Annotated in this window: 52 protein-coding genes (1 of these 52 cut by a window edge); 24 read left to right on the forward strand and 28 right to left on the reverse strand. The window is 65.0% G+C overall.

The features are described from left to right. From A3M7_RS43710 to A3M7_RS0104935, 6 genes are all read right to left on the reverse strand, one after another. The coding region (locus A3M7_RS43710; protein WP_156936824.1) for a hypothetical protein at positions 1–202 on the reverse strand (202 nt) is incomplete at its 3' end. A gap of 81 nt (positions 203–283) precedes the next feature. Continuing rightward, a complete protein-coding gene (kynU, locus tag A3M7_RS0104915) occupies positions 284–1,498 on the reverse strand; it encodes a kynureninase (protein ID WP_049823219.1) in 1,215 nt (404 codons plus the stop codon). A gap of 2 nt (positions 1,499–1,500) precedes the next feature. Continuing rightward, positions 1,501–2,340, reverse strand: coding sequence for a tryptophan 2,3-dioxygenase (gene kynA, locus A3M7_RS0104920; protein WP_027542920.1), 840 nt, complete (start codon positions 2,338–2,340; stop codon positions 1,501–1,503). Positions 2,341–2,374: 34 nt separating this feature from the next. Further along, positions 2,375–3,184 carry an alpha/beta hydrolase gene (locus tag A3M7_RS0104925; RefSeq protein WP_027542921.1) on the reverse strand — a complete coding sequence of 270 codons (810 nt, stop codon included), beginning with the start codon at positions 3,182–3,184 and terminating at the stop codon, positions 2,375–2,377. A 391-nt stretch (positions 3,185–3,575) separates the two neighbouring features. Continuing rightward, entirely contained in the window at positions 3,576–4,853 is a 1,278-nt protein-coding gene (locus A3M7_RS0104930; protein ID WP_027542922.1) for an ArgE/DapE family deacylase, read from the reverse strand. Between the two features lie 53 nt (positions 4,854–4,906). Continuing rightward, positions 4,907–5,632 (reverse strand): pyridoxamine 5'-phosphate oxidase family protein, encoded by a 726-nt coding sequence (locus tag A3M7_RS0104935; protein WP_027542923.1) that lies wholly within the window; start codon positions 5,630–5,632, stop codon positions 4,907–4,909. Between the two features lie 76 nt (positions 5,633–5,708). Between A3M7_RS0104935 and A3M7_RS0104940 the strand changes: the two genes are divergently transcribed. Continuing rightward, positions 5,709–7,178 (forward strand): PLP-dependent aminotransferase family protein, encoded by a 1,470-nt coding sequence (locus A3M7_RS0104940; protein ID WP_027542924.1) that lies wholly within the window; start codon positions 5,709–5,711, stop codon positions 7,176–7,178. 67 nt (positions 7,179–7,245) lie between these two features. Further along, on the forward strand, positions 7,246–7,491 hold the full coding sequence (locus A3M7_RS0104945; protein WP_027542925.1) for a DUF6719 family protein: 246 nt from the start codon (positions 7,246–7,248) through the stop codon (positions 7,489–7,491). 12 nt (positions 7,492–7,503) lie between these two features. On the opposite strand, the gene A3M7_RS0104950 is transcribed toward A3M7_RS0104945, so the two are convergent. Both A3M7_RS0104950 and A3M7_RS49520 read right to left on the reverse strand, forming a co-directional pair. Then, positions 7,504–7,866: a hypothetical protein gene (locus tag A3M7_RS0104950; protein WP_027542926.1), complete on the reverse strand. Its 363-nt coding sequence runs from the start codon at positions 7,864–7,866 to the stop codon at positions 7,504–7,506. Between the two features lie 34 nt (positions 7,867–7,900). After that, positions 7,901–8,065 carry a hypothetical protein gene (locus A3M7_RS49520; protein ID WP_198033702.1) on the reverse strand — a complete coding sequence of 55 codons (165 nt, stop codon included), beginning with the start codon at positions 8,063–8,065 and terminating at the stop codon, positions 7,901–7,903. Positions 8,066–8,481: 416 nt separating this feature from the next. On the opposite strand from A3M7_RS49520, the gene A3M7_RS0104960 reads away from it, so the two are divergent. Then, complete coding sequence (locus A3M7_RS0104960) at positions 8,482–8,691, forward strand: hypothetical protein (protein WP_027542927.1); 210 nt, start codon at positions 8,482–8,484, stop codon at positions 8,689–8,691. Positions 8,692–8,747: 56 nt separating this feature from the next. Here A3M7_RS0104960 and A3M7_RS0104965 read toward each other — a convergent pair whose 3' ends face one another. Then, the gene (locus tag A3M7_RS0104965; RefSeq protein ID WP_027542928.1) at positions 8,748–9,296 is read right to left on the reverse strand and encodes a CreA family protein; all 549 of its coding nucleotides are present in this window, start codon (positions 9,294–9,296) and stop codon (positions 8,748–8,750) included. A gap of 208 nt (positions 9,297–9,504) precedes the next feature. Here A3M7_RS0104965 and A3M7_RS0104970 point away from each other — a divergent pair, with 208 nt between their 5' ends. The 4 genes from A3M7_RS0104970 (at position 9,505) to A3M7_RS0104985 (ending at position 13,565) form a co-directional block, all read left to right on the forward strand. Beyond that, positions 9,505–11,133 carry a L,D-transpeptidase family protein gene (locus A3M7_RS0104970; protein ID WP_027542929.1) on the forward strand — a complete coding sequence of 543 codons (1,629 nt, stop codon included), beginning with the start codon at positions 9,505–9,507 and terminating at the stop codon, positions 11,131–11,133. 113 nt (positions 11,134–11,246) lie between these two features. Next, entirely contained in the window at positions 11,247–11,816 is a 570-nt protein-coding gene (locus A3M7_RS0104975) for a glutathione peroxidase (protein WP_027542930.1), read from the forward strand. 163 nt (positions 11,817–11,979) lie between these two features. Continuing rightward, positions 11,980–13,005, forward strand: a complete 1,026-nt coding sequence (locus tag A3M7_RS0104980; RefSeq protein ID WP_027542931.1) for a polysaccharide deacetylase family protein — start codon at positions 11,980–11,982, stop codon at positions 13,003–13,005. 8 nt (positions 13,006–13,013) lie between these two features. Next, positions 13,014–13,565 carry a dihydrofolate reductase gene (locus tag A3M7_RS0104985; RefSeq protein ID WP_027542932.1) on the forward strand — a complete coding sequence of 184 codons (552 nt, stop codon included), beginning with the start codon at positions 13,014–13,016 and terminating at the stop codon, positions 13,563–13,565. A 184-nt stretch (positions 13,566–13,749) separates the two neighbouring features. Here the strand turns inward: A3M7_RS0104985 and A3M7_RS50370 are convergent, their stop codons facing one another. The 4 genes from A3M7_RS50370 to A3M7_RS0105000 all read right to left on the reverse strand — a co-directional run bounded on the left by A3M7_RS50370 (position 13,750) and on the right by A3M7_RS0105000 (position 20,082). Further along, a complete protein-coding gene (locus A3M7_RS50370; protein ID WP_049823220.1) occupies positions 13,750–15,021 on the reverse strand; it encodes an autotransporter outer membrane beta-barrel domain-containing protein in 1,272 nt (423 codons plus the stop codon). Beyond that, on the reverse strand, positions 14,948–16,657 hold the full coding sequence (locus tag A3M7_RS50375; RefSeq protein ID WP_049823221.1) for an autotransporter-associated beta strand repeat-containing protein: 1,710 nt from the start codon (positions 16,655–16,657) through the stop codon (positions 14,948–14,950). Before A3M7_RS50375 ends, A3M7_RS50370 begins: the two co-directional genes overlap by 74 nt. Positions 16,658–16,980: 323 nt before the next feature. Continuing rightward, a complete protein-coding gene (locus tag A3M7_RS0104995; RefSeq protein WP_027542933.1) occupies positions 16,981–17,433 on the reverse strand; it encodes a DoxX family membrane protein in 453 nt (150 codons plus the stop codon). 339 nt (positions 17,434–17,772) lie between these two features. Continuing rightward, positions 17,773–20,082: an NADP-dependent malic enzyme gene (locus A3M7_RS0105000; RefSeq protein WP_027542934.1), complete on the reverse strand. Its 2,310-nt coding sequence runs from the start codon at positions 20,080–20,082 to the stop codon at positions 17,773–17,775. Positions 20,083–20,326: 244 nt separating this feature from the next. On the opposite strand from A3M7_RS0105000, the gene A3M7_RS0105005 reads away from it, so the two are divergent. Then, complete coding sequence (locus tag A3M7_RS0105005) at positions 20,327–22,297, forward strand: hypothetical protein (RefSeq protein ID WP_027542935.1); 1,971 nt, start codon at positions 20,327–20,329, stop codon at positions 22,295–22,297. Between the two features lie 152 nt (positions 22,298–22,449). Here A3M7_RS0105005 and aspS read toward each other — a convergent pair whose 3' ends face one another. After that, entirely contained in the window at positions 22,450–24,225 is a 1,776-nt protein-coding gene (aspS, locus tag A3M7_RS0105010; protein ID WP_027542936.1) for an aspartate--tRNA ligase, read from the reverse strand. A 197-nt stretch (positions 24,226–24,422) separates the two neighbouring features. On the opposite strand from aspS, the gene A3M7_RS0105015 reads away from it, so the two are divergent. The 5 genes from A3M7_RS0105015 to A3M7_RS0105035 all read left to right on the forward strand — a co-directional run bounded on the left by A3M7_RS0105015 (position 24,423) and on the right by A3M7_RS0105035 (position 30,229). Beyond that, positions 24,423–25,898 (forward strand): YdiU family protein, encoded by a 1,476-nt coding sequence (locus A3M7_RS0105015; RefSeq protein ID WP_027542937.1) that lies wholly within the window; start codon positions 24,423–24,425, stop codon positions 25,896–25,898. A gap of 318 nt (positions 25,899–26,216) precedes the next feature. Beyond that, positions 26,217–27,068, forward strand: a complete 852-nt coding sequence (locus tag A3M7_RS0105020; protein ID WP_027542938.1) for a phosphodiesterase — start codon at positions 26,217–26,219, stop codon at positions 27,066–27,068. A 1-nt stretch (position 27,069) separates the two neighbouring features. After that, on the forward strand, positions 27,070–28,020 hold the full coding sequence (locus A3M7_RS0105025) for a carbohydrate ABC transporter permease (RefSeq protein WP_027542939.1): 951 nt from the start codon (positions 27,070–27,072) through the stop codon (positions 28,018–28,020). Next, positions 28,017–28,886 (forward strand): carbohydrate ABC transporter permease, encoded by an 870-nt coding sequence (locus tag A3M7_RS0105030; RefSeq protein ID WP_027542940.1) that lies wholly within the window; start codon positions 28,017–28,019, stop codon positions 28,884–28,886. The genes A3M7_RS0105025 and A3M7_RS0105030 overlap by 4 nt, the downstream gene beginning before the upstream one ends. Positions 28,887–28,897: 11 nt before the next feature. Next, on the forward strand, positions 28,898–30,229 hold the full coding sequence (locus tag A3M7_RS0105035) for an ABC transporter substrate-binding protein (RefSeq protein ID WP_027542941.1): 1,332 nt from the start codon (positions 28,898–28,900) through the stop codon (positions 30,227–30,229). A gap of 181 nt (positions 30,230–30,410) precedes the next feature. Here the strand turns inward: A3M7_RS0105035 and A3M7_RS0105040 are convergent, their stop codons facing one another. Then, positions 30,411–31,400, reverse strand: a complete 990-nt coding sequence (locus A3M7_RS0105040; RefSeq protein ID WP_027542942.1) for a zinc-dependent alcohol dehydrogenase family protein — start codon at positions 31,398–31,400, stop codon at positions 30,411–30,413. 102 nt (positions 31,401–31,502) lie between these two features. Here A3M7_RS0105040 and A3M7_RS0105045 point away from each other — a divergent pair, with 102 nt between their 5' ends. Both A3M7_RS0105045 and rnd read left to right on the forward strand, forming a co-directional pair. After that, entirely contained in the window at positions 31,503–32,402 is a 900-nt protein-coding gene (locus A3M7_RS0105045) for a LysR substrate-binding domain-containing protein (protein WP_027542943.1), read from the forward strand. Positions 32,403–32,756: 354 nt separating this feature from the next. Then, entirely contained in the window at positions 32,757–33,905 is a 1,149-nt protein-coding gene (rnd, locus tag A3M7_RS0105055) for a ribonuclease D (protein ID WP_027542944.1), read from the forward strand. A 194-nt stretch (positions 33,906–34,099) separates the two neighbouring features. Here rnd and A3M7_RS0105060 read toward each other — a convergent pair whose 3' ends face one another. The 5 genes from A3M7_RS0105060 to A3M7_RS0105080 all read right to left on the reverse strand — a co-directional run bounded on the left by A3M7_RS0105060 (position 34,100) and on the right by A3M7_RS0105080 (position 37,638). Continuing rightward, complete coding sequence (locus A3M7_RS0105060; protein ID WP_027542945.1) at positions 34,100–35,482, reverse strand: aspartate aminotransferase family protein; 1,383 nt, start codon at positions 35,480–35,482, stop codon at positions 34,100–34,102. Between the two features lie 143 nt (positions 35,483–35,625). Further along, positions 35,626–35,796 carry a hypothetical protein gene (locus tag A3M7_RS49530; protein WP_167770582.1) on the reverse strand — a complete coding sequence of 57 codons (171 nt, stop codon included), beginning with the start codon at positions 35,794–35,796 and terminating at the stop codon, positions 35,626–35,628. 34 nt (positions 35,797–35,830) lie between these two features. Continuing rightward, positions 35,831–36,394 (reverse strand): isochorismatase family protein, encoded by a 564-nt coding sequence (locus A3M7_RS0105070; RefSeq protein WP_027542946.1) that lies wholly within the window; start codon positions 36,392–36,394, stop codon positions 35,831–35,833. Between the two features lie 25 nt (positions 36,395–36,419). Continuing rightward, positions 36,420–37,040: a GNAT family N-acetyltransferase gene (locus A3M7_RS0105075; protein ID WP_027542947.1), complete on the reverse strand. Its 621-nt coding sequence runs from the start codon at positions 37,038–37,040 to the stop codon at positions 36,420–36,422. After that, positions 37,027–37,638, reverse strand: a complete 612-nt coding sequence (locus A3M7_RS0105080) for a hypothetical protein (protein WP_027542948.1) — start codon at positions 37,636–37,638, stop codon at positions 37,027–37,029. Before A3M7_RS0105080 ends, A3M7_RS0105075 begins: the two co-directional genes overlap by 14 nt. A 74-nt stretch (positions 37,639–37,712) precedes the next feature. On the opposite strand from A3M7_RS0105080, the gene A3M7_RS0105085 reads away from it, so the two are divergent. Next, positions 37,713–38,753: a LysR family transcriptional regulator gene (locus tag A3M7_RS0105085; RefSeq protein ID WP_027542949.1), complete on the forward strand. Its 1,041-nt coding sequence runs from the start codon at positions 37,713–37,715 to the stop codon at positions 38,751–38,753. Between the two features lie 9 nt (positions 38,754–38,762). On the opposite strand, the gene A3M7_RS0105090 is transcribed toward A3M7_RS0105085, so the two are convergent. After that, positions 38,763–39,893, reverse strand: coding sequence for an autotransporter outer membrane beta-barrel domain-containing protein (locus tag A3M7_RS0105090; protein ID WP_027542950.1), 1,131 nt, complete (start codon positions 39,891–39,893; stop codon positions 38,763–38,765). A gap of 380 nt (positions 39,894–40,273) precedes the next feature. Between A3M7_RS0105090 and A3M7_RS0105095 the strand changes: the two genes are divergently transcribed. Then, positions 40,274–40,480: a cold-shock protein gene (locus tag A3M7_RS0105095; RefSeq protein ID WP_008129967.1), complete on the forward strand. Its 207-nt coding sequence runs from the start codon at positions 40,274–40,276 to the stop codon at positions 40,478–40,480. An 85-nt stretch (positions 40,481–40,565) separates the two neighbouring features. Here the strand turns inward: A3M7_RS0105095 and purN are convergent, their stop codons facing one another. Then, positions 40,566–41,219 carry a phosphoribosylglycinamide formyltransferase gene (gene purN, locus A3M7_RS0105100; protein ID WP_027542951.1) on the reverse strand — a complete coding sequence of 218 codons (654 nt, stop codon included), beginning with the start codon at positions 41,217–41,219 and terminating at the stop codon, positions 40,566–40,568. After that, positions 41,219–42,292 carry a phosphoribosylformylglycinamidine cyclo-ligase gene (purM, locus tag A3M7_RS0105105; protein WP_027542952.1) on the reverse strand — a complete coding sequence of 358 codons (1,074 nt, stop codon included), beginning with the start codon at positions 42,290–42,292 and terminating at the stop codon, positions 41,219–41,221. The genes purN and purM overlap by 1 nt, the downstream gene beginning before the upstream one ends. A gap of 154 nt (positions 42,293–42,446) precedes the next feature. Between purM and A3M7_RS0105110 the strand changes: the two genes are divergently transcribed. From A3M7_RS0105110 to ppx, 4 genes are all read left to right on the forward strand, one after another. Further along, the gene (locus tag A3M7_RS0105110; protein WP_027542953.1) at positions 42,447–42,989 is read left to right on the forward strand and encodes a CDP-alcohol phosphatidyltransferase family protein; all 543 of its coding nucleotides are present in this window, start codon (positions 42,447–42,449) and stop codon (positions 42,987–42,989) included. Between the two features lie 90 nt (positions 42,990–43,079). After that, positions 43,080–43,757 carry a DnaA ATPase domain-containing protein gene (locus tag A3M7_RS0105115; protein ID WP_027542954.1) on the forward strand — a complete coding sequence of 226 codons (678 nt, stop codon included), beginning with the start codon at positions 43,080–43,082 and terminating at the stop codon, positions 43,755–43,757. 134 nt (positions 43,758–43,891) lie between these two features. Beyond that, complete coding sequence (locus A3M7_RS0105120) at positions 43,892–46,081, forward strand: RNA degradosome polyphosphate kinase (RefSeq protein ID WP_027542955.1); 2,190 nt, start codon at positions 43,892–43,894, stop codon at positions 46,079–46,081. Positions 46,082–46,096: 15 nt separating this feature from the next. Continuing rightward, entirely contained in the window at positions 46,097–47,599 is a 1,503-nt protein-coding gene (ppx, locus tag A3M7_RS0105125; RefSeq protein ID WP_027542956.1) for an exopolyphosphatase, read from the forward strand. Here ppx and A3M7_RS43725 read toward each other — a convergent pair. From A3M7_RS43725 to ndk, 4 genes are all read right to left on the reverse strand, one after another. Further along, the gene (locus A3M7_RS43725; protein ID WP_049823222.1) at positions 47,568–48,728 is read right to left on the reverse strand and encodes a PepSY domain-containing protein; all 1,161 of its coding nucleotides are present in this window, start codon (positions 48,726–48,728) and stop codon (positions 47,568–47,570) included. The genes ppx and A3M7_RS43725 overlap by 32 nt on opposite strands. A 106-nt stretch (positions 48,729–48,834) precedes the next feature. Further along, positions 48,835–50,856, reverse strand: a complete 2,022-nt coding sequence (locus A3M7_RS0105135; RefSeq protein WP_198033703.1) for a TonB-dependent siderophore receptor — start codon at positions 50,854–50,856, stop codon at positions 48,835–48,837. 530 nt (positions 50,857–51,386) lie between these two features. Continuing rightward, on the reverse strand, positions 51,387–52,247 hold the full coding sequence (locus A3M7_RS0105140) for a TerC family protein (protein WP_027542958.1): 861 nt from the start codon (positions 52,245–52,247) through the stop codon (positions 51,387–51,389). Between the two features lie 129 nt (positions 52,248–52,376). Further along, positions 52,377–52,799, reverse strand: coding sequence for a nucleoside-diphosphate kinase (ndk, locus tag A3M7_RS0105145; protein ID WP_011086893.1), 423 nt, complete (start codon positions 52,797–52,799; stop codon positions 52,377–52,379). A 311-nt stretch (positions 52,800–53,110) separates the two neighbouring features. Between ndk and A3M7_RS0105150 the strand changes: the two genes are divergently transcribed. The 3 genes from A3M7_RS0105150 to A3M7_RS0105160 all read left to right on the forward strand — a co-directional run bounded on the left by A3M7_RS0105150 (position 53,111) and on the right by A3M7_RS0105160 (position 55,691). After that, positions 53,111–53,362 carry a hypothetical protein gene (locus A3M7_RS0105150; RefSeq protein ID WP_027542959.1) on the forward strand — a complete coding sequence of 84 codons (252 nt, stop codon included), beginning with the start codon at positions 53,111–53,113 and terminating at the stop codon, positions 53,360–53,362. 215 nt (positions 53,363–53,577) lie between these two features. After that, positions 53,578–53,757, forward strand: a complete 180-nt coding sequence (locus A3M7_RS0105155; RefSeq protein WP_027542960.1) for a hypothetical protein — start codon at positions 53,578–53,580, stop codon at positions 53,755–53,757. A 71-nt stretch (positions 53,758–53,828) separates the two neighbouring features. After that, positions 53,829–55,691, forward strand: a complete 1,863-nt coding sequence (locus tag A3M7_RS0105160; RefSeq protein WP_027542961.1) for an ABC-F family ATP-binding cassette domain-containing protein — start codon at positions 53,829–53,831, stop codon at positions 55,689–55,691. Positions 55,692–55,814: 123 nt separating this feature from the next. On the opposite strand, the gene A3M7_RS0105165 is transcribed toward A3M7_RS0105160, so the two are convergent. Further along, on the reverse strand, positions 55,815–56,170 hold the 3' portion of the coding sequence (locus tag A3M7_RS0105165; RefSeq protein ID WP_027542962.1) for a 3'-5' exonuclease. Its footprint extends 316 nt past the window's final position; 356 of the gene's 672 nt are visible here — the last part of the coding sequence; the start codon falls outside the window, past its right edge — the gene reads right to left on this strand; it ends in the stop codon at positions 55,815–55,817.

A 56,170-nucleotide genomic window follows, 5' to 3' on the forward strand; every position in this document is an offset into this window, starting at 1 on the left:
CCACTTCCTCGCCACTCCGCAGATACCGATTGTAATACTTGCGGAACGTCTGCGAGCAGGTCCCGTGGTGCCGGTAGAAGTCGCCAACCCGCTTGAACAGCGGCGATCGCCCAGCCTTCACCGCCTCATACTCCGGAATCAGAAAACGCCACTTCTGCAGATAGTTGCGCTCAATCGTCCGGTCGTAGCTATTGTCGCGCATCGGATCCGTCCTCCAGCGGAGCGATCCAATCAGCGAATTAGTGAACATGCACAGCAATGACGTCGAGCCAGACACCCTTTCTCACGTCACCGCATTCACGACCTGATATTCCGGCCGCCGCCACACCTCGCCTGCGATCACCTCCTCGATGATCTCGGCCGCCCTCATCACCTCGGCCTCGCCGATATACAGCGGTGTGAGGCCGAAGCGCATGATGTCGGGGGCGCGGAAATCGCCGATGACGCCGCGGGCGATCAGGGCCTGCATGGCGGCGTAGCCGCCATCGAAGGCGAAGGAAACTTGCGAGCCGCGGCGCTCATGCGCACGCGGGGTCACCAGCTCTAAGGACGGGCAGCGGCGCTCGACTTCGGCGATCAGGAGATCGCCGAGCGCCAGCGAGCGCGCGCGGACCTCGGCGATATCGACGCGGTCCCAGATGTCGAGCGAAGCCTCGAGCGCTGCCATCGCCAGCACCGGCGGGGTGCCGACGCGCATGCGCTCGATGCCGCCGGCGGCGACATAGGCGAGTTCAAACGCGAACGGCTTTGCGTGACCCATCCAGCCCGACAACGCGGCGCGCGCACTGTCGGCGTGGCGCGGCGCGACGTAGAGGAAGGCCGGCGCGCCGGGACCGGCGTTGATGTATTTGTAGGTGCATCCCGCGGCGAAATCGGCACCTGAGCCGGCGAGATCGACCGGCAGCGCGCCGGCCGAATGGGCAAGATCCCAGACCGTGACGATGCCGAGCGCATGGGCTTTTTCCGTCAGCTTCGCCATGTCGTGGCGGCGACCGGTGCGGTAATCGACCTCCGTGATGTAGAGGACCGCGATCTCCTCCGACAACGCAGCCTCGATCTCCTCCGGCGCGACCAGGCGCAATTGATGCCCGCGCCCGAGCGTCGCGATCAAGCCTTCGGCCATGTAGAGGTCGGTCGGGAAATTGCCGGTGTCTGACAGGACGACCTTGCGCGATGCGTTCATGTCGAGCGCAGCGGCGAGCGCCTGGTAGACCTTGAGCGACAGCGTGTCTCCGACCATCACCGAGCCTGCGTCCGCGCCGATCAGCCGGGCGATGCGATCGCCGACATGGCGCGGCTGGGCATACCAGCCCTCGCTGTTCCAGGCACGGATCAGCTCATTGCCCCACTCGGTGGTGATGACGCGGTTGACGCGCTCGGCAACGCCCAGCGGCAGCGCGCCGAGTGAATTGCCGTCGAGGTAGATCACGCCGTCAGGCAGATGGAACAGCGCCTTGGTGTCGTCATAGACGCGAAGCTTCGACTTGGTCATGGACATCTCTAGAGAATGGTACGGACGCGCCAGAGTTCGGGGAACAGCTCGATCTCCAGCATACGCTTGAGATAGCTGACGCCGCCGGTGCCGCCGGTGCCGCGCTTGAAGCCGATGACCCGCTCGACCGTCGTCACGTGGTTGAAGCGCCAGCGCCGGAAATAGTCCTCGAAGTCGACCAGCTTCTCGGCGAGCTCGTAGAGCATCCAGTGCGTCTCCGGCGCCTGGTAGACGATACGCCAGGCCTGCAGCACGCCTTCGTTGAAGCTGTGGGTCTCGTGGACATCGCGCGATAGCACCGCGGCCGGCATCTTGAGCCCGTTGCGGTCGGCGAGACGCAGCACCTCGTCATAGAGGCTCGGCGTCGCGAGCTCGGCTTCGAGCAGCTTCGTCGTCTCGACATCGTGCGCGTGCGGCTTCAGCATGGCGTGGTTGCGATTGCCGAGCAGATATTCGATCAGCCGATACTGGCGCGACTGGAAGCCCGAGGACTGCCCGAGCTGCGAGCGAAAGCGCGTATATTCGCTCGGCGTCATGGTGCGCAGCACGTCCCAGGCGCCGTTGAGCTGCTCGAAGATGCGCGACATCCGCGCCAGCATCTTCATCGCGGGCTGCACCTCGTCCCGGGCGATGGCACGGCGCGCGGCGCTGAGTTCGTGGATGGCGAGCCGCATCCACAGCTCGGTGGTCTGATGCTGGATGATGAACAGCATCTCGTCATGCGCCTCCGACAGCGGATGCTGCGCGCCGAGGATCGCATCCAGCGCCAGATAATCGCCATAGGACATGCGCCGGGCGAAATCGGTCTCGGCGCCTTCGCTTGCAGGATCGTAATCGCTGGACGTCATGGCTGGCCCTCTCGATCGATCATACCCGGCCTGCTCAGTCGAGGCCGATCAGGCGCGCGGTGATCTGCGACGACGGATCCTTGAGCCCGTCGATCACGGTGAAATGGTTCAGCGCCGGCTCGACGACGAGGCGCGTCGGCACGTCGAAGCCGGTCCAGACATTGGCCAGCAGGTCGGACTGGCGGATGAATTCGGGCCGCTCGCCGCCGCCGACCCAGGCGGTCACGGGCGAATGCCCACGCGGCAAATGCAGCGCCGCGCTTTCGAGCGTCGCTTCCTCCATGGTCATGCCCAGCGTCTCGTTCATCTTCGTCTTGAGCAGCGGACGCAGGTCGTGCAGGCCGCTGATCGAGAGCGTGCCGGCAATGCGGCTGTAGACGGCGGGCTCCAGCCGGCTGTCATCGCACAGCATGCGCGTGACGAGATGGCCGCCGGCCGAGTGGCCGGCGAGGTGGATCGGACCCGCGACAAGCGAGGCCGCTTTCGCGATCGCGGCGGTGATTTCGGCGGTGATGTCGGAGATGCGTGCAGCCGGCGTCAGCGTGTAGCTCGGCAGCGCCACGGTCCAGCCATGGTGCCGCGCGCCTTCGGCAAGATCGGTCCAGGTCGACTTGTCGAAGCGCATCCAGTAGCCGCCATGGACGAAGACGACGAGCCCCTTGCTGTCGCCGTCGGGCAGGACCAGGTCGAAGCGCTGGCGTTCACCGGTGCCATAGGCAATGTCGGCGCGAAAATCCTTCAGTCCGGCGCGGTAGGCTGCCGCCCGCTCCGCCCACTGCGCCGGCATCTTGTCCGAGCCCGGGATATGGGCCGAATTGGCGTAAGCGTCATCCCAATCGCGCATCGTTACTCCCTCGGCGGACTCAAGGCCTTGCGATCCGCCTTCGCCCTTCGGGTGCAGCGGACAAATCAGGCGCCAGTCTGCCACCGGGAACGGCCGCATCCTAGTCTTTATTTTAAGCTTAAAGTATTTCGGAGCGCCGGTGGATTGGGCAGCAGTCGCACGAACCGGCAATATATCTCCCCTCACCCTGAGGAGCCGCGAAGCGGCGTCTCGAAGGGCGAGGCCACCGGCCGGTCCTTCATCCTTCGAGACGCCCGTTCCGCGCTCTTCAGGATGAGGGTCTGGCAGCACACGCCGTCATGGCGAGCGCAGCGAAGCAATCCAGAATCTTTCCGCGGGGGCAGTCTGGATTGCTTCGTCGCAAGAGCTCCTCGCAATGACGGTCGAGAGACTACGCCTTCTCCACCCCGCACCACTCCGCGATGAACAGCGCCATCGCCTTGGTCGTCTTCTTCAGCGAGCCCAGATCGACATATTCGTTGAAGCCGTGCATCTCGCCGCCGCTGGCGCCGAAGCAGAGGCTCGGGATGCCGTGGTTAAGGCCGTAGAAGCGGGTGTCGGTGAGCGCGGTGAAGACGAGGTCCTCGACCGCGCCGCCATAGACCTTGTTGAAGGCCTTGCCGAATGCGGCCTCGGGCGCCGCCGCGTCGGTCAGCTCATAGCCTTCCGACAGGAAGCCGGACCATTCGACCTCCGGCGGGTTGTTGGCCAGGAAGCGGTGGTTGCGCGAGGCAGCAGTGACGCAGGCCAAGATCTCCTTCTGGTGATCGGCCACCGACCAGCCCGGCAGGATCGCGATGCGGCAGTCGACATCGCACCAGGCCGGCACGCTCGAGGCCCAATCGCCGCCCTTGATGATGCCGGGGTTAAAGTTGATGGGATGGTTGAGCGTATTGAAATGGCGATCGGCCTTCGCCCGCTCGTTCCATTCGATCTCGAGCTTTTGCAGGGCATGGACGAGATGATAGGCCGCCATGATCGCGTTGGAGCCGGAGCCGGCGAACGCGACATGGGTCGGATGGCCCTTCACGCGCAGGCGAAACCAGATCACGCCGACCTGCGAGCGCACCATCTTGCCGCCGGTCGGCTCCGGGATGAAGCAGGCGTCCGCGCGATAGCCGCGCTGGAGCGTCGAGAGCGCGCCGACGCCTGTGCTCTCCTCCTCGATGACGGACTGGAAGTGAATCCGCCCCGTCGGCTTGAGGCCCGCGGCCTTGATCGCATCCAGCGCATAGAGTGCGCCGATCGTGCCCGACTTCATGTCGCAGGCACCGCGGCCGAACATCTTGCCGTCCTTGATGACGGGCGAGAATGGCGGCGTGTCCCACAATTCCAGCGGACCCGCCGGCACCACGTCGCAGTGGCCCTGGAGGATCAGCGATTTGCCGCCATTGGTTTGCGGACGGTAGGTGCCCACCACCGAGCGCGCCTTGGAGAAATCATGCTCGATCGGACCGAAGCCGCGCAGATCCTTCAAATCGTCGACATTGATGTGCCAGTCGTCGACCTCGTAGCCGCGCGCGCGCAGGAGGTCGCCGATCATGTCCTGGCACGGCCCCTCGGCCCCGCGGGTCGAGGGGATCGCGACGAAATCGCGGGTGGTCGCAAGCTGGGCTTCGAAGCCGGCATCGACGGCGTCAAGAATCCTCTGCTGCGTTTCGGCATTCATCAGGCAACTCCAGGCATTCGAATGGTCCCAAGGAGCGCGCAAGCTAGCCGATTTCAGCCGTTCGGGTACTCCACAAAATAAGCATCCCGCAATGCATCTTCGAGCAGGCGGCCTTCGGAATAGCCATTGAGCGTGGCAGGGCGCGTCACGCCGTCGAGCAGGCGCGGGCACGGCTCCGGCGCGCCGAGCACGGTGCGCACGGGAATGCGCTCGGCGTAGATCGGCAACGCATAGTCCTCGTCGTCGTCGGCAACGCCCTTGGCGCGGATCTTGGCCGAGGCCTCCTCGATCTCCATGGCGATGAAGGAGGTCGCCTTGATCTCCTGCGTGTTGCTCGCCCGCAGGCTGGCGGTGCGGTCCGGGAAAAAGCGGTCGACCATGGCGATCACCGCCCGCTCCTTCTCCTCGGGGTCGGTGACGAGATAGGCCGTGCCGAACGCCATCACCGCGCGATAATCGGCGGAATGATTGAAGCCGCAGCGCGCCAGCACGAGGCTGTCGAGATGGGCGACCGTGAGGCAGACGCGCTCGCCCCTGGTCTGATTGCGCAGCATGCGGCTGGCGCTCGAGCCGTGCCAGTAGAGCTTCGTCCCCTCGCGCCAGAAGAAGGTCGGCGTGCAATAGGGCTGCCCGTCGATCGCGTAGGAGACGTGGCAGAGCATCGAGGAATCCAGGATGCGATGAACCGTGTCGTGATCGTAGAAGCCCCTGTCGTGACGGCGCTTCACCTGGTTGCGCGCTGACGTCGGATACGAATTGGAAGTCTCGGTCTGGCTCACGGCCGCTCCTGTTGCGGATTGGAACAATTCCAGAGCAGTTGTAGCGGCCGATTTGGTCTGCGATAGTGCCAATTCCATGCAAAAAATTCCAACCAATTCCCTCTCGCCCGCCAAGACCGAATTGCCGCTCGACCTCACCGGGGCGCACATCACGGCCGGCGCGTCCGCGGCGCACCGGCTGTACCAGGCACTGTGCGAGATGATCGTCTCAGGCCTCGTCAAGCCCGGCGAGCCGCTGCCGCCCTCGCGGACGCTGGCGCGGCAAACGGGCTTCCGCCGCAACGCCGTCGTCACCGCCTATGAACGCCTGATCGCCGACGGCTTTGCGGAAGCCACCGTCGGCTCCGGCACCTTCGTCGCCGCACGCATCCCGTCTCGCGCGGCCGAGCCGAAGAAGCCGAAGGCGACTGTCGAAGCGCCGCAGCAAGGCGCGTTCGCGCTTGGCTGCACCCATATCGACGAGCGCGCCGTGCAGCGCTTCCGCGCCTTTGTCGGCCGGCGCATGCGCGCGTTCGGGGCAGAGCATCTGCACTATGGCGATCCGCGCGGCAGCCGCGAACTGCGTGCGGCGATTGCCGATCATCTGCTGTCGGCGCGCGGCCTGCGCTGCGACCCCGACCAGATCATGTTGACGTCAGGCACGCTGCACGCGCTGCGCATCGTGCTGAGCGCGATCCTGAAGGCGGGTGACCAGGTCTGGTGCGAGGACCCGGGATATCCCACCGCACGCAAGACCATCGCGCATTGCGGCTATCGCACCGTGGCCGTGCCCGTCGACGCGCACGGGATGCGTATCGCCAAGGGCCGCATGGCGGCGCCGTCCGCGCGCGCGGCCTATGTGACGCCGTCGCACCAGTTTCCGCTGGGCGTGCAGATGTCGATGCCGCGGCGGCTCGAGCTGCTCGACTGGGCCAGGCAGGCCGGCGCCTTCGTGTTGGAGGACGATTACGACAGCGAGTTCCGCTATGACGGCGCGCCGCTGATGTCACTGGCCGGCATCGATCATCTCCAGCGCGTGATCTACATGGGCACGTTTGCCAAGACGCTGTTTCCGGGCCTGCGCATCGGCTATTGCGCCCTGCCCGAGCGCCTGATCGCTGACGTGACGGCCGCGCGCGCCGCGCTCGACCGCTTTCCCGGCACTCTGATGGAGGGCGCTGTGGCCGACATGCTCAACTCCGGCGCCTTTGCCGCAAACCTGAAGCGGGTGCGAAAGCTCTATCGCGAGGCACGCGACGCGCTGGCCGAGACGCTGGAAGCCAGGTCCGACGGTGTGCTGTCCGTGCCGGTGCCGTCGCAGGGCCTGCATCTTGTCGCAAGGTTCGATCCATCGGTCGATCTGTCGGTCGCGGCAGAGGCGAAGCAGGCGGCCGGCACGGAAGGCTGGCTGTTGGCCGACACCTATTCGCGCGCACGCCCGATGCCCGGCTTCGTGCTCGGATTTTCGGGGCACGCAGTTCCGAAGCTCGTGGCATCCGCGGAACGGCTCGCGCGGGAATCGCGAGCGGCGTTGCGCGTGAACGGCAGATCGGCGCGGCGAGCGTGACGAAGCTTCGCTGTCAGAATCGCCGACCGATCCCTACATTGCGGCATTGATTCCGGGAGCCCTCATCATGTCACTCCGCCGCGCAGCCTGCCTCTCGCTCCTGATCGCCACAGCGCTCGCCTCGACGGCACGCGCAGGCACCGTCGGGCGCGAGCAGGACGTCGTGGATCTCAAATTGGGCCAGCGTGTGCTGGTGGATGACGGAACCTGCCCGGCCGGACAGGTCAAGGAGGTGCGCGGCGCGAAGATGACCGACAAGGGAATCTCGCGCACGAGTTCCTGCGTGCCGCGGCACGGTCCAAAAACGAAATGATGACCTGAGAGGCTACTTCGCCGGATCGAACATGCACTGCAAGGTGGGCTTGGCGATCTTGGTGAAGGTCGGGCCGATCTCGCCCTGCTTGGACGTCGGCACCCAATCGGTCTCGATGGTCGGCACGCCGGTTTCGCTGATGCCCCGCAGCAGCGCCTCGCGCAGATCGCGGTCCTCGACGACGGCGGCGGCATGGTCATGCAGACAGCCGCAAACTTCCTCCGGATGTTCCCAGCGACCCTGCATGCGCGGCGCGCACTGACGGACGAATTCGCCGCGAGGGTCGGGGATCCTGGAGGGCGCGCGCACCTGCGCCTGTACGGACGTGATGGTCACGAGGGAAATGAACACTGCGGCGCAGAAACGAACGAGCATGATGGCCTTTGCCGGCTGATTTTCTTGTTGGCGATCAGAAGCGCGCGGCGACCACGATCGGCTGCGGCGCCGGGACGATGACCGGCGAGCCGCTGTACTGGAACGTGCCGATACCGGGCAGATTGCCGTCGGGCGCGCCCGCGAACGAGGAACCGGCGAGGACGAAACCGAAAGCAAGGATAAAGCTGAGTGCGCGCATGGTCTTGTCCCTCAATTCCGCCGCCGGCGCTTCGCCGTCGTCGTTGTGAAGCTGATAACCATGGGTGGTTTCGCGCGTGATGCGCCAAAGACAGAAAATGGTTTCATCTCCGTGAGAATTGTTTCGTCCGGTCCGACGCGACGAAACAATTCTCGGAAAATGCCAATCATTTCAGTCAGGTTGCACCGCAGCTCAAGGGAACCCGGCAAGTCCTTGTTCCAGCGCGGATATGCCTAGGGCATGGCGGCCGTCATGCGCGCGCCTTGCGCGCTTCACACGCGTTTTACGTTTTTCTGCTGAAGAGAAGCCAAACGAAGGTTGGGCCCTGTCGAACCGGGGGCGCTTCGGCTGCGACCCAAGCCATCGAAACCGAGACGCCCGGATCACCGGGCGCGATCACGTGAGGGATGGCCATCATGATGGCGCAAGATCGCGCAACGACGCGCGAGGCGGACCAGTGGACGGACCGCGGAGATCAACGAGCTGTTCGCAGCCTCGCCACCTCGCCGGGCGAAATGGCGCTGCAATCGAGCCGCGGCTTTGATGCCGCGCCGCAGATGTTCGTGCGGCTCACCGGCTCGCATCTCGCAAAACCGCGCGTCAGCCGCGCTGCCGTCACCGAGTGAACGCAAACACGTCACCCGGCGAACGCAACGGCGTCACTGAGTGAACGCACACGGCGTCACTGAGTGAAGAACTCGCCGCACTTCTGGACGTTGGCGTCCGCCGGTCCCCACGGCATGATCGGCACGGTCGAGGTCGAGTTCTTCGGCGACCCCTCGATCAGCTTGTCCGAATAGACCATGTAGACCAGGACGTTGCGCTTGGAGTCACAGCCGCGCACGATCTGCATCTTCTTGAAGAACAGCGAACGGCGCTGGCGGAACATGTCGTCGCCTTGCTCCATCTTGTTCTTGAACTTGATCGGACCGACCTGGCGGCAGGCGAGCGAGATGTCCGAGACCTCCTCGGCAAGGCCGAGCCAGCCCTTGAAACCACCCTTCTCCGGCACGGTGAAATGACAGGCGACGCCTTCCACCTCGGGATCGTCGAGGCCGTAGGTCGCGAGCTTGTCGTTCGGGCTGACCCATTTGAAGACGGTCGAGCGGCGGAAGATCAGATCCGGCTCGTCGGCAGCCAGGGCGGAAGCCATCGGCATGACCAGAGCCAGGAGGAATAAAGCAAGGCCTTTCAAGCGGATGCCGGAAAGACCGGGGAAACGAGATGACATGAAGTTCTCCGGTAACGAGTGCCTGCAATGTAGGGATGCGACGGCCGGACAGGAAGGCGACGGACAAGCCGCCGCGGCCGCCGTTTACCGCTCCGTGAGGCTTTTTTGCTACGTCTTGGACAAATGTAGCTGATGGCAGAACTGCCTTGCTGGTGAACGCGTATCCCCTCTGCGAGACTAATGTCTGATTTGGATTATGGATTCGAGGATGAATAGCGTGAACGGGTCCGGTTCTGCTGCAAAGCGGCTGTGGCAGGTCGCCATTTTGACGGCGGCGGGCGCAATCGGTACGGCAAGCCAGGCGGAAGCAGCGTTTTACTACTGGACGGATTATTCCGACGGGTCCTACGTCTCCCGGCAGGATCGGCATCCCGAAGTCGTACGCCAGAAGCCGCAGAAGCGCGGCGCGGCCGGCAAGAACGGGGTTGCCGAGAAGGAAGTCGGCACCAAGCCGCAAGGGCCGCTCGTCATCGTCGTCTCGATCGACCGGCAGAAGGTGACGATCTACGACACCAACGGCGTGTTCGCGGAATCCCCGGTGTCGACAGGCATGAAGGGCCATTCGACGCCGATGGGCGTGTTCAGCGTCATCCAGAAGCACAAATTCCACCACTCCAACATCTATAGCGGCGCGCCGATGCCGTTCATGCAGCGGATCACCTGGTCCGGCGTCGCCATGCATGCCGGCGTGCTGCCGGGTTATCCGGCCTCGCATGGCTGCATCCGAATGCCGATGGCGTTCGCGGTGAAGATGTGGAATTGGACCAAGATGGGCGCGCGCGTGATCGTCACGCCCGGCCAGATGTCACCACAAAACTTCTCGCATCCTCTGCTCGCCTCAGTGCGCGTGCCGCCGCAGCCTGCGGCCAGCGTCGAGCCTCAGACCAATACCGCCGACAAGGCCGACAAGGGCGCGGCACAAGCCAAGGTCACCGAAGCCAAACCGCTCGAGACCAGGACCGCCAGCGCCGACAGCGTGCTCGAGCTGCGCTCGTCGGTCGGCCACACCGTGATGTCGGATATCACGACGGGCAACGCGCCGGCCCGCGAGGAAGCGGCCGCATCGGCCGACAAGGTTGAAGCGCCTGCCCTGCCCGAGACGAAAACCGCCGAAGCGTCTGACGCGGCCAAGGCGACAACCGCGACCGACGAAAAGCCCGCCGACAAGGTCGGCACCGCCAAGACCGAACCGGCAGATGCGCCGAAGTCCGAGCCCGCAAAGGCGGAGCCCGCCAAGACTGCGGAGCCTGCCAAGACTGAAGCGGCCGGCACTGCAAAGAAGCCTGACGCCGCCGTGACGGCTGCGGCACCCGCGGACGCCAAAAAGGACGAGAGCCGCGCTGCCGATCCCATGCCGGCGGCGAAGCCGGAGGCGCCCAAGCGGGCCGGCCAGATCGCGGTCTTCGTCAGCCGCAAGGATTCCAAGCTCTACGTGCGGCAGAACTTCGCGCCGCTGTTCGAGGTGCCGGTCACGATCGCCGCCAGCGACCGGCCGCTCGGCACGCATGTCTTCACCGCCGAAGTCGACAAGACCGACGCCAATGCACTGCATTGGTCGGTGATTTCGCTGCCCGTCTCCGCTCGCTCCGCCGCGCGCGAGGATGACAGCCGCGTGACGCGCCGCCAGCGTGGCGCCGCCGTGATTCCCGTCGCCGCAAAGCCGGCGATCACGCCGGACAGCCCGGCCGAGGCGCTCGACCGCATCGCGATCCCCGCCGACACAATCGCGAAGATCAACGAGATGCTGACCTCTGGCGGCTCGATCATCGTCTCCGACCAGGGCATTAACCAGGGCGAGACCGGCGAAGGCACCGATTTCATCGTCCGCCTGTACTAGGGCGCTTTCGAGCGAAGTGGCTGCCGATTCGCGTCAAGATAACGCGGTGTTGACGAGGCCGATCGCAGCGGCGGAGTAACATGCGGCCCGGATCATTTCGGGGGGATGCCGTCATGATGAACCGCAGGACCATGCTCATCGCAGCGCTTGCAGGCGCCGTCGCGCCGGTGACGCGCGCATTCGCCGATGTCGGCATGAGCCGGATCTCGGCCTACGCCTTCTCCTTCCCAGCATTGTCCGGCGACAACATCCGCCTCGCCGCTTTCACCGGCAAGCCTCTGCTGGTGGTCAACACCGCCTCGCTCTGCGGCTACACTCCGCAATATGCAGGCCTGCAAGAGCTCTGGAACGAGTTTCGCGAGCGCGGACTCACCGTGATCGGCGTGCCCTCCAATGATTTCGGCGGCCAGGAGCCAGGCGGAACGAGCGAGATCACGGAAACCGCGCACCACCAATACGGCGTTACCTTCCCGATCGCGGCCAAGGTCGCGGTGGTCGGCGCCAAGGCGCATCCGTTCTACAAATGGGCGGCCGACGCGCGGCCGAAGGATGTTCCGCGCTGGAACTTCCACAAATACCTGATCGGGCGTGACGGCTATATCGCCGAGGTGTTTGCCTCCGCCATCGAGCCGACCGATACGCGGATCAAGACGGCGGTTGCCAAGGCACTGGCCGACAGTTGACGCAACGCGCCCCATCCGGTTGGGCACAATTGTGGCGGGATGCCAAACAGCCGTTGCAATGGCGAGGGCCCACCATCTAGGCTAGGATCGTTTGGGGCAGGATGGTTTTGCCGGAGGCGAAAAGCCACGGCGGAACAACGGGATCAATCTCGAGGACAACACCATGCGTGTGGCGGCAGGACTGATTTTGGCAAGCGCGATGTCTTTAGGCATGACCGGCGCGGCATGGTCGCAGACCCCGACCGCGAAGCCCGCAGCCGCAACGGGTGCCGCACCGGCGGCGACGCCGGCCGCCGCAGCGCCCGCCGCCGCAACACCGGCCCCCGCTCCCGCAGCGGCTGCGCCAGCGGGCTTCGTCAATCCGCCGCCGCCCAAACAGGCACCGCAGCCCGCGCGCGCGGCCTGCAACACACCCGGCGCGCTCGGGGTCGCCCGCACCGTCGAGATCGACACGACAGGCGGGCCAGGCTTCGGCTTCGAGCACTTCAAGGAGCTCGACTTCCTGCGCGACAAGGAGGTGGTGTTGACCTTCGACGACGGCCCCTGGCCGAAGAACACGCCCGCCGTGCTGAAGGCGCTCGCCGATGAATGCACCACCGGCATCTTCTTCTCGATCGGCAAGCACGCGACCTATGAGCCGGAGATCCTCAAGCAGGTCTACGCGGCCGGCCACACCGTGGGCACCCACACCTGGTCGCACGCCAATCTCAACAACAAGAAGCTCACGGAAGCGCAGCGCAAGGAAGAAATCGAGAAGGGCCTTTCGGCGGTGAAGTGGGCGCTCGGCGGCATCTCGCCCTCGCCGTTCTTCCGCTTCCCGGCGCTCCAGCATCCGCCGGAGATGGTCACCTATCTCGGCAACCGCAACACGGCGATCTTCTCCTGCGACATCGACTCCTTCGACTTCAAGGCCTCCAAGCCCGAGAAGGTGGTCGAGACCGTGATGAAGAAGCTCGACGGCAAGGGCAAGGGCATCGTCCTGATGCACGACTTCCAGAAGCATACGGCAGAAGCCCTGCCCGAGCTCCTCAAGCGCCTGAAGGCAGGCGGCTACAAGGTGGTGGCGATGCGCTCCAAGTTCCCGGCGTCGACGCTGCCGGAGTACGACCAGGAGCTGCTCAAGGACATCAAGCTGCCGACGGTCAGCAACCGGCCGGTCAACAGCGTGGTGACGACGGTCTCCGAATAGCCGCGCCCTTGTCCTTCCGCATCGAAGGCTACGTCATCGTCTCCGCGGACGGCATGCTCGCCGACGCGAGCCATGTCATGCCTGACACCCTGAAGTTCGAAGGCGACAAGCTGTTCTTCGAGCAGGCGCTCGATCGCGCCGCGCTGATCGTGCACGGCCGGCACTCGCACGAGCAGCAGCCAAACTCTCCGAAGCGCAAGCGGCTGATCACGACCCGCAAGATCAAGGCGCTCACCGTCGATCCGGAGATGCCGAACGCGACATTGTGGAATCCGGATCACGCGAGCTTCGAAGAGGCCTGCGCCTTCGCCGATGTCGCCTCCGGCATGGTCGCGATCATCGGCGGTCCCGTCGTGTTCGACATGTTCATGGACCGTTACGACACGTTCTGGCTGTCGGAGGCCCCGCATCTGCGCCTGCCCGGCGGCGAAGGCTGTTTTGTCGGCGTGCCGGAGCGGACGCCGCACGAGGTGCTGGCGTCACACGGGATGAAGCCGGGCGCGCCGTTCCTGCTCGACGCAGCGCATGACGTCACGGTGACGCCGTGGCGGCGAACGTAGGTCGAGGGCGCAGAACTGACTGACGTCACGCGCAACGACGCATGGCAGGAGCGCCAGTCCGATTGAAATGGCCAGCGGCCCCTGCCGCACTTCCAATCGGGCCGCCTCAAAAGAAGCGATGGTCCGAGCTTCGAAGCTGGCAGGCGGCTGCGCCGACGTCAGCCGGACCAACGTCCTCGACCTCCTACCACACGTGGCGCAGCACGCCCTTCCCTGCAAAAGCGCGCGTGGCGCTGGAGAACTCGCTCTCGATCGTTACCGTTGCCGACCAGCCATTCAGCCATTTCGTCTCGGCCGACGCCGTCATCAGCGCGGAGTCGGAGGCCTGCGCCGCACCGTTCACGACGAAGCTTGCGCCGGGCAGCGTCCGGAAGGTCGCGCCGATCGAACGATCCGGATTGAAGTCATGAGCCCAGGCCAAGCGCCCGCGCAGCATCAGCACACCATCCGGCATCGCGAAGGATTTGTCAGCACGCAGGCCCAGTTCGCTGCGCGTATCGGTCACGGTTTTGGCCGCATAGGCGAGCGCGAACGCACCTGCACCTGCGCCCACGGTTTCCGCATAGGCCGGCAGATCGAACGTGATGAACTGGGCGGCGCCATAAGGCGTGACGCCGATGCCAGTCATCCATGGCGCGACGAAGCGATAGCCGCCTTCCACGCGGCCGGAATAGGCGTTGGCGTTGAACACGGCATGCAGGCGATCGCCGCCGGCGACTGCGACCGTGCGATCGGTCGTGACATGCTGCCAGCCATAGGCGAGCGCGGCCGAGACAAAGGCCGCATTGCTGGTATGGCGCATATAGGCGCCGGCCTGGAACAGATCGGAGCGGCCGGAGCCGAGACCGTCGACGCCAAAATTGGTGCCGCCGCCGGCAAGCGCGAAGCCCGCAAGCGTATCGGGCGAGACCCGATAGTCGGCGCCTACGGCCGCGCCATAGATGCGGCTGGTGGCATCGTTCGACCCGACGGCGGCGTTGCCGCGCGTGGTTTGCGACCCGCCGAAGCCGGATGTCCACACGCTCCAACCCGGCTCAAGCGCGGCGCGGGGCGACGCCTTGGTGAACATCGCGAATGCATCCGACCGCTTAACCGCAGCGTACGCGCGCGCCTGATCGTTCTCCTCGGCAAAGCCGGGTGCGCCGGCAGGCGAGCTCGCGCCGCCACTGCGCCCGATCGAAGGGTCCGTGATCAGGCCCATGAACTGGCCCATTGCCGCGAACGTCGTCTGCTGCGAACCGCTGCCGAGTTCACCCGAGGCCTGCGTCAGCCCGGCCGGCGAAAGCTGGGCCAGCACGACCGGCAGGCCGGTATTGGCGTTGAAGTAATTCGTCAAGACGTTGGCAACCGCTTGCTGGTTGCGGTTCAGCACGCCGGACGCGCTATAGTTCAGTGCGATAATATTGAGATAGACGTTGTTGGCGTCGTAGGTCAGCGTCGTCTGGTTTCGCGACATTGGTGTTGACGCCCGGCGCAAAGGTGGTGCCGGACATGCCCCCGCCCGCATGCAGGATTCGGTATTGCTTCGGCGCGTAGCTACCCGACGCGAAACTTGCATTCACCGTCGCACCACCGAGTGTCGCGAGTCCCGTGACATTGGCCAGGGATGCCGACGCATTGACTTGCACCAGGTAGATCGCGGCGGACGCAAAGGCGAGACTGCCGGTGATGTTGATCGAGCTTCCCGCGACAGCGTTGCCCGGCGCCAGCGTGCCGCCGCCATTGACCGCGACGTCGACGACCGTGCCCACGCCAGAGAGCGTGCCGCCATTGTTGACGTTGACGGTGCCGACGGATGACAGGTCGCCATTGACCGCGAGCGTGCCGCCATTGACGTTGATCGGACCAGCAAACGTGCTGGTGCCGGTGAGCGTCCAGATCGACGTGCCAACCTTGTTGAAGGTCGAAAAGCCCTGGTACTGCGCGGCACCGCCAAACGTACTGACGTCAAAAGTCGCCGCGCCCGCACCGCCGAGCTGGAACGTGTCGGAGCCGCCGCCCTGCACGGTGCCCGAGATCACCGAACCGGGCGCGAGCGTCAGCGTGTTTCCGGAGCCGGTCAACTGAATCGCAACCGTCGTGCCCGTGATGGTGCCGGAATTGACGATGGTCGTTCCGGATCCCGCGCCGAGACCTCCCGCGATGATGCCGGTGTGGCCGGAAACGATCCCGGAATTGTTCAGGGACAGGATGCCGACATAGATGCCGGCGACGTTGCCGGTGATGGTGCCGGAATTGATCACATTGGCTTGCGGCGCGCCCTGGAGACCGCCGGCCACGGTGCCGGTATTGGTGAGGGTCAGCTGGCTATTGGCCACGAGCGCCCAGCCGCCGGCGTTTCGCGCCTCGATCAGGCCGGAATTGGTGACATCGACGATATTGGCAAACACCGTGTTGCTGTTGCCCGAGATCGTGCCCGAATTGGTGACGGTCGCGGTGTTGAGAGCCTGGACGGAACCGTCGCCGCCACGGATCGTCCCGGAGTTGATCAGCGTGGCGTCGCCGGTGCCGCCGCGCACCGCATAGAAGCTCGCGAGCACGGAGCCTGAATTGACGACCGAGACGGTGCCGCCCGTCACTCCGTTCGGCCCCTGAATGGTGCCAATATTGACGACGGTGGCGGTCAATCCGCTGACGCCGTAGTTGACGGTCGCGGTAATCGTGCCGGAATTGGTGACGTTGACGTCGAACCCGGTGGCGCCGGAACGCCCGGAAATGCTGCCGGTATTGTTCAGGACGAGCTGACTGACGCCGACGCCCGAGCCTGCTCCCCCCGCAATGGCGCCACTGTTGTTGACGGTCGCGCCCGCAGCATAGATGCCGTTATTCGTGCCAGTCAGCGACGCGCCCGACTGGACGTTGATGGTCAGGCCGGTTTCGAAGCCCGTGCCGTAGCCTTGCGGACTGTTCTGGTTGGTCGTTGAGCCCGAGCAGGTGACCGTCGCGTCTTGAAGGATAGTCGGCGACGTCGTCGGCGTGCAGGCCGCGAGTGCTGCCCCGCTGTACGCGAGCCACGCGGCCGTGGCGCCCGCGAGACTGAGACCAACAGATACAAAAACGGGCGGCTTCGAAAAACGGGTAGCAGGCAACATCCAAGGGCCTCGCTAGCCCAGTCCAGAAGATGGCAGACACAAATCGAAAATCGGGAAACCGAATCGCATACGCGGAAGCAACCCGACATCAAATCTACAGGAAGCGGATCATGGAACAAGAACGCCGCTTGCCGCATGTGCGCCGTCCCGGCGGCGAAGGCTGTTTCGTCGGCGTGCCCGGCGCGCCGCACCAACGCTCCAGGGGATCATGCTGGGAGACCCCAACCCATCCCGGCCGCGCTTCGACAAAATATCGAAAACACCCCCATGCAAAGTAGAATGGCCCGGTCGGCCGGGATGCTTCGAGCGCCGCCTGCGAAGCCCTACACGTCCCCGTACGCCGCCTCGGCCGGGCGCGTGGTGCGGCCGTAGCCGATGATCATGCAGAGCGCCCCGATGATCGAGAGATTCTTCAGCGCGTCGACCAGCATCTTGGCGTTGTCGGGCGGCGCCAGATTCCAGAAATCGTAGAACAGCACGGTCGCGACCGCGACGTAGATGATCAGCAGCATGGCAAAGAACCGCGCGCCGAAGTTCAGCGCGATCATCAAGCCGGCGATGACCTCGAGCGCGCCGACCGCGATGGCCAGCAGTTGCGGTGTCGTCATGGCGCTCGCCGTCTCGATCTGCTTGGCGTAAGGCGCGATGATTTCAGGCACCACGACCTTGGTGGCGATGAAATCGGCGGTCGCCTGGATGGCGAACAGCTTTGTGGCGCCCGTGTAGATGAACAGCACGGCAAATAGAATTCGCCCGAAAGTCACGAACGCTGGCATGATCGGCCTCTTGGCTCAGGCTTTCTAAAATCGGAACCTGGACGAAAGTCCCGAGCGATTATGAAGAGTCGTTCGCCGGTTTACAAACGGGGAAATGGAGAACTGCGAGTAATTCAAAGCTGGCCGCGCGCCATTCGTTGGCGCTCCCTGGCGGAATCGAACCGAGGACGGCGCGATTGGCCACAACGATCTCGACGTCATAGCCGGGCTTGACCCGGCCATCCACGACTTAGCTCGCAGTACAAAGGACGTGGATGCCCGGGCCTTCGCCGCGCCGAAGCGGCTTCGGCCGCGCGGGCGGGACAAGCCCGGGCATGACGAGTTCGCGGAACGTCAGGCTTATGTAAACAATGTCGGCTGCTGCCGCGCCGCGCGCTCCTGCGCTTCCACGACGGCGACTGCGGTCATGTTGAGGATGCCGCGCGCGGTCACCGAGGGGGTGAGGATGTGCGCCGGGCGCGCCGGGCCGATCAGGATCGGGCCGACGGGCAGCGCGTCCGCGAGCGACTTGATCATCTGATAGGCGACGTTGGCGGTGTCGAGGGTCGGCATGATCATGATGTTGGCCTCGCCCTCGAGCTTGGAGTGCGGCAGCACCATCCTGCGCGCAGCGGCCGAGAGCGCGGTATCGCCCTGCATCTCGCCGTCGGCCTCGATCTCCGGATGCTTGTCCTTCAGGAGCTGGGTCGCCCGCCGCATCTTGCGCGAGGATTCGGTGTCGTAGCTGCCGAAATCGGAATGCGAGACGAAGGCGATCTTCGGCTTGATGTTGAAGCGCTGGACGTGGACTGCCGCGAGCGAGGCGATCTCGGCGAGTTCTTCCGCGCTCGGATTGGGGCGAACCTGCGTGTCGGCGATGAAGAAGGCGCCCTTGCTGGTGATCAGCAGCGCCAGCGCCGCATAGTCGCTGATGCCCGGCGAGAAGCCGACGATCTCGCGGACATGGCGCAGATGGCTCATGTAGCGGCCCTCGACGCCGCAGAGCATCGCATCCGCCTCCCCGCGCGTCACCGCGAGCGCGGCGATGACGGTATTGTTGGTGCGCACCACCGTGCGCGCCGCATCCGGCGTCACGCCGCGGCGGCCGGCGACCTCGACATAGGACTGCACGTAGGATCGGTAGCGCGGATCGTCCTCGGGATTGACGAGGTCGAAATCCTTGCCGGCCTTGATCGACAGGCCGAAGCGCTTGATGCGCGCCTCCACCACGGACGGACGACCGACCAGGATCGGCGTCGCCAGCTTCTCCTCAAGCACCACCTGCGTGGCGCGCAGCACGCGCTCGTCCTCGCCCTCGGCATAGATGACGCGCACCGGCTGAGTCTTGGCCTTGGCGAACATCGGCTTCATGACGAGGCCAGAGCGGAAGGCGAAGCGCATGAGCTGCGCGGCATATTCGTCGAAATTGGTGATCGGACGCGTCGCGACGCCCGACTCCATCGCGGCCTTCGCAACCGCCGGCGCCACGCGCAGGATCAGCCGTGGATCGAACGGGCTCGGAATAAGCGAGCCCGGACCGAAGCCGCCCATCTCGCCGGTGTCGACCCCTTGCGCCACCGCATCCGACGGCGCCTCGCGGGCGAGCTGCGCGATGGCCTCGACGGCGGCGTGCTTCATCTCCTCGTTGATGGCGCTGGCGCCGACGTCGAGTGCGCCGCGGAAGATGAAGGGAAAACACAGGACGTTGTTGACCTGGTTCGGATAGTCCGAGCGGCCGGTGCAGATCATGGCGTCGGGGCGCACCTTCCGCGCCTCCTCCGGCATGATTTCGGGCGTCGGATTGGCGAGCGCCATGATGAGGGGCTTCTCGCCCATCGCCTTGGCCATCTCAGCCTTGAGCACGCCCGGTGCCGACAGCCCGATGAAGATGTCCGCGCCGCCGATGACGTCGGCAAGCGTGCGCTTGTCGGTCTTCTGCGCATAGACCGCCTTCCAGCGGTCCATCGAGGTGTTGCGGCCCTCATGCACGAGGCCGTCGATGTCGCAGACCCAGATGTTCTTGCGCTGCGCGCCCATCGACACCAGAAGATTGAGCGTCGCGATGGCCGCGGCCCCTGCCCCCGACGCCACGATCTTGACGTCCGACAGCTTCTTGCCGTTCAGCCTGAGCCCGTTGGTAATGGCGGCGGCGACGATGATGGCGGTGCCGTGCTGGTCGTCATGGAAGACCGGGATCTTCATGCGCTCCTTCAGCCGCGCCTCGATCTCGAAGCACTCCGGCCCGCGGATGTCCTCCAGATTGATGCCACCGAAAGTCGGCTCGAGCGCCGCCACGGTCTCGACCACCCGGTCGATGGTGTCGGCGGCGATCTCGATGTCGAACACGTCGATGCCGGCAAACTTCTTGAACAGGACCGCCTTGCCCTCCATCACGGGCTTGGAGGCCAGCGGGCCGATATTGCCGAGGCCGAGCACCGCGGTGCCGTTCGAGACCACAGCAACCAGATTGGCGCGGGTGGTCAGCGTCGCGGCCTCGGCGGGGTTCTTGGCGATCTCGGTGCAGGCGGCCGCAACGCCCGGGGAATAGGCAAGCGCGAGGTCGCGCTGGTTGGCAAGCGGCTTGGTCGCCTGGATCTCGAGCTTGCCGGGGCGCGGCAGACGATGATAGGCGAGCGCCGCCTGGTGGAGGTCATCAGAATAGGACGACATGCGGTCTTGCCTCGCGTTACCGGCCTCAAACTACGTTGTCCTGACCGGTCTGTCGCGGGTTGCGGTATTCCGGGTCATGGAAACGGGATGAAGCACGGCCGGCGCCCCGGTGGCAACATCCGATTCCGCCCCCATCAACAGGCCGCGCGGTCAAATATTTGAAAACCATAGCTTTCCCTGGACCGCCCCGGGCTTTGCGAATATGGCAGGTTGCGCAGTGCAAAACGAGCAACTGGAGCTGAGAATGAAGCGGATCCTGATCGGCCTGATCGCACTCGCCGTGCTCGGCGCGGGCGGATGGTTCGGCTTCGACCTCTATGCCAGGCATCGCGCCACCCAGGAGATCGAGGCCGTCTTCGACAAGATCCGCAGCCAGGGCGGCAAGGCAAGCCACGGCAAGGTGGCGTTCGACGTGACGAGCCGGACGCTGACGATCGAGGACATCGCAGTCGATCCCGCCGGGCAGCCGCAGGCACACATCAAGATCGCCGGCATCAAGGGCGTGGGCGTCCGCCAGGCCGATGAGAGCCGCTTTGCAGCCGACAGCATCGAGATCTCCGGTTTCGAGGTCGCGCTGGACGAGGTCGGCCCGGGGAAGCTGAAGACCTCCTACAAGGTCCCGCAGATGATCGTGCGGGACTGCGCGGGCCCTGTTCACGCCCAGAATGCGCCGGCGTCAGGCTCCCTGATCGACTTGTACCGATTTGTGCTCGATCAGTATGCGAGCGTGACCGCATCTTCCATCGCGGCCCCGACCCTCACCGTCGCCTTCGATGCCGGCAAAGGCGCGGCCGGCAGCGGCGAGGTCGTCTATTCGGGTCTGGCGATCCAGAAGCTCGGCAAGGGCAAGGTCGACGCGATGAAGGCCGACCGCGCCACCTTCACGATCAACGTGGAGCAGGCCGGCAAGGCGGACAAGCTGACCGGCGAGATGTCCGACATCATCGTCAATGAATTCGACTCGACCGCAATCGCCGCCGCCCTCGATCCGCAGAAGGCGAGCGACGACAGCTACCACCGCGTTTACGGACAAATGTCGAGCGGCACTTATGTGGCGACGTCGACGCGGGGCATGCGGATGCAGGTGGATGGCATCGCGATCGCCGATATCGCGGTCCGGCCGTCGAAATTCCGGCCGGCCGAGATTCTCGCACTGCTGCCGACCGACCGCTACGTTCAGCCGACCCCGGCGCAATCGCGCGAGATGATGGAGAAGCTCGCCGGCCTCTATGAGGGCCTTCGCGTCGGCAAGATCGAGATCGGCACCATGTCGATGACGACCCCGCAAGGGACGCCCCGGCTCAGGGCGATCAGGTACCAGGAGGGCGAGTTCGCGCTCGAAGGCCTCGATGCGCCGACGCCGCAAGGGCAAGTGAAGATGGAGCGCTTCGCGCTCAAATCGCTCAGCCTCGCGAACCTGATGCGTTGGGCCGCGAGCCTCACCACGCCCGGGCAGGCGCCCTCGCCCGATCAGATGCTGGGCCTGTTCCAGGTGCTCGAAGGCGCCGAGATCAAAGGCGTGGTCTCGCCCTACAAGAACACACGGCAGCTGGTCACCATCGACACGATCAGCCTGAACTGGGGCCAGCTGGTCGGGTCGATCCCGAGCAAGGCCAACCTGGTCGTGAAGATGGTCGCCCCCACCGATCCGGCCAATCCCACGCAGCTGCCGCTGACGATGGCCGGCATCGACAAGCTGGCGATCAACCTCGATCTCGGCGCAGCCTGGACGGAGTCCTCCGGCGCGCTGGCGCTCGCGCCGGCCACCATCGACCTCGGCAACCTCGCCAAGGCGCAGCTCCGCCTCGCGCTCGCCAACGTGCCGCGCAGCGTGTTCACGGCCGACCCGGTGCAGGCCATGAGCCAGGCCGGACAGATCGAAGCCGGCGCGATCGAGCTCTCCTTGCGCGACAACGGCGTCGTCGATCTGGTCGTGGCGCAGTATTCGCGCATGCAGAATGTCAGCCGCGACGCGACGCGCGGCGCCATCGCCGAGATGATCCGGGCACAGGGTGAGAAGATCGCGGCCGCCAATCTCGGCGCCAAGGCGGCGGTCGATGCCCTCGCCGGCTTCGTCGAGACGTCAGGGCAAACGCTCACCATCAAGCTGACGCCGCTCGGCAAGGTGCCGGTGCTTCAGCTCATGGATGTCCTGAGCAGCGAGCCGATCGTCGCGCTCGCGCAGTTCCGGATCGAGGCGTCGACGGGACTGTAGGCGGCATCAGAATCCCCCACCGTCATGGCCGGGCTTGTCCCGGCCATCCACGTTCTTTGCTGCGGCATCCCAAAAACGTGAATGCCCGGGACAATCCCGGGCATGACGAATCGTGGCGCCCTCCCCCGCAAGCGGGGAGAGGCGAAGCAGCCTCAGCTCTTCTGCGGCAGGTTCACCCGCACATGCAGCTCGCGGAGCTGCTTGGTCGTAGCTTCCGAGGGTGCGCCCATCAGGAGGTCCATGGCCTGCTGGTTCATCGGGAACAGCGAGATCTCGCGCAGATTGGTGGTGCCGCAGAGCAGCATCACGATGCGGTCGACGCCCGCGGCCATGCCGCCATGCGGCGGCGCGCCGTACTGGAAGGCGCGGTACATGCCGCCGAAGCGCTCGACCACTTCCTGCTCGCCGTAACCTGCGATCTCGAACGCCTTCACCATCGCTTCCGGAACATGGTTGCGGATGCCGCCGGAGGCGATCTCGTAGCCGTTGCAGGTGATGTCGTACTGGAACGCCTTGATGGTCAGCGGATCCTGGCCCTTCAGCGCCTCGAGGCCGCCCTGCGGCATCGAGAACGGGTTGTGCGAGAAGTCGACCTTCTTGTCGTCCTCGTTGTACTCGTACATCGGGAAGTCGACGATCCAGGCGAGTTCGAACCGCTCCTTGTCGGTGAGGTTCAATTCCTCGCCGACCTTGTTGCGGGCAAGACCAGAGAACTTCCAGAACTTGTCGGGATCGCCGGCGACGAAGAAGGCGGCATCGCCTTCCTTGACGCCGATCTGCGCGCGGATCGCAGCGGTGCGCTCGGGCCCGATGTTGTTCGCAAGCGGACCGGCGCCTTCGCCGCCCTCACGCCACATGATGTAGCCAAGGCCCGGCTGGCCCTCGCCCTGCGCCCACGAATTCATGCGGTCGCAGAAGGCGCGGCTGCCGCCGCCCGGTGCCGGGATCGCCCAGACCTGGTTCTTGGGGTCTTCGAGCATGCGCGCGAACACCTTGAAGCCGGAGCCGCGGAAGTGTTCGGAGACGTCCTGCATCTCGATGGGGTTGCGCAGGTCGGGCTTGTCGCTGCCGTATTTGCGCAGCGCCTCGGCGAACGGAATCCGGCGCCAGTTCTTGCTCACCGGCTTGCCCTTGGCGAACTCCTCGAACACGCCGGTGATCACAGGCTCCATCGCCGCAAAGACGTCCTCTTGCGTGACGAAGCTCATCTCGACGTCGAGCTGGTAGAACTCGCCCGGCAGGCGGTCGGCGCGCGGGTCCTCGTCGCGGAAGCACGGCGCGATCTGGAAGTAGCGGTCGAAGCCGCTCATCATCAGCAGCTGCTTGTACTGCTGCGGCGCCTGCGGCAACGCGTAGAATTTTCCCGGATGGATGCGCGACGGCACCAGGAAGTCGCGCGCACCTTCCGGCGAGGACGCGGTCAGGATCGGGGTGTTGAACTCGAAGAAGCCCTGCCCCTCCATGCGCCTGCGCATCGACTTGATGATTTCGACGCGCGTCATGATGTTCTGGTGCAGCTTCTCGCGGCGCAAATCGAGGAAGCGGTATTTCAGGCGGATGTCTTCAGGGTATTCCTGGTCGCCGAACACGGGCAGCGGCAGGTCGCCGGCCGGACCCAGCACCTCGATCTCGCTGACATAGATCTCGACCTTGCCGGTCGGCAGATCGTCATTGTCGGTGCCTTCGGGGCGGCGGCGGACCTTGCCGTCCATCTTGACCACGAATTCCGAGCGCAGCTTTTCGGCCAGCGAGAACGCCGGCGAGTCCGGGTCGACCACGCACTGGGTCAGGCCGTAATGGTCGCGCAGGTCGATGAACAGCACGCCGCCATGGTCGCGAACGCGATGGACCCAGCCCGAGAGGCGGATCGTCTCGCCAATGTTGCTCTCGCGGAGCGCGCCGCATGTATGTGACCGGTAGCGATGCATGGTCGTCCCAAAATCAGTGTCGGAGGAAGCGAATCGAACGGCTGAGGTGGCCGGTCCGAAAGTTGCGGCAGGGTTTACCCGACGAGGCCCAAGGCGGCAACCAACGGAACGGGCTGTTTTGGGCCCGGAAGGCCCATTTTGGGCCGATTGGGCCTCAAGCCTTTGCCATCAGGCGTTCCCCGCCTATCTTTACCTCCATGACCGTCCATTTCCCCTTCCAGAACTCCTATTCGGCGCTGCCGGACAGCTTCTTCGCCCGCGTCGCGCCGACCCCTGTTGCTGCCCCCCGGCTGATCAAGCTGAACCGGCCCTTGGCGGTCCAGCTCGGGCTCGATCCGGACCTCTTGGAGACCCCCGAGGGCGCCGAAATCCTGGCCGGGAAGACGGTTCCTGATGGAGCCGACCCTATCGCCATGGCCTATGCCGGCCACCAGTTCGGGCAGTTCGTACCCCAGCTCGGCGACGGACGAGCGATCCTGCTCGGCGAGGTCATCGACCGGGACGGCGTCCGCCGCGACATCCAGCTCAAGGGCTCGGGCCCCACCCCGTTCTCCCGCCGCGGCGACGGCCGCGCTGCGCTCGGGCCCGTCTTACGCGAATACATCGTCAGTGAAGCGATGTACGCGCTGGGCATTCCGACCACACGCTCGCTTGCCGCCGTCGTCACCGGCGAGCACGTCATCCGCGAGACCGCGCTGCCCGGCGCCGTGCTGACCCGCGTCGCCTCGAGCCATATCCGCGTCGGCACCTTCCAGTTCTTTGCCGTCCGCCGCGATACCGACGCGATCCGCCGGCTCGCCGATCACGTCATCGCCCGCCACTACCCAGAGCTATCAGGCACCGAGCGGCCGTATCACGCGCTGCTTGCCGGCGTCGTCGCGCGCCAGGCCGAGCTCGTCGCGCGCTGGCTGCTGGTCGGCTTCATCCATGGCGTGATGAACACCGACAATTCTTCGATCTCGGGCGAGACCATCGACTACGGCCCGTGCGCCTTCATGGATGCCTACAACCCCGCGCAGGTGTTCTCCTCGATCGATGAGATGGGCCGCTATGCCTATGCCAACCAGCCGCGCATCGCGCTGTGGAACCTGACCCGGCTCGCCGAGTGCCTGCTGCCGCTGTTCGGCGAAGAGCAGGACAAGGCGGTCGAGCAGGCGCAGGAGCTTCTCGGCGTATTCCCCGAGACATTCAGCAAGGCCTATCAGGCAGGCCTGCGCAAAAAGGTTGGCCTGTTCACGGAGCGCGACGGCGACGAGGCCCTGATCCAGGACCTGCTCGACGCCATGGCGAAGAACCAGGCCGACTTCACCCTGACCTTCCGCAGACTCGGTGATGCCGCCGGCGATCCGGCTGCGGATGACGCGCGCGCAGAGTTCATGGATCCCGCAGCCTTCGATGAATGGGCCCGGCGCTGGCGCGGGCGTCTCGCGGCCGAGCCGCAATCCGCCGCCGAGCGGCAGACCGCCATGAACGCCGTCAACCCGATCTTCATCCCGCGCAACCACCGCGTCGAGGCGGTGATCCAGGCCGCCGTCAACGATGACAACTACGCGCCGTTCGAGGAGCTAGTGACGGTGCTGGCGAAGCCGTTCGAGGACCAGCCGGACTACGCGGCCTACGCCGATCCACCGCTGCCGGATCAGCGCGTGTTGCAGACGTTCTGCGGGACGTGAGCGACAAGCTCGGTGCGTAGGGTGGATTAGCCGAAGGCGTAATCCACCACTTTCCGCCGGTCGAGCAGATTCACCGTAAAGAACCAACAGCCCCCAGAGGCTAATGCGCGGCGGTAGTTCGACATCACGAGTGAATAGCACAACTTGAAGTTGGCTCACAGTGGTGGATTACGCCTTCGGCTAATCCACCCTACGGCTGCCTCCTTGTGGACACGTTCTGCCCGCCGGAACCGCTGTCATCAAACTGAAACACTCGCGCTCTAACGGGCTGGCAGGTTGCCGGAGGCGACCAACCTCCAACAGCCCTGACAGCGTGCCATGCCCTTCAAATTCATCCACATCACCGACACGCATCTCGCGAACCCCGGGCTGAAGCTCTACGGCCTCGATCCGCGCGCCCGTCTGGACGCGGCGATTGCCGACATCAACAAGCACCAGTCCGACGCTGCCTTCGCGGTGGTGACCGGCGACCTCACCCATTGGGGCGAGCCTGAATCCTACGCCAATTTCGCAGACGCCATGGCCGCGCTGAAGATGCCCTACATCGCCATGGTCGGTAACCACGACAAGCGCGTGGCCTGCCTCGACGGCCTGAAGGCCGCGCCGCGCGATCCGAACGGCTTCGTGCAGGGGACCCGCACCACCGAACACGGCCAGTTCGTGTTCCTGGACACGCTGGACGAGACCAGCCACGCCGGCGAGATGTGCGCCAAGCGCCTCGGCTGGCTCGCGAGCACGCTGGCCGCAGCGCCGGCCGACATGCCTTTCGTCGTCTTCATGCATCATCCGCCCTTCCCGGTCGGCGTCCACGCGATGGACGAGATCTCGCTGGCACAGAGCGCGGAATTCGCCGAGGTGATCGCGCCCTATCGTTCGCGCATCCGCCACCTCTTCTTCGGCCATGTGCACCGGCCGATCTTCGGCAGCTACGGCAAGATCCCGTTCTCGACGCTCCGCGGCACCAACCACCAGGTCTGGTTCGAGCTCGACGCTGCCGCGACCGACCATCTCGCCAGCCATGAGCCGCCGGCCTATGGCGTGGTGCTGATCGACGGCGAGAACCTGGTCGTGCACAGTCACGACTTCCTCGACACCAGTCTGCGCTTCCCCTTCGAGCCCCCGGCGGGAGTGGACGGCCGCGACTATGCGCTCAATTTCCCGGCGCGATGAGATGAGCCTCGCTGAACCCGCGGCTCTCCCGGTCGCGACTTCGGCGGCACCGCGCCTGCACGTCCTGAAGCGGTTCTCCACCCGCTTCAAAGCCTCGCTGCCTGCCTATTTGCTGCTGCTGCCCTCGCTGGTCTTTCTCGCGCTGTTCACCTATGGCGCGATGGGACGCGTCTTCGTCGACGCGCTGTATCAGCGCGCCACGCCCAAGGCGCCGGTCCGCTTCGTCGGCCTTGAGAACATCAACGCGGTGCTCGCCGACCCCGCCTTCATCGGCGCGGTTGTCAACAACCTCGTCTATGCCGTCGGCACCGCGATCCCGAGCATCGGCCTGGCGCTCTTGTTTGCGCTGGCGCTGTCGCGCACCAACGCCGTGAACAGCGTGCTGCGCGCCGCGCTGTTCCTGCCGGTGCTGATCCCGATGGTCGCGGCGTCCGCGCTGTTCCTGTTCATCTTCCTGCCGAATGTCGGCCTGCTCGACTATTACATCGGCCGCCTGCTGCCGGTGCTGCCGAACTGGCTCGGTGATTCCGACATCGCGCTCTACGCGATCATGGTCATCACCATCTGGAAGAACGCCGGCTACTACATGCTGTTCTTCCTGGCTGGACTCCAGGCCGTGCCGGAGGACGTGATGGAGGCGGCGCATCTCGACGGCGCGGGACCATGGCAGCGCCTGCGCCACATCATCCTCCCCGAGCTCAAGCCCACCTTCCTGTTCGTCACCGTGATCGCGACCCTCAACGCGGTGACGCAGGTCGACCATGTCTTCGTCATGACCAAGGGCGGGCCGTCGAACGCGACCAATCTCGTGCTGTTCTACATCTATCAGCAGGCCGTCGAGCACTACGACATCGGCAAGGCATCGGCCGCCACGTTGCTGACGCTCGCCGCGCTGATGGGCCTCACCGCGCTCTCGTTCCGGACGATGGCGAACCGGGAGGGCGGGCCATGAAATTGATCGACCGGCTGTTCAAGGACGCCCCGCTCGCCACCAGGGGCGAGATCACGCCAAAGCTCGGCTTTGCGCTGACCGTGCTGCTCGCGATCATCTGGCTCATCCCCTTTCTCTGGATGGGCGTTGCGACGCTGCGCCCTGCCTCGGACGGGATCAACGCCATGGCCGAGCTGATGCCGAGCCTGAAGCCGACGCTCGACAATGTCAGGGATGCCTGGGAGATCGGTGACTTCCCGCGCTACGCTCTCAACACCACCATCATCTGCACCGGCATCCTGCTGGTGCAGTTCGTGACGATCACGCTGGCCGGCTTTGCCTTTGCGCGCCTCGAATTCGCCGGCAAGACGCTGATCTTCTATCTGTTCCTGATGCAGCTCATGCTGGTGCCGGTGCTGCTGATCGTGCCGAATTTGAGCCTGGTCGCACAGCTCGGCCTCTACGACACGCTGACCGGCGTGATGATGCCGTTCTTCGCCTCTGCCTTCGGCACCTTCCTGATGCGCCAGGCCTTCGAGGCGATCCCGACCGAGCTGGAAGACGCCGCGCTGATCGACGGCGCCAGCCTGTTCCAGCGCATCCGCCACATCTACGTGCCGCTGTCGATGCCGAGCTTTTCCGCCTTCGCGATCATCTCGGTCACCAGCCATTGGAACGACTTCCTGTGGCCACTGATGGTGATCAACTCGCCGGACAAGCGGCCGCTCACGGTCGGTCTGTCCGTCTTCACCGCAACGGCGGAAGGCACCCAGGCCTGGGGCACCATCGCCGCCGGCACGCTGATGGTGATCGCGCCGCTGCTCGTCACCTTCCTGATCTTCCAGAAGCGCTTCATCAGCTCTTTCGTCACCTCAGGCATCAAATAGGAGATTTTTCGATGCTGTTTTCCCGCAGGCTCATGCTCGGCCTCGCCATGGTAGGCACTATGGCAGGGGCTCTCGCCTTCCCGGCGCTGGCCGAAGGTCTGACCGAGATCGACCTGTTCTTCCCCGTCCCCGTCGACGGCAAGCTCGCCCGCGACATGGGCACCCTGATCAAGGAGTTCAACGAGACCCATCCCGCCATCAAGGCGACCGCGGTCTACACCGGCTCCTATGACGACACGCTGATCAAGACGCGCGCCGCGATCAAGGCCGGCAAGCCGCCCTCCGCCGTGATCATGTCGGCGAACTTCCTCCTGGACATGCAGATCGAGAACGAGCTCACCAATCTGGATTCCCTGATTGCCGCCGACGGCACCACCAAGGAACAATTCCTGGGCCAGTTCTTCCCGGCGCTCCAGGGCAACGCGGTGATCAACCGCTCGGTCTATGGCGTGCCCTTCCACAATTCGACGCCGCTGCTCTACATCAACGCCGACAAGGCCAAGGAAGCCGGCCTCGATCCGAGCAAGCCGCCGCAGACCTGGGCCGAGCTGACCGACTGGGCCAAGAAGCTGACCAAGCGCGAGGGCGACAAGGTGACCCAATGGGGCATCGCGATCCCCTGCGCCTACGACTATTGCGGCTGGATGATGGAAACGCTCACCATGAGCAATGGCGGGCGCTACTACAACGAGGAGTTCGGCGGCGAGGTCTATTACGACACGCCCTCGATGCTCGGCGCGCTGACCTGGTGGAACGACCTCGTCAGCAAGCACAAGGTGCATCCGCCCGGCGCGACGCCCGGTCCGGCCGTCAGCACCTCCTTCATCTCCGGCAACGCCGCGATGATCATGCTGTCCACGGGCTCGCTGACCTATGTGCGCGACAACGCCAAGTTCAACTACAAGGTCGCCTTCATCCCGCGCAACGTCCGCAACGCCGTGCCGATCGGCGGCGCCTCGCTGATCGTTCCGGCCGGTCTCGAAGCCGACAAGCAGAAGGCCGCGTGGACGCTGATCAAGTGGATGACCTCGCCCGAGAAGAGCGCCTGGTGGAGCCGCGCCACCGGCTATTTCGCGCCCAACATGGCCGCCTACAAGACGCCTGACATGGTCGAGTTCCTGAGCAAGAACCCGGACGCCAAGACCGCCGTCGAGCAGCTCGACGTCGCCAAGCCCTGGTTCGCGACCTACAAGACCGTGCCGGTGCGCAAGAACCTCGAGGACGAGGTGATGCTGGTCCTCAACGGCAAGAAGCAGCCGAAGGAGGCCCTCATCGCCGCCCAGAAGGCCGCCGACGAGACGCTCAAGCCGTACAACGCGGAAACGTCGCTGAAGCTGCCGTAAGGAAGACGATAACCCCCAAACGAACTTCGGCGCTCCGTCATGCGGAGCGCCGAATTCATTTGGAGCTTCAAATCTCGTAGGGTGGGCAAAGTCGCACAGCGCCGTGCCCACGATCTCCGCCTCGACTCTACTTAAAGATGGTGGGCACGCTTCGCTTGGCCCACCCTACGGCACTACGGCCTTAGATCGTCACCACGATCTTGCCGAACTGATTGTTCGACTCGAGGAAGCGATGCGCCTCGACGATCTCCTCGAACCGGAACGTCCTGGCGATGATCGGCTTCAACGTGCCGTCCGACAGACCCTTGAGGATAAACGCCTTCGCCCGCGCAAGGCGCGCGGGGTCGCGGATGATCTCGTGCACGAGGTAGCCGCGCAGGACTAGGCTCTTGGTCAGCACATTGAAGAGCGGAAACGGTGTCGGCTCGGGGCTCAGCCCACCATACTCGATCAAGATTCCACCCCGTGACATCGCCGCAGTCAGCGGTTCGAAAGCGGGGCCGCCGACGGCGTCAAAGACCACGCGGACGCCGTCTGAACCGGCGATCTCCGCGAGCCTCGCTCCGATGTCTTCCTCATCCGAGGCGATCACGTGGGCGGCGCCGGCATCGCACAAGGCGCGCCGTTTCGTCGAGGTCCGCGTCAGGGCGACCGGGACAGCGCCGATCCGGTTCGCGATCTGGATGGCCGCAAGCCCGACGCTGCTCGATGCGGCCGTGATGGCGACGACGTCCCCTCGCCGAAGTCCGGCGATGTCGACCAGTGCCCCGTAGGCCGTCAGGTACTGCATCCACACCGCAGCCGCGACCTCGAAGCCAAGCTCGGGCGGATGCATCACGACGAGATCGGCCGGAAACGTCGCAAGCTCGGCATAGGCCGGCCATCGCACCATCGACAGCGGCGGCACGATGCTCACGGTGTCATCAGGCGCAAAGCCGGCCACGCCTTCGCCGACGGCCTCGACGGTGCCGGCCGCCTCCAGACCAAGGCCGGACGGAAATTTCGCGGGCTCGATATACGTGCCCCTCCGCAGCAATGCGTCCGCGCGGTTGAGACCGAGTGCCCGGACCCGGATCTGCACCTCGCCCATTGCCGGCGGCGGAACGTCGACGGTCTCGATGCGCAGCACTTCGGGACCGCCATGCCGGTGAAAGCGAACGGCGCGGGTCATGGACATACTCCAAATCAGTTGAACTGAATGGAGCTATGCCGGTCCCGTGGAAGCGGATAAATCACCCAAACAAGCGAACAGTCGAAACCAGGAGTTTTCAATATGGACCGCCTGACCAGCATGGCCGTGTTCGTCAGGGCCGTCGAACTTGGCTCGTTTGCGGCTGCGGCCGATGCCTTCGAGATGTCGGGACCGATGGTCGGCAAGCATGTGCGCTTCCTTGAGGAGCGCCTCGGCGTGCGCCTCCTCAACCGCACCACGCGTCGCCAGAGCCCGACCGAAGCTGGCCAGGCCTATTACGAGCGCTGCCGTGCGGTGCTCAGCGAGGCCGAAGCTGCCGACGCCGCCGTGTTCGACGAGCTATCCGAACCGCGCGGCAAGCTGCGCGTGACCATGCCCGCCCTGCTGGGACGGCACTGCGTCGCTCCCCTGCTGATGAAGCTTGCACGCAGATATCCGCATCTCGAACTCGATCTCTCCTTCGGCGATCCGATCGCTGACATCGTCGGGGCCGGCTACGATCTTGCGATCCGGACCGGCGATCTCGACGACGAATCCGGCCTGACCGCGCGGCGCATCGCTCGCCAGCGAATGGTGGTGTGCGGCGCGCGGTCCTATTTGCGCGCCCATGGCAAGCCGAAATCGATCGACGATCTCGCCGCCCACCAGGCGATCATCTATCGCCGCTCCGGGCGCGTCCGGCCTTGGCTGTTTCCGCGGGACGGCCAGTCCCCGCGCGAGATCATGCCCGCTGGCAGGCTGAGACTCGACGATCTCGAGGCGATCGCGGATGCCGCGACACAGGGCATGGGGCTCGCCTGGCTACCCTACTGGCTGGTCCGCGAACGCCTCAACAACGGCGCGCTGGTCGGTCTCTTCGGCGGCCAGCCGGAATTCCTGTACGACTGCCATGCCCTGTGGCCACGGTCGCCACGGATGCCGCTGAAGGTCCGCGCCGCCGTGGACGCCCTCGCCGCCGCCATGCCGAAACTGATGACGTGATGGCGGTCGTCCGCGCCATTAACCCCCCGTCCACCATGCGGCCCGGCCTGCCGCCGGTAACCACGACAATTAACAGACCCTTAACGCACTCCCGACAAGTCTAACGGTTCTGTCGGGGGATTTTGCCGTGGATCTGTTGGTTTTCGAGTTCCTGGGACTGGCCTTGGTCGCCATGTGCGTGGTCGTGGTGGCGCTGCCCTGCGCCCGCAAATCCTCGAACCGGGTCCGCTACGAATAGGAATTTCGTCGGAAACAGGCGATTCCGGCCCGATGCAAGGCTCGAATTCGCTTAGAGCCCCTTGACATCACAGCGCTTTCGGCAGAACGGCTGATATCAAGTGTCATGGGCCGTTCATGGATTTGATTACCACCACCGCTGACCTCGCGGCTGCCTGCAGCCGGTTGGCCAAGCACCCCGTCATTACAGTCGATACCGAGTTCCTGCGCGAAACCACCTATTACCCGCTGTTGTGCGTGGTGCAGATGGCCAGCCCCGAGGAAGCGATCGTCATCGACACCCTCGCCGAGGGCATCGACCTCAAGCCGTTCTTCGAGCTGATGGGCAACGAGGGCGTGCTGAAGGTGTTCCATGCCGCCCGGCAGGACATCGAGATCATCTGGCACCAAGCCAACATCATTCCGCACCCGGTGTTCGACACCCAGGTCGCGGCCATGGTGCTCGGCTATGGCGACAGCATCGCCTATGACGCGCTGGTCGAGAAGGTCACCGGCCACCGCCCGGACAAGACCCATCGCTTCACCGACTGGTCGCGCCGGCCGCTGACCAAGGAGCAGATGCACTACGCGGTGTCCGACGTCACCCATCTGCGCGACGTGTTCGCGGCCCTCGATGCTGACCTGAAGAAGCGCCGCCGCAGCGAATGGGTCTCGATCGAGATGGAGGTTCTGACCTCGCCCCGCACCTACGACTTCCACCCCGAGCGCGCCTGGGAGCGGCTGAAGACGCGGGTCCGCAAGCCGAAGGACCTCGCGGTGCTGATGGAGGTCGCGGCCTGGCGCGAGCAGGAGGCGCAGAGCCGCGACGTGCCGCGCGGCCGCGTGCTGCGTGATGAAGCCATCAGCGATATCGCAACGCATGCGCCGAATACGCTGGAGAAGCTCGCCCATCTGCGCTCCGTGCCGAAGGGTTTTGAGAAATCCAAATGGGGCGCGGACATCGTCGCTGCGGTCGAGCGCGGCTTGGCGCGGGATCACTCCACGCTGCCGAAGCTGGAGAAGCCCCGCAACAATTCCAACGGTGCAGCCATCGTCGAGCTCTTGAAGGTCCTGCTGCGGATGACCGCGGAGCGGCATGCGGTCGCAAGCAAGGTGATCGCGACCGTCGACGATCTCGAGGAGATCGCAGCCAGTGACGAGGCCGACGTGCCGGCGCTACGCGGCTGGCGCCGCGAGCTGTTCGGCGATGCCGCACTGAAGCTCAAGCGCGGCGAGCTGGCGCTCGCGATCGAGAAAGGCCGCGTGATCGGGGTCCAGCGGGCTTAGGCGCGTGGTCCCTCCCAGTGTCGTCCCGGCGAAGGCCGGGACCCATAACCCCAGGGAGGGATTTGGCGAAGACTCGTCGTTCGGTACCCCTACCCACGCTCACTCGACAGATCACGCGGTATGGGTCCCGGCCTTCGCCGGGACGACACCGAATTTGTGGCATGTCGCTTCGTCCAAAGCTGACGCGACTTGCTCTACGCCGGCGTCAGCTTCGCCACTTCCGCCTTCATGTCGATCAGCACGCCCGATATCGCCGCCACCAGCTCGTCGATCTGGCTCTTCGTGACGATCAGCGGCGGGCAGATGGCGATGGCATCGAGCATGTTGCGGGAGATCACACCGCGCTCCTGGAGCATGCGGCTGGCAATGCCGCCGACGGCGCCGGGTGTCGCTGCTGCCGTCTTGCGCTGCTTGTCGATCACGAGCTCGAGCGCTGCGATCATGCCGACGCCGCGGACCTCGCCGACCAGCGGGTGGCTGGCAAGCTCACGCAGCTTGCCCTGCATGTAGGCGCCGAGTTCGGCGGCATGCGCAACCAGGCCGCGCTCCTCGATGATCTTCAGGTTTTCCAGCGCAATGGCCGAGCCGACGGGATGACCGCCCGCGGTGAAACCGTGGCCGAGCACGCCGATCTTGTTGCTCTCGTCCGCGATCGGCTCGAACATACGGTCGTTCAGGATGATCGCCGACAGCGGGAAATAGCTCGACGTGATCTGCTTGGAGACAACGATCGCGTCCGGCTTGATGCCATAGGTCTCGCAGCCGAACATCTTGCCGGTGCGCCCGAAGCCGCAGATCACCTCGTCGGCGACCAGCAGGATGTCGTACTTCTTCAAGACCGCCTGGATCTTGTCCCAATAGGTCGCCGGCGGCACGATGACGCCGCCCGCCCCCATCACCGGCTCGCCGAAGAAGGCTGCGATCGTATCCCGCCCCTCCTTCTGGATCAGCGCATCGAGCTCCTCGGCCCGGCGCGTGGCGAACGCCTCCTCGCTCTCGCCGGGGGCGCCGTCCTTGTAGAAGTGCGGCGAGCCCGTGTGCAGGATGTTCGGCAGCGGCAGGTCGAACGAGCGGTGATTGTTCGGCAGGCCCGTGAGGCTGGCCGACGCGATGGTGACGCCGTGATAGGCGCGCAGGCGGCTGATCACCTTCTTGCGCTGCGGCTGGCCGAGCGCATTGGAGCGATAGGCGATCAGCTTCAGGACGGTGTCGTTCGCCTCCGAGCCGGAATTGGTGAAGAACACCTTGCTCATCGGCACCGGCGCGAGCGCTACCAGCTTCTCGGCGAGGTCGATCGAGGGCCCGTGCGATTTGGCGGAGAACGTGTGGTAGAACGGCAACGCCTGCATCTGCTTGTGCGCAGCCTCGACCAGGCGCTTCTCGTTGAAGCCGAGCCCGACGCTCCACAGGCCCGCCATCGCCTCGAAATAGCGTTTGCCCGATGCGTCAAAGACGTAAGGGCCCTCGCCGCGCTCGATCACCAGGGGACCGGCCTGCTGATGGGTGCGCGCGTTGGTGTAGGGATGGAGCTGGTAGGCCACATCCCGGGCCTCTTGCGAATTCGGCAGCATGGACATTTGCGAAAGATCCTCAAGGTCGCCACATCGCCGGCGCGGCCAGCGTCATCACTTGGCTATTGCGAGAATGCAGAACTTGCAACGCCAATTCGTCGGCAGCAAGCGCTCAGCAGCGTTGCACAAAGCCGCACACGGAACAGCTCTCAGGCTGCGCTGTCGTCATCACCCTCGTCGGCGGCAGCAGCGGCTTCCCGCACCTCCACCAGCGCCATCGAGAGCAGATAGACCGTCGTGGGCAAGCCGACGCGGCGCGCCGTCTCGACAGCCCGCGACAGGTCGCTTGCCAGCTCCTTGAGCTCGTCTCCCCGTGACAATGTCCCACCCCATCCATCCGTCGATCGCGGCCGCCTACACCGCGACGGCGCCGCTGCTTCTGATCAGTTCGGCGCTGGGTTGGATTGTAGCAAAGTTAGCGACGACATTCACTACCGCATGCTTGTAGGCGGCGGCATCGCCCGCGCCCGGCTGGCGGCAGGCCACGGCGTCCGCCACCACCTGATAATGATGGCTGCGGTGAAACCCGTCGACGGCGGTGGCGAGGATGGTCTCGTCCAGGGAGAAGCCGATCAGGACGCAGCGCACATTGCGGATATTGGACATGTAATCCACAAACCGCGCCGAGCTGTAGGCCGAGGGCAGCGGGTGCTCGAACGTCATCTCGCCGGGCCGCGGCTTGGTCTCGGCGATCCAATCCGTCAGCCTGGATGCCGGATTGAACCAGGCCGCCTGGGCGATGCGCTTCAGATGCATCACCGGCCAGAGATTGTCGCGCCACAGCGTCAGGAGTTCCAGGCAGCGCGCGGTGGCGGCCTCGCCGTCGAGGATGACATGGCGACGCCCGGGGGTCAGATATTCGACCTGGAGATCCGCGCAGACCAGGATGGGCGGATTATCGTTGATGGAAGCCAGCATTGTCTTGCGCAGAGCTGCACCAGTTTCAGCGATCGGCGAGCGCGAGGTCCCGCAGCGGCGAGGTCACCGCCCGCCCGGCGGAGGCATCGAGCACGCCCGGCCGGTCCCAATCGCCCTCGGGACGGATGATCACGTAAGGATCGCTGTCCAGCGTGATGGCGTCCGGCCCCGGCTCGATCTCCAGCAGCATTTCCGTGTAGGAAAAATCCGAGAAGGTGATCTTGCGATTGTGGCCGAGCGGCTTGGCGCCGAAATGGGCCCAGAAATCGACCAGCCGGTCCTGCGCCTGGCCGTAGATCTTGCGAAACCCCTTGCGCTTCACATAGTCGACGCTCGCCTGCACCAGCTTGAACGAGACGCGCGAGCGCCGATATTGATGCCGCACAGCGAGCCGCTCCACCTTGGCGAAATCGCCGAAGAAGCGAACCCGCAGGCAGCCCGCAGGCTCGTTGCCGACAAAGCCGATGAAATGCGCGGCCACCATGTCGTTGCCGTCGAACTCCTCTTCGAACGGGCAATCCTGTTCGGCGAGATAGACCGCCGAGCGGATCGCAGTGACAAGCATGAGATCGTTGGGATCGCGCGCAAGGCGGATGGTGACGGCGCGGGAGTCGGGCTTCGCGAGAGGAATCCTAGTACCGTGCATCTGAAACACTCCTTGCTTGGATGATCGCGCCCGGCATGCGCATCGGGTGCCGGTGCCATGGACGCTCGTAGCACCACAGGTCGGGTTGGAAGCTCGGGACCGGCTCGAAGCCGGTCGCCCTCATGATGTCGCGTCCGGCCACGGTTGACGGCTGCGCATAGCAATCCGCGCCGCGAAATCTTAGCTGTCGCAGGTGGGCCGCGGCCTTGCCGAGACCAGCGATGCCGCGGCCCGTCGCCGCGATCGCCCAGATGTAGATGGCAGCAACCTCCTCCCTCGCGGAGGCAAGATAGTGCGTCTCCGGCGCGGTGAGACATATCTCGTCGAGCAACAACGCATCGTGCCCGCGGTCGCTCAGAAACAGGAAGGCCATGCCACCGACCAGCTTGCCGTTCCGGCTGAAAGTCAGGATGCTTTGAGGATCGAAAGTGAAGTATTTTGCAAGCTCCGCCGTCCCGATCTGCACGCCGGGCACCAGCCGGCGCGCCATCTCGGAAAGCGCGGCAATTTCAGAAAATTGCGCACAACGGACATCGACGTCCGAACTGAGAGGAAGCGCGTCGAAATCATGCCTTGCGGCAAAGGAGCCCCTTTCCATACCCTGATCGCCCTTCTATCGTTTGCGGCTTTCGTGCCCCGCTATGTCGAGCTTAGCGGTAGGGGATCAGGAGTATGCAGCAGTTATTGCACCGGGGTGCTGCGATGATGCAGCACCGTGAAGAAGCCCTGGACGCATCCTGGGACGATTTGAAACTATTTCTAGCGTGCGCGAAATATAAAAGTTTTCGCAACGCCGCCGAAGAACTCGGCCTCACCTCAACGACGCTGATGCGCCGGATCGATCGACTCGAAGAGAGCATCGGCTGCAAGCTGTTCCTGCGCGACCAGAGCGGGCTCACGCTCAGCGACGAAGGCACCGCGATGATTGCCGACGTCGCGCATATGGAGCGTCACGCCTTCAACGTCTTCCGGCGCGCATCGCGCTCGTCGAACGATACGTCGGGCACCGTGCGCGTCGCAGTGACGGAAGGCCCCGGCAATTTCTGGATCCTGCCGCGGCTGATCGATTTCCAGAAAACCTATCGCAAGATCACCGTCGATCTGCGCTGCGCGATGGAGCAGGCCGACGTCGCGCGGCTCGAGTCCGATATCGCGATCCAGCTCGAGCCGCCGACCAACCCCGATCTGATCGTCGCAAAGCTCGGCCGTCTGCACATCTACCCCTTCGTCTCCAAGGAGTACGAAAGCCTCTACGGCCTGCCGACGACGCTCGCCGAATTGAAGAACCACCGCATCATCAAGCAGAGTGCTCCGCAGGTCGACGACGGGGCCTACGCCCGCGTGCTCGGGCTCAAATCGCTCGAGGGCATCGTCGGCATCAAGACCAACTCCTCGGTCGGCGTACTCTATGCGGTCGAGCGCGGCGCCGGCATCGGCTTCCTGCCGACAGTGTCGATCGCGCTCGGCGCACCGTTCATTGCCGTCGATCTCGGCGTGAGCCACCACGCCGACCTGTGGCTCACCTATCACAAGGAGTTTCGCGACTCCGAGCGACACAAGATCGTGATCGACTGGCTGAAGAAGATCTTCGATCCCAGGACTTATCCCTGCTTCCGCGACGAGTTCATCCATCCGAACGCGCTGGTGCCGATGATGACGGCCGCGCGCGAAGGCTTCGGGCTCACCGGTTACATCGCAGCGACGCCGACGTAAGCGCGGCGCTCACCACCGATATTCGAAGCCGACCGTGCCCTGGTGCGAGGTGAGCTCGTTGCGGAACTTGCCGTCGTAATTGATGTAGAGCCGCGCGGTGTTGGTCAGGCTGAGCGAGGCGGAGGCGCCGGCATCCATGCCGTAGCGGCTCTCGCCGATGCCGGGCACGACGATGCTCGCGGTCCCCAGGCTGACCTGGACCGAGCCGAGGTTCTGGTAGAAATTGTCGACGAACTTGCCGTAGGCCGAGAGATCCAGAATCTTCTGGCCGAAGATGAAGTAGCGCCCGACCTCGGCCCCGATCATGACACGCGCGCGCGAGAGCGCCATCGAGCCGACGTTGAGCGGATCGAGGCCACCGGCCTCCTGGAACGCCGCACTGGTGGCGCGGACATATTCGAGCGCGCCCTTGGGCACGACGCGCATCTGATCCTTGGTCCAGTAGTAGCTGATCTCCGTCAGTGCGCCGTCGACCGCGGCATGATAGCCGGCGGTGGCTAGGCCAAAGCCGGTATCCCGGCTGGAACGGACCTTGCCGAAACCGTGCACCACCGCGAACGCCCAAGTCCACGGACCCTTGTCGATAGAGCCGTTGAAACCGACCTGGGTCAAATCGAGCGTTGCCGACTGGAGCGCGAGCGGCACGTCGATATCGGTGTGGCTCTGGTCGACGGAGAAGCCGATGTTGACGCCGGGCGCAAGCCGCGCACCGAAGCCGGCGACGCCGCCAACGGTCTTGCGCTTGTCGCCGACGAAATCGCCCTGCGCATCGGTCCGGACCGAGATGCCATAACCCTCGAACCAGGTGCGGTAGCGCGGATCCTCCGTGCTCTCGGACGCGCCGCCACCGCCGGGATTGGTACGCAGCGATCGGTCGATGCCGCCCGAGGCCCGGTTGCCGAGCCGCTCCAGGAAGTTCGATCCGAGATCGAGCGTGGTCGCACTCGGTACCGGAATGGGAGTCGGTGATGGTATTGGCGTGGGTGTCGGCGTGGGCGTCGGGCTCTGTGCAAAGCCGGGCGTCGCCGCCGACATCGACACGATGAGGGCAAGCGCCATCGCGATCGCTGCCGCGCCCCGGCGGACGCGGTTCAGCCCGATCGTCTGCCGTGTCCCTGAGGGCTGCGATGGGCAGCACATGACGACAAATCCCGAAGCAAATGGCGGCGCGCAAAAATGCAACACGAGCGGCGCGCGCACGGCACGATTTGCGCCGAACTGTTACAGAGGGTCAACCGGCTGGCGCCTCCAGAGGAGGGTGATTGCTCCCGATTGTGGTTCCGCGGCCACAGGTCGGAAATTGCAGACGGGCATTTCCGGTTGGGGTCTTGAAATTTGCGCGCGGCTTGCTATCGCGCGATTTTCGTGTTGCAATATCGGACACAATCGGAATTGGCCGCTCGACTGTGCGTTTCGTGACATTGAGATTCAAGACTCGAACAGACTTCCGGAAGCCCGTTTGTGGCGTGGCACGCGAAAAGCGGCCGCGTCTTTTTTTTATCTAGCGGAGGAGACTAGCGATGCCGCAAAAGGGCACCGTCAAATGGTTCAACCCGACCAAGGGCTATGGGTTCATCAAGCCGAACGGCAGCGACAAGGACGTGTTCGTCCACATCTCCGCCGTCGAGCGTGCCGGACTTTCCACCCTCAACGAAAACCAGGTGGTTGAATACGACCTCGTGGAGAACCGCGGAAAATCATCCGCGGAGAACCTCAAGGTCTCCTGATCTCTCGTCTCACACGCGAGACATCACGACGTTGCCCCCGGCTCTGCCGGGGGATTTTGTTTGTGACGACGAAACGCGCGGCGCCTCAGCGCACCACGGGCGCAATCAGAAAATTCTCCGACGGCCCACTTCCCGCCGTCTTGCAGACATCGCCCTCGATCTGGACCTTACCGGTCGCCAGCAGCCGCAGCGCTTCCGGATAGATGCGGTGCTCGACTTCGAGGATGCGCTCCGACAGCGTGTCCGCAGTATCATGGTCGCTGACGGGAACCGCGCCCTGCATCACGATCGGGCCGGCATCAGTCTCGGGGATGACGAAGTGCACCGTCGCGCCAGACAGTTTCACGCCGGCGCGCAGCGCCTGGCCGTGCGGGTCGAGGCCGGGAAACGACGGCAGCAGCGAGGGATGGATGTTGAGCATCCGCCCGTACCAGGACTTGGTGAATTCGGCCGTAAACAGGCGCATGAAGCCGCCGAGACAGATCAGCTCGATGCCGTGCTGATCGAGCGCGGCCTGCAGCACCGCCTCGAAGCCGGCGCGGTCCTTGCCGAACGGCTTGCTCTCGATCACCAGGGTCTTTACGCCGCCCGCCCTGGCCCGTTCGAGCCCGAGCGCGTCGGCCTTGTTCGAGATCACGAGCGAAATCTCCGCCGGAAAATCCGGCGCGGCGGCGGCCCTGATCAGCGCGGACATGTTGGAGCCGCGACCGGAGATCAGGATGGCGACGCGGCGCTTCATCACAGCGCCAGATCGAGGTGGCCGTTATAGACGACACGGTGCTCGCCCTCGGCCGGGATCACGGTGCCGAGCTGCGCCACGGTCTCACCGGCGTCGGCGAAGACCTCGATCACCTTGTCGACCTTGTCGGGCTCGACGATCGCGATCATGCCGATGCCGCAGTTGAAGGTGCGCAGCATTTCGAGCTCGGCGATGCCGGCCTGCGCGGCCAGCCATTTGAACACCGGCAGCACCGGCAGGCGTTCCAGATCGATGCCGACGCCAAGATTCTTCGGCAGCACGCGCGGAATGTTGTCGGTGAAGCCGCCGCCGGTGATGTGGGCGAGGCCCTTCACCGCGCCGGTCTCGCGGATCGCGCGCAGGCAGGATTTGACGTAGAGCCGCGTCGGCGTCAGCAGCGCGCCGCCGAGCGTCATGACGGGCGCGAACGGCGCCGGTGCCCCGAAGCCGAGGCCGGACTGCTCGACGATCTTGCGCACCAGCGAGAAGCCGTTGGAGTGCACGCCCGACGAGGCGAGACCGATCACGGCGTCGCCCGCGGCGATGTCCTTGCGCGGCAACAGCGTACCGCGCTCGGCGGCGCCGACGGCAAAGCCGCCGAGGTCATAGTCGCCGTCCTTGTAGAGGCCGGGCATCTCGGCGGTTTCGCCGCCGATCAGGGCGCAGCCGGATTCCCGGCAGCCTTCGGCGACGCCGGCGACGATCGCGGCCGTCGCCTCCGGGTCGAGCTTGCCGCAGGCGAAATAATCGAGAAAAAACAGCGGCTCGGCGCCCTGCACCACGAGGTCGTTGACGCTCATGGCGACGAGGTCGATGCCGATCCCGCCATGCAGGCCGGTCTCGATCGCGATCTTGACCTTGGTTCCGACGCCGTCGGTGGCGGCGACCAGGACGGGATCCTTGAAACCGGCCGCCTTGAGGTCGAACAGGCCGCCAAAGCCGCCGATTTCGGCGTCGGCGCCGGGCCGCGCGGTGGCGCGCACCATCGGCTTGATCAGATCGACCAGGCGGTTGCCCGCGTCGATGTCGACGCCTGAATCGGCGTAAGTGAGGCCGTTTTTGCGGTCGGTCATGCCCGATTTCCAGTGGGTTTGCGGCTGGTTACGTCGAATTCCGGGGACGCGCAATGGCTCGCATGGCGCTCGGCGCCATACTATGTAGATATCAACGGGTTCAGCCTTCAAAGAGGCCGGATTCGAGGTCAGGCCGGGTGCCGGGAAGCGCCGCGTGAGTATTCCGAACATCATTACCCTGGGCCGCATCATGCTGGTCCCGATCATTGTCTGGGCCATCGTGTCGAGCCAAATGGAGGTGGCTTTCGCCGTCTTCCTGATTGCCGGGATCAGCGATGCCGTGGACGGGTTCCTCGCCAAGCGCTTCAACATGACCAGCGAGCTCGGCGCCTTGCTCGATCCGCTCGCTGACAAGGCGCTGCTCGTCTCGATCTATATGTCGCTCGGCATCTGGGGCGCGATTCCGCGCTGGATCGTGATCCTGGTGGTATCCCGCGACATCATGATCGTCGCCGCCGTGATCGTGTCCTGGCTGTTTGACCGGCCCGTCGAAATGAAGCCGTCGAAAGTGTCGAAGCTCAACACGGTCGCCCAGGTGGCATTCGCAGCGCTGGTGCTGGCCGCGCTTGCCTTCGGTTTCAAGCCGGCGCCCTATGATATTATCCTGATGGGTCTCGTTACGATCTTCACGCTCTCCTCCGTGTCGCTCTATCTCGTCGAGTGGGTGCGGCACATGAGCACGATCGAGGCCAAATGAGCGTGAACCGGCCCCGCAAAGGGCCAACTCACGCCCGATAGGTCGAATCTTTCAACCGAGGCCGGCCGTCCGGCATGGAGCAAAGCAAGCGTGGCAGGCCGCGTTCACCCCCGACAATTGGCGTTCTCGCTTCCGCACGCGGAGAGCCTCAGCCGGGACAATTTCCTCGAAGGCCCCGCCAACGCTGCCGGCCTTGCCCTGATCGACGGCTGGCCGGAATGGCCGAACCGGATCATGTGGCTGGCCGCCCCCGAAGGCAGCGGCAAGAGCCATCTCGCCGCGATCTGGGCCGCGGAGGCCGGCGCCCGCTCGACCACGGCCAATGCGTTGACCGCCGCAGGCGTTCCCGGTGCACTCGCCACCGGCGCGCTGGTGGTCGAGGATCTCAAGGCCAAGGACTTTGACGAGCGCGCCCTCTTCCACCTGATGAACCTTGCCCGCGAGGACGGCGCTTATATCCTGTTCACCGGGCGCGAGGTGCCCGCTTCGCTGGATATCGAGCTCCACGACCTGCGCTCGCGGCTGCGCGCCGTACCGGTGGTCACGCTGCTCCCCCCCGACGACCAGCTCTTCCGTGGCCTGATCGTCAAATTCTGCGCCGACCGCCAGCTCTCCGTGGACGAGAGCGTGGTGAGCTACCTCGCCACGCGCCTGGAGCGATCCTCGGCCGCCGCCCGGCGGGCCGTCGAACTGCTCGACAGCGAGGCCCTGCGGCTCGGGCGCCCCGTGACCCGGGCGCTGGCCGCCGAGCTGCTCCGGGACGCCTGACCCCGCCCAACGCCGCTTGACGGCGCGGAACTGCGGAACATCAATGTCATCGAAACGTCATCGCCCTAACACATGCTCCCGCCGGTTTTGCGCGTAGGTCGCAAATTGGGGCTAACTGGATGGACCGACTTCTCATGGACTCCGCTCAAGCTATTGAAACAAAAGAAAAAGACGCGGAAGCCGAGAGCCTGCCGGCGATCGCCTCGAGCCCCGAGCGATTCATCAACCGCGAGCTCTCCTGGCTGCATTTCAACCGCCGCGTCCTGGAGGAATCGGTCAATCCCAGCCATCCCGTGCTGGAGCGGGTGCGATTCCTGTCGATTTCCGCCAATAACCTCGACGAATTCTTCATGGTCCGCGTCGCCGGCATCAAGGCCCAGGTGCGCGAGGGCATTTCCGAGCGCAGCCCCGATGGCCTGACGCCGTCCGAGCAGCTCGCGCTGATCAACCGCACCGTCTCCCAGCTTGCCTCAGACCAGCAGGCGATCTGGCGCGACCTGCGCGCCACGCTGGCCGATGTCGGCATCGTGCTGGTGGACGGCAAGGAGGTCACCAAGGCGGAGCGGACCTGGATCGAGGACTACTTCCTCAACAACGTGTTCCCGCTGCTGACGCCGCTCGCGATCGACCCGGCCCACCCCTTCCCGTTCATTCCGAGCCTCGGCTTCACCATCGCGCTCCAGCTTACGCGCGCCGCCGACGGCAAGCAGATGAACGCGCTGATCCGAATGCCCGGCAAGATCGACCGCTTCATTCGCCTTCCGGCGGAGGGCACGGTACGGCTGATCTCGCTGGAACAGGCCACCGCCCTGTTCATCAACCGCCTGTTCCCCGGCTACAATCTGCATGGCCAGGGCGCCTTCCGCATCATCCGCGACTCCGAGCTCGAAATCGAGGAAGAGGCCGAGGACCTCGTCCGCCTGTTCGAGACCGCGCTGAAACGCCGCCGCCGCGGATCGGTGATCCGGCTCGAGATCGACGCCAAGATGCCGGAGCAGCTGCGCAACTTCGTGCAGCATGCCCTCTCCGCCGCCGACGACGAAGTATTCCTGGTCGACGGCGTGCTCGCTATGAACGAGCTCTCGCAGCTCACTCGCCTCGACCGGCCCGACCTCGAATTCACCCCTTACGTGCCGCGCCATCCCGAGCGCGTGCGCGAGCATGGCGGCGACATCTTTGCCGCGATCCGGCAGAAGGACCTCGTCGTCCATCACCCCTACGAATCCTTCGACGTGGTGGTGCAGTTCCTCCAGCAGGCCACGCGCGACCCCGATGTCGTCGCGATCAAGCAGACGCTCTACCGCACCTCCAACAACTCGCCGATCGTGCGCGCGCTCGCCGAAGCCGCCGAGGCCGGCAAGTCCGTCACCGCGCTGATCGAGCTGAAGGCGCGCTTCGACGAGGAGGCCAACATCCGCTGGGCGCGCGACCTCGAACGCGCCGGCGTGCAGGTCGTCTACGGCTTCCTCGAACTGAAGACGCACGCAAAGCTCTCCATGGTGGTGCGCCGCGAGGGCGGCAGCCTCACGACCTACGTCCACACCGGCACCGGCAATTATCACCCGGTCACCGCGCGCATCTACACCGACCTGTCCTACTTCACCTCGGAGCCGACCATCGGCCGCGACGCCGCGCGCGTCTTCAACTTCATCACCGGCTATGCCGCGCCGAGCGATCTGGAAAAGATGGCGGTGTCGCCGCTGACCTTGCGCAAGCGCATCATCGAGCACATCCAGGGCGAGACCGCGCATGCGCGGCATGGCCGCCCCGGCGCGGTCTGGATGAAGATGAACGCGCTGGTCGACCCCGACATCATCGACGCGCTCTACGAGGCCTCGCAGGCCGGCGTCCAGGTCGAGCTCGTGGTGCGCGGCATCTGTTGCCTGAGGCCCGGCATTCCCGGCCTGTCGGAGAACATCCGCGTCAAGTCGATCATCGGGCGCTTCCTGGAACACGGCCGAATCTACTGCTTCGGCATGGGCCAGGGCCTGCCGAGCGCGAAAGCGGCTGTGTATATCTCCTCGGCCGACATGATGCCGCGCAACCTCGACCGCCGCGTCGAGGTGCTGTGTCCGCTGCAAAATCCTACGGTGCATCAGCAGGTTCTCGAGCAGATCATGGTCGCGAATCTGAAGGACAATGAGCAGAGCTGGCAATTGTTGCCGGACGGGTCCTCGACGCGTATGAAGACCGCGAAGGGCGAGGAGCCTTTCAACGTCCACAACTACTTCATGACAAATCCGAGTCTATCTGGCCGTGGAAAGTCGCTCAAGGAATCCTCGCCGCGCCGTCTCACGCGCCGTAATGAACGTCATCAATCCTGATCCGGGATCGTGGACGTGAAGCGGCCGCGTAAGCGCGGCTCGAGCGTCGCGGTCATCGACATCGGTTCCAACTCGGTCCGTCTCGTCGTCTACGAGGGACTGACGCGGAGCCTGATTCCGATCTTCAACGAGAAGACGCTGTGCGGCCTCGGGCGCGAGGTGCAGAGCACGGGCCTGCTCGCGCCCGACGCCGTCGACAAGGCGTTGACCTCGCTGAAGCGGTTCCGCGCGCTGTGCCGCGTGATGCAGGTCGGACGCGTGTTCGCGATCGCGACCGCTGCCTGCCGCGACGCCTCCAACGGCCCCGACTTCATCGCCAAGGCCGAGCGCATCTGCGCCGTCAAGATCGAGATCCTGTCGGGTCCGCGCGAGGCGCGGCTGTCGGCGCTGGGCGTGATCTCCGGCATCCACCACCCCGACGGCATCGTCGGCGACCTCGGCGGCGGCTCGCTCGAACTGATCGACGTGCGCAGGAACAGCGTGCGCAGCGGCGTGACCCTGCCGCTCGGCGGGCTCGCGCTCCAGGACCTCGCGCACAAATCGCTCAAGCGCGCCGACCGTATCGTGCGCGAGGAGCTCGACGAGGTGCCGCAGCTCAAGGCGGGTAGCGGCCGCACATTCTACGCCGTCGGCGGCACCTGGCGCGCGCTCGCGCGCATCCACATCATCCAGAGCGGCTATCCGCTCCAGGTGATGCACGGCTATTCCATCTCCGCGGCCGAGGCGCTCGACTTTTCGCGTCGCCTCCGCCGTCTCGCGGCGGCCGACATGCTCGCCGACATCGAGATCGTCGCCGATGCGCGGCGCCCGCTCCTCACCTATGCGGCGCTGGTGCTCGAACACATCATCCGGGTGGCGAAGCCCAAGACCATCGTGTTCTCGACCTTCGGTGTGCGCGAGGGCCTGCTGCACGAGAAGCTGCCGGAGACCGAGCGCAACAAGGACGGGCTGATCTGCGCGGCCGAAGAGCTCAATCAGCTGCTGTCGCGCTCGGCCAAGCACGCCCGTGAGCTGATCGCCTGGACCGATCGCCTGGCGCGCGTGGTGAAGCTGCGCGAGACGGACGAAGACCGCCGCTTGCGCCACACCGCGTGCCTGCTCTCCGACATCGGCTGGCGCGTGCATCCCGATCACCGCGGCGAGCAGACGCTCAGCCTCGTCGTCAACGGCAATTTCGGCGCGATCACCCACACCGAGCGCGCCTTTGTCGGCCTGTCCGTGTTCTATCGCTATGCGGGCCTCAGCGAGGAAAACCAGCCGCCGGCCACCACGCAGGAGTTGCTGACGCCGGCCCAGCTCGACCGCGCCCGCCTGCTCGGCGCGGCATTCCGCGTCGCGCATCTGATCTCGGCGGCACGGCCAGGCGTGCTGCCCGCCACCCATTTCCGCAGCCAGGGCCGCAAATTGATGCTGGTGTTCGAGCACCGTCTCGGCGACATCGTCGCCGACCGCGTCGGCAGCCGCTTCCGCCAGCTCGCCCGCCTGGTCAACCGGGCCGGCTCGATCGTGCGGCGGTAGCCCGTTCGCCGGCCCACACCTTCCCAAGACGTCTTTTGAGCCACATCATCAAGCCGCTGACGAACAGGGCGAGCGGTGCGAAGCCGGCTGCGAACACAAGCAGGCGCCCCGCGAGTCCGAACGTCGCGCCGTTGTGGAGCCAGAGCTGTTCGGCCAGATAGCGGTCCCCCATCGACAGGGTGCCCGGCGTGCGGTCGTGCACCACCGCGCCGCTCCATGGATCGAGCCAGATCGCCCCTCGTGCCCGTACGGCGGGATCGGCACCATCGGGACGAAACTGCACGCGCCAGGTGTTGCGCGTTGCGGTCGGCGGATTGAACATCGCAATCACAACGCCGGGCTTGGCCGCCCGCGCCATTTGCGCGATCGCATCGGCTGGGAGCAGCGGGGTCCCCGCCGGAGGCGGCATTTCGACCCGCGGCGAGCGATCAGGCGTCGGTTGCGACAGAAGACCAACGATGGGACGCACCACGTCGGGAAAAACGATGCCGACGCCGGTGATTGAGATCCCCAGGAGCACGAACAGCGCCCAAAAGCCTGCCGCACTATGAACGTCCAGGACCAATCGAAGCGGTGAGACGTTCTTGCGCACCGAGACCGACCGCCAGAAAAGGCCAGGCCTCGGCCACCACAGGAAGAGGCCCGATATGGCCAATCCGAGCAGCACGAAGCCGGCCACGCCGACCAGCTCCCTGCCCCAGAACTCATAGAGCAACAGCGTGTAGTGGAGACGATAGACCTTGAGCGCGAACGCGTTGACGTAGTCGCGCCGCCCGAGCACTTTTCCGTTCGAAGGATCGACCATGGTCGTCCAACGATTCGGGTAGCTACCTGCTGCGGTTTCGTGCGTATGGATCACGATCCAGACCGGCCAGGTCCGCTCCGGCGCCAGGATCGTGGCAATCGGCGCTGGATCCGCTGCAGCGGCGGCGCGCATCACTTCCGATAATGTGACCCTTTGCTCCGGACCAGCGGGAGTATAGAGCGCTGGATTCAGGGCGACATCGATCTCCCGGTAGAAGACGATGAAACTTCCGGTCAGACCTATCAACACCACGACGATGCCGACGATCAATCCGAACCATCGGTGCGCCCACAGCAGCGCGTGCCGCGCGCGTCCGGGCATCATTCTGGATCGGGCGGGCACGGAGCCGTGTTGTCGCGGCGCCCTGATCGTTTTGTCCATTCAGAGCACCCGCCGTCTGCGCCTGATCTGGCTCCGCAGCCGGCCCGGCTCAGAAATCGGTCGACATCGACAATAGCAGGGTTCGTGGCGTGCCTTGTGCCAGTGCTGAGAAGCTCGCCACGCCAGCCCAGTAGTTGGTATCGAACACGTTCTGAACCAGGGCCCGGAGCGTGACGGGCCGGTTGTTGATGCGCGTGGTGTAGCGGGCACCAAGGTCGAGCCGAGTCCAGGCCGGAACGACCTGCGTGTTCGCCCCATCCAGATATTGATGCCCGGTATAGATGGTGTTCGCGACCAGCGTCAGTCCGGGTGCGAACGGCGTGTCCCATTCGGCGGACAGATTGGCCTGCACCTGAGGCACGCCGATCGGCGTCTTGCCGAGATTGGCCAGCGAGCTCGTCTTTGTCAGCTCCGCGTCGATCAACGTCACGCCGCCGAGGACGCGAATGCCCGGCTGCACTTCTCCAAACACGGTGAACTCGACGCCGCGATTGCGCTGTTCGGCGTCGGCCCGGAAGACCTTGTCGGCACCCAGCTGTCCCGACGGCTTGGTGATCTCGAACAGACTGATCGTGGTGGCCAGCATTCCAAGGTCGACCTTGACGCCCGCTTCCTTCTGCTTGCTGAAATACGGCGCCAGGACCTCTCCTTGATTGCTCGCCGTCGTCGGTGCGATGTCGCCTTTGCTCAGTCCTTCGATGTAATTGGCGTAGAGCGAAACGTTGCTCCAGGGCTTGACGACCACACCGACCATCGGTGTGAACGCCGTCTGGTCGTAGGCGGAGGTAACGGCTCCCGTGGTGGTGTTGTAGTTGTTCGACTTGACGCCCTGTTGCCTGACGCCCACGGTCAGCTGAAGGCGCTCCTGGAAAACGGACATGGTGTCGGCCATTGCAAGGCCGGTCAGCTCGGTATCCGACAGCTTCGGAACGGTCGCGGGAGCCGGAACCAGCTGCTCGGGCCGGGCGATCGGCGCATAGATGTTGGACAACACCGGCGTGCCGGACACGGAGCCTCGCGCGATCTGATCTGTGTAGTAGCTCCCCTGGAAGGTCACCGCGTGACTGATCGCGGCGGTTTCGAACCGGGCGCGCACACCGGCGTCGGCCACGTTCCTGTCGATGTCGAATTTGAAATGCCCCGGCGTCGACGTGGTGTTGCCCGCCGCGTTCAGGATCGTCGGCGTCCCAAACAGGCGATCGACCTGGGTCCTGCCGCCACCGCCGTCGGCGAACACCGTCACGGACTCAGTCACATCGTATTCGGCGCGCGCCAGCAGCGAGTTGTCGTGAACCTTGGCCCATTCCCAGGCCTGCGTGACGTTGCGCCGCCCGACCGGCGCGGTCGGGACGGCTACGCCGGTTGCGACCAGAAACGGCCGCGTGGGCGCGTCGAACTTTTCTTCCTGATCGATGAAGTCGAGCGAAGCTCTGAATCTCTCACCGCGGTAATCGAACGCCGCGGCACCCACATGTGCCTCCCGGCTCTGATTGTCCAGCGGCGCATCGCCATTGTGGTAGCTGCCATTGACGCGAATTCCGAATTCGCGGTTCTCGCCGAACCGGCGGCTGACGTCGAGATGCGTGCCGAACTGGGAGTTCGTCGCATAGTCGGTCGTAACCCGCGTGAGATCGACATCGCCGGCACGCTTCGGAACGACGTTGATGGTGCCGCCAACGCTACTGTTTGGGGCCATGCCGTAAAGCAGCGCGGTCGGCCCCTTGATGATCTCGATCCGTTCGACGTAGTCCGTGAACACACGGTAGTTCGGCGCGACACCGTAGACGCCGTTGAAGGCGATTTCTCCGACATTCCCCTCGCCGACCGGAAACCCGCGGATGAAGAAGGAGTCGAGAATCCCGCCGGTCTGGCCCGTGAACCGAACCGAAGGGTCGTTGCTGACGACGTCGGCGACCGTCGTGGCCTGTTGATCTTCGATCTTCTTTGCCGTGTAACTCGTGATGTTGAACGGCGTATTCATGAAATCCTTGTTGCCGAGGAGACCAACCTGTCCTCCGCGTGCCACCTGCCCGCCCGCGTAGGACGGCGGCAGCGCGCCCGGTTTCGGCATTACGGGATTTGCTTCCGCCTGCACCGCGGCCCGCCCGGTTGCAGGCGAACCGCCGCGGGCCGCCCTTCGGCCTGGACTGGAGCGTGGTCGGGCGCGCAGCTTGCGCGCATCTGCGACAACGGTCACCGCCGGCAAGTCGGTCCCGCGCGCCGCTTCCGGCGCGGCGCCTTGAGCGTTGGTGTGCCGCGGCAGGCCAGCGCTGAACAAGGCGACGGTGGCGACCGAGGCCGCGAACGCCGTCGGTCTGGAGAGCCTCGGAAGCGCTTTGACGGTAGACGCCAGAACGGCAATGGGACGGCAAATGACTCTCGATGGCATCTCGCAGCGGCTTCCGGTTTTGATAAATGAATGCCGGAGCGACGTGCCGCGGGAACGGTCACCGAGTCAATAAAAAGCCCTTTATTTTCAGTAGTTTAGAATAAGACAACGTCTAATCGCGGGGAGAACGCGAAACGTTGCGCCGGCCTGCTGATCCGGCGCTGCTTCCGCAGATGAGATCCGGCTCAGTGCAGGTTCCGCGGCCGCCGAGGTTATTCCGCTGAAACCTTGGCGTGGCGCTCGGAGGATTCCAGCGCGGCCTGGCTCAGGCTGCGCCGGCGCCAGATGGTGCCGACGACCAGCACGACGACGACGCCGAGCGCCGCACAGAGATATTCGCCGCCTCCGCCGCCATGGCCGAATTGGGCCGGGATGCGCAGTACGCCGAGCATGTTGTCCAGCGAGGCGCCGAGCGGGCCGTCGAACAGCGAGTGGAGCTTCGGTGCGACGCCGGGATCGGTCGCGATCACCTCGCCCGCGATCCAGCCGAGCAGCGCGGCGCCAGCCCAGACCAGGACCGGCAGCTTTGCCAGCAGCGCCATGATCAGCGCGGCACCGGCGACGATCAGCGGCACGCTGATGGCAAGACCCAGCACCAGCAAGGGCACGCTGCCATTGGCAGCGGCGGCGACCGCAATGACGTTGTCCAGGCTCATGACGATGTCGGCGACGACGACGATCTGCACCGCCTGCCACAGATGCGAGGCGGACTCGACGCCGTCCTCGTCCTCGTTCTCCGGCACCAGGAGCTTGGCCGCGATCACGATCAGCGCGAGACCGCCGACGAGCTTGAGATACGGCAGCTCCATCAGGCTCGCGACGATGCCGGTGAAGATGATCCGCAGCAGCACCGCCGCGCCGGCGCCCATGATCATGCCCCACAGCCGGTGCCGCGGCTTCAGGCCGCGGCAGGCGAGCGCGATCACCAGCGCGTTGTCGCCGGAGAGCAGGATGTTGATCCAGATGATCTTGCCGACCGCGATCCAGAAGGTCGGTTCGGCCATCTCGTTGCGAAACTGGGTGAAGAATGCCCCGATCGTAGCGGGATCGAAGATCTGCCAGAGCCAGTTCACAATGAGTCCTTTCGCCCCGTCGTCTCAAAAAGCGTGATTCGGAACAGTGAAGCGGTTTTCCGAAAAGATCACGCCCAAACAATAGATTGAAGCGCGATGACTGTCATCGCGCTTCAATCGGCTGAATGATCAGCCGACGATCTCGTTGCCCGAGAAGAACTGCGCGATCTCGATCGCGGCGGTCTCCGGCGCATCCGAACCGTGTGCGGAGTTCTCGCCGATCGACTTTGCGTAGAGCTTGCGGATGGTGCCTTCGGCCGCCTTGGACGGATCGGTCGCGCCCATCGCGTCGCGGTACTTGGCGACGGCGTTCTCGCCTTCGAGCACCTGGACGACCACCGGGCCCGAGGTCATGAACTCGACGAGCTCGCCGAAGAACGGGCGCGCCTTGTGGACGGCATAGAAGGTCTCGGCCTGTTCCTTGGTCATGCGGATGCGCTTCTGCGCAACGATGCGCAGGCCCGCCTTTTCGATCACGGCGTTAACCGCACCGGTCAGATTGCGCGCGGTCGCGTCGGGCTTGATGATCGAGAAAGTACGTTCGATGGCCATGATCTTGTCCTTGAGAAGAAAGCAGTGGTTCGGAGTTGCGGGGCTTATATCGGCGCCTTTGCCAGACGGCAAGCGACCGCCAAAACCCGCCTCCCGGGCGGTTCGCCGCAGGCCGCCCCGGCGCATCCGGCCATGGATTACCGAGATTTCATCCAGATGAACCCAATCTGAAGCCCCCATTCAGGCTTTGGTTCAGCTTCGCCGGCGTAAGGTTGGGTCTATCGAAACCAAAGCCTGATCATCAGGCAGACAGTTTCGGCGGCCTTTCCATCGACGCGATACCCCGCGCCGGCAGTTTTGAGGAGATCACCATGTTGAGGAAACTTTCGCTTGCCGCTGTCGCTGCGGTCGCGCTGGGTGCCGCGCTGGCACCGACCTCGGCCTCTGCTCACTGGCATGGCGGCGGCTGGGGCTGGCACGGCGGCGGCTGGCATCACGGCTATGGCTGGGGTGGCCCGCGCTACTATGCCCCCGTCTCCTACGGTTATGGCGGCTGCTATGTGCGCCGGCTGGTCCCGACCCCCTGGGGACCCCGCTGGCGGATGATCAACCGCTGCTACTGAGCCCGCAGCACCTTAACTTAAGGGTGCCGCCCGCCCCCCACGGCACCTTCCAAGAGAGGCCCCGGCGATCCCCCCGCCGGGGCCTCGTTTTTGAGCAGGCACGACGAATTCATACAATTATTGCTAGAACGCCGGACATTCCCCACGAGCGGCGAAACCATTTGGAGGCCAACGACTTGGTACCGTGTCGTTACTCTGCAACATGGAACTTCGTCATGACGGGCTTTTTCGCCAATGACAGCGAACAGATCGACCGGCGCACCAGCCGCTCGATTTGCGATGCCGTGGGCGAACGGCTTCAGCAGAGTCTCCGCCCCGACCCCCGGCTGCCGACGCATCTCGAACAGCTCCTCAACGAGCTGAAGAAGCGCGACCGCGAAGGCGGCGCTCACTGACAGGCCGTAGACATAGAACGGGCAGCGCAAAAACGGGTTGCGTTTGATCCCGGCTGCGGTGACAAGGCCGCATGCTGTCCATCACCGACCTCTCCATCCGCCTCGCCGGACGCCTTTTGATTGACCAGAGTTCCGTGCAGATCACGCCCGGATCGCGCGTCGGCATGGTCGGGCGCAACGGCACCGGCAAGTCGACGCTGTTCAAGGTGATCCGCGGCGAGCTCGCGGCCGAGCACGGCACGGTGACCCTGCCCCCACGCTGGCGCGTCGGCAGCCTCGCGCAGGAGGCGCCGAACGGCCCCGAGAGCCTGATCTCGGTCGTGCTCAAGGCCGACCTCGAACGCGACGCACTGCTCGCCGAAGCCGAGAGTGCCACCGATCCGCACCGGATCGCCGAGATCCAGACCCGGCTGGTCGACATCGACGCGCATTCGGCGCCGAGCCGTGCTGCCGCGATCCTCTCCGGCCTCGGCTTTTCCGCCGCCGATCAGCTCCGGCCCTGCGCCGAATTCTCCGGCGGCTGGCGCATGCGCGTCGCGCTCGCCGCGACGCTGTTCGCGGCCCCCGACCTGCTGCTGCTCGACGAGCCCACCAATTATCTCGATCTCGAAGGCACGCTATGGCTCGAGGATCACCTCGCGCATTATCCGCGCACGGTGATCGTGATCAGCCACGACCGCGACCTCCTGGAAAGCTCGGTCGACCAGATCCTGCATCTGGAGCGCGGCAAGCTCACGCTCTACAAGGGCAGCTACTCCTCCTTCGAGGAGCAGCGCGCCGCGCGTGAGCTGCTCGATGCGAAGGCGGTCAAGCGCCAGGAGGCCGAACGCGCGCGCCTGCAAGCCTTCGTCGACCGCTTCAAGGCCAAGGCCTCCAAGGCCCGCCAGGCGCAATCGCGCGTGAAGATGCTGGAGCGGCTGAAGCCGATCACCGCACTGGTCACCGAGGACGTGCGCGAGATCAGCTTCCCTGCGCCGGAAAAAATCCTGTCGCCGCCGATCATCGCCGTCGACAACGCCGCGGTCGGCTATGATCCGGCGACGCCGGTGCTCGGCCGCGTCACCTTGCGCATCGACAATGACGACCGCATCGCGCTTCTCGGCGCCAACGGCAACGGCAAGTCGACGCTGGTGAAGCTGCTCGCCGGCCGCCTCGCGCCGTTCTCGGGCAAGGTCACGCGCGCCGACAAGCTGTCGATCGCCTATTTCGCGCAGCATCAGCTCGACGAATTGAACGAGGACGCCTCCGCCTACGATCACGTCCGCAAGCTGATGGGCGATGCGCCGGAAGCGAAAGTGCGTGCACGCGCCGGTGCGATCGGCTTTTCCGGCAAGGCGGCCGACACCAAGGTGGCAAGGCTGTCGGGCGGCGAGAAGGCACGGCTGCTCTTGGGGCTTGCGACCTTCTTCGGCCCCAACATGATCATCCTGGACGAGCCGACCAACCATCTCGACATCGACAGCCGCGCCGCGCTCGCCGAAGCCATCAACGAATTCCCCGGCGCGGTAATCATGGTCTCGCATGATCGCTATCTGATCGAGGCCTGCGCCGACCGGCTCTGGATCGTCGCGGACCGCACCGTCACCAATTACGACGGCGACCTCGACGAATACCGCCGCCTGGTGCTGTCGGCGCGCAACAGCGAACCCGCCCCGCGCGAACGCGGCGCCGCAAGCGAGAAGCCGCCGCGTCCGAAGTCGGACAATCGCGGCTCGCTGAAGAAGCGCATTGCGGAAGCGGAAGCCGAGATCGCCCGCGTCAGCGACATCATCGCCAAGATCGATACCGCGCTATCGCTCCCCGACATCTTCACCCGCGACCCCAAGCAGGCCGCGCAGTTGTCGAAGGCGCGCGCGAATGCCGCCGACGCGCTGACGCGCGCGGAAGAGCAATGGCTTGAGGCGAGCACGCAGTTCGACGAGGCGGCGGGCTAGTCTGGCAGGCTGGGCTGGCGGGGGCCGGCTGAGGCTCCATCAAAATCCGAAACACAACCCCAAAATACCTGCACGATTCCATCTGTTACCATTGGGCAATCCGCTCCGCCGCGCTGGACCCGGTCATCCCCCGAACTGGTTGAAAACGGGGCTGGCACGTTGGCGCGCGATACGTACGCCGCGCCTGGTCAGATCGCGCAACTGCAGGAACATCATCGCAGTCATCAATGCGTCGTTGAAGGCATCGTGCTGCCCAAGAGACGGAATGCGGAGGTCGTGGAGGATCGCGGCGAACGACAGATCGACCGGGGTGTTCGGAGGCGCGTTGCCGTATTTGCGTTCGTAGTAAAGCCGCGACACTTCGATGCGTTCGTTGGGCAGCTCGATTCCCACCAGCGGCAGGATGTACTTGTCCAGCATGGCGATGTCGAAATCGACATAATAGCCGATCAGCGGGCGCGGCCCGATGAAATGCAGAA

Origin of the sequence: Bradyrhizobium sp. WSM2254, assembly GCF_000472645.1 — a bacterium.
Taxonomy (GTDB): domain Bacteria; phylum Pseudomonadota; class Alphaproteobacteria; order Rhizobiales; family Xanthobacteraceae; genus Bradyrhizobium; species Bradyrhizobium niftali.

What these genes read in the sequence shown, in the direction of transcription:
- kynU (WP_049823219.1), bottom strand. Translation starts at nt 1,498, where the DNA reads ATGTCCATGACCAAGTCGAAGCTTCGCGTCTATGACGACACCAAGGCG.
- kynA (WP_027542920.1), bottom strand. Translation starts at nt 2,340, where the DNA reads ATGACGTCCAGCGATTACGATCCTGCAAGCGAAGGCGCCGAGACCGAT.
- A3M7_RS0104925 (WP_027542921.1), bottom strand. Translation starts at nt 3,184, where the DNA reads ATGCGCGATTGGGATGACGCTTACGCCAATTCGGCCCATATCCCGGGC.
- A3M7_RS0104930 (WP_027542922.1), bottom strand. Translation starts at nt 4,853, where the DNA reads ATGAATGCCGAAACGCAGCAGAGGATTCTTGACGCCGTCGATGCCGGC.
- A3M7_RS0104940 (WP_027542924.1), top strand. Translation starts at nt 5,709, where the DNA reads ATGCAAAAAATTCCAACCAATTCCCTCTCGCCCGCCAAGACCGAATTG.
- A3M7_RS0104945 (WP_027542925.1), top strand. Translation starts at nt 7,246, where the DNA reads ATGTCACTCCGCCGCGCAGCCTGCCTCTCGCTCCTGATCGCCACAGCG.
- A3M7_RS0104950 (WP_027542926.1), bottom strand. Translation starts at nt 7,866, where the DNA reads ATGCTCGTTCGTTTCTGCGCCGCAGTGTTCATTTCCCTCGTGACCATC.
- A3M7_RS49520 (WP_198033702.1), bottom strand. Translation starts at nt 8,065, where the DNA reads ATGCGCGCACTCAGCTTTATCCTTGCTTTCGGTTTCGTCCTCGCCGGT.
- A3M7_RS0104960 (WP_027542927.1), top strand. Translation starts at nt 8,482, where the DNA reads ATGATGGCGCAAGATCGCGCAACGACGCGCGAGGCGGACCAGTGGACG.
- A3M7_RS0104965 (WP_027542928.1), bottom strand. Translation starts at nt 9,296, where the DNA reads ATGTCATCTCGTTTCCCCGGTCTTTCCGGCATCCGCTTGAAAGGCCTT.
- A3M7_RS0104970 (WP_027542929.1), top strand. Translation starts at nt 9,505, where the DNA reads ATGAATAGCGTGAACGGGTCCGGTTCTGCTGCAAAGCGGCTGTGGCAG.
- A3M7_RS0104975 (WP_027542930.1), top strand. Translation starts at nt 11,247, where the DNA reads ATGATGAACCGCAGGACCATGCTCATCGCAGCGCTTGCAGGCGCCGTC.
- A3M7_RS0104980 (WP_027542931.1), top strand. Translation starts at nt 11,980, where the DNA reads ATGCGTGTGGCGGCAGGACTGATTTTGGCAAGCGCGATGTCTTTAGGC.
- A3M7_RS50370 (WP_049823220.1), bottom strand. Translation starts at nt 15,021, where the DNA reads ATGTCGCGAAACCAGACGACGCTGACCTACGACGCCAACAACGTCTAT.
- A3M7_RS50375 (WP_049823221.1), bottom strand. Translation starts at nt 16,657, where the DNA reads ATGTTGCCTGCTACCCGTTTTTCGAAGCCGCCCGTTTTTGTATCTGTT.
- A3M7_RS0104995 (WP_027542933.1), bottom strand. Translation starts at nt 17,433, where the DNA reads ATGCCAGCGTTCGTGACTTTCGGGCGAATTCTATTTGCCGTGCTGTTC.
- A3M7_RS0105000 (WP_027542934.1), bottom strand. Translation starts at nt 20,082, where the DNA reads ATGTCGTCCTATTCTGATGACCTCCACCAGGCGGCGCTCGCCTATCAT.
- A3M7_RS0105005 (WP_027542935.1), top strand. Translation starts at nt 20,327, where the DNA reads ATGAAGCGGATCCTGATCGGCCTGATCGCACTCGCCGTGCTCGGCGCG.
- aspS (WP_027542936.1), bottom strand. Translation starts at nt 24,225, where the DNA reads ATGCATCGCTACCGGTCACATACATGCGGCGCGCTCCGCGAGAGCAAC.
- A3M7_RS0105015 (WP_027542937.1), top strand. Translation starts at nt 24,423, where the DNA reads ATGACCGTCCATTTCCCCTTCCAGAACTCCTATTCGGCGCTGCCGGAC.
- A3M7_RS0105020 (WP_027542938.1), top strand. Translation starts at nt 26,217, where the DNA reads ATGCCCTTCAAATTCATCCACATCACCGACACGCATCTCGCGAACCCC.
- A3M7_RS0105025 (WP_027542939.1), top strand. Translation starts at nt 27,070, where the DNA reads ATGAGCCTCGCTGAACCCGCGGCTCTCCCGGTCGCGACTTCGGCGGCA.
- A3M7_RS0105030 (WP_027542940.1), top strand. Translation starts at nt 28,017, where the DNA reads ATGAAATTGATCGACCGGCTGTTCAAGGACGCCCCGCTCGCCACCAGG.
- A3M7_RS0105035 (WP_027542941.1), top strand. Translation starts at nt 28,898, where the DNA reads ATGCTGTTTTCCCGCAGGCTCATGCTCGGCCTCGCCATGGTAGGCACT.
- A3M7_RS0105040 (WP_027542942.1), bottom strand. Translation starts at nt 31,400, where the DNA reads ATGACCCGCGCCGTTCGCTTTCACCGGCATGGCGGTCCCGAAGTGCTG.
- A3M7_RS0105045 (WP_027542943.1), top strand. Translation starts at nt 31,503, where the DNA reads ATGGACCGCCTGACCAGCATGGCCGTGTTCGTCAGGGCCGTCGAACTT.
- rnd (WP_027542944.1), top strand. Translation starts at nt 32,757, where the DNA reads ATGGATTTGATTACCACCACCGCTGACCTCGCGGCTGCCTGCAGCCGG.
- A3M7_RS0105060 (WP_027542945.1), bottom strand. Translation starts at nt 35,482, where the DNA reads ATGTCCATGCTGCCGAATTCGCAAGAGGCCCGGGATGTGGCCTACCAG.
- A3M7_RS0105070 (WP_027542946.1), bottom strand. Translation starts at nt 36,394, where the DNA reads ATGCTGGCTTCCATCAACGATAATCCGCCCATCCTGGTCTGCGCGGAT.
- A3M7_RS0105075 (WP_027542947.1), bottom strand. Translation starts at nt 37,040, where the DNA reads ATGCACGGTACTAGGATTCCTCTCGCGAAGCCCGACTCCCGCGCCGTC.
- A3M7_RS0105080 (WP_027542948.1), bottom strand. Translation starts at nt 37,638, where the DNA reads ATGGAAAGGGGCTCCTTTGCCGCAAGGCATGATTTCGACGCGCTTCCT.
- A3M7_RS0105085 (WP_027542949.1), top strand. Translation starts at nt 37,713, where the DNA reads ATGCAGCAGTTATTGCACCGGGGTGCTGCGATGATGCAGCACCGTGAA.
- A3M7_RS0105090 (WP_027542950.1), bottom strand. Translation starts at nt 39,893, where the DNA reads ATGTGCTGCCCATCGCAGCCCTCAGGGACACGGCAGACGATCGGGCTG.
- A3M7_RS0105095 (WP_008129967.1), top strand. Translation starts at nt 40,274, where the DNA reads ATGCCGCAAAAGGGCACCGTCAAATGGTTCAACCCGACCAAGGGCTAT.
- purN (WP_027542951.1), bottom strand. Translation starts at nt 41,219, where the DNA reads ATGAAGCGCCGCGTCGCCATCCTGATCTCCGGTCGCGGCTCCAACATG.
- purM (WP_027542952.1), bottom strand. Translation starts at nt 42,292, where the DNA reads ATGACCGACCGCAAAAACGGCCTCACTTACGCCGATTCAGGCGTCGAC.
- A3M7_RS0105120 (WP_027542955.1), top strand. Translation starts at nt 43,892, where the DNA reads ATGGACTCCGCTCAAGCTATTGAAACAAAAGAAAAAGACGCGGAAGCC.
- A3M7_RS43725 (WP_049823222.1), bottom strand. Translation starts at nt 48,728, where the DNA reads ATGATGCCCGGACGCGCGCGGCACGCGCTGCTGTGGGCGCACCGATGG.
- A3M7_RS0105135 (WP_198033703.1), bottom strand. Translation starts at nt 50,856, where the DNA reads ATGCCGAAACCGGGCGCGCTGCCGCCGTCCTACGCGGGCGGGCAGGTG.
- ndk (WP_011086893.1), bottom strand. Translation starts at nt 52,799, where the DNA reads ATGGCCATCGAACGTACTTTCTCGATCATCAAGCCCGACGCGACCGCG.
- A3M7_RS0105150 (WP_027542959.1), top strand. Translation starts at nt 53,111, where the DNA reads ATGTTGAGGAAACTTTCGCTTGCCGCTGTCGCTGCGGTCGCGCTGGGT.
- A3M7_RS0105155 (WP_027542960.1), top strand. Translation starts at nt 53,578, where the DNA reads ATGACGGGCTTTTTCGCCAATGACAGCGAACAGATCGACCGGCGCACC.
- A3M7_RS0105160 (WP_027542961.1), top strand. Translation starts at nt 53,829, where the DNA reads ATGCTGTCCATCACCGACCTCTCCATCCGCCTCGCCGGACGCCTTTTG.